We start from the raw sequence: 42,866 nt of genomic DNA on the forward strand, positions 1-42,866 counted from the left end.
GGCGAAGGGGCCCTGGAACGGCCGATGTGAAAGGACCCCAAGGCAGGCGATCACGCGCTACGGCAGCTGCGCGGCCCGCGCCTCCCGGCGGTTGTCGCGGAAGTTGTTCACCCGGCGTGCCGTGGCGAACAGCGGGATCACCGCGCCCATGACCAGCTGGAGCGCGCAGCCCGCCTGGAGGAGGAGCTGTCCGCCCGGGGCGTCGAAGGCCCAGGCGGCCAGCAGCCCCATCGAGAGGACGATCCAGCCGAGCATGGCACCGGCCAGGTGGCCGCGCGGCTTCGGGTACTCGACCCGGCTCACCATCAGCCAGGCGGTGCCCAGGACGGCCAGCAGCGTGGCCGGGAAGGGCAGCTCAAGCAGCACGATCGAGACGACCGTCAGCGCGCCGAACGGCGAGGGCATGCCCTGGAACATGCCGTCCTTCAGCGTCACGCACGAGAACCGCGCGAGCCGCAGCACGACGGCGAGCAGCACCACGATCGCCCCGACCGCGGCCACCCGCTGGTGCGCGTCGTCCGCGACCATGCCGTAGACCAGGACGAAGTACGCCGGGGCCAGGCCGAAGCTGATCAGGTCGGAGAGGTTGTCCAGCTCCGCGCCCATCGGGGAGGAGCGCAGCTTGCGCGCCACCAGCCCGTCGAAGAGGTCGAAGACCGCCGCGCAGAGCATGAGGATGACCGCCGTGGCCGCGCTGTGGCGGGCCATGCCGGATTCCTGGCTGCCGGTGAGGTGCGGGATGAGGATGCCGGTGGTGGTGAAGTACACCGCCATGAAGCCGCAGGTCGCGTTGCCGAGCGTGAGGGTGTCCGCTATCGACAGGCGCATGGAGAGGGGCATCTCCTCCTCGTCGTCCGCCTCGTCTGCCTCGGGCACCCAGCCCGCCTGTGTCTCTGGATCAATCACGGTCAATGCGAGTCACCCCAGCCACGGTCTTCTGACCGACCTCGACCGCGACCTCCACGCCCTGAGGCAGATAGAGGTCGACACGCGAGCCGAAGCGGATCAGACCGATGCGGTCGCCCTGCTCCACCTTCGTGCCCTCAGGGATGTAGGGCACGATGCGACGGGCGACCGCGCCCGCGATCTGGATCATCTCGATGTCGCCGAGTTCGGTGTCGAAATGCCAGACTACGCGCTCGTTGTTCTCGCTCTCCTTGTTGAAAGCAGGAACAAAGCCGCCGGAGATGTGCTCGACCGACGTCACGGTGCCCGAGAGGGGCGCGCGGTTGACGTGGACATTGAGCGGGCTCATGAAGATGGCTACGCGGGTGCGGCCGTCCTTCCAGGGCATGATGCTCTGCACCACACCGTCGGCGGGCGAGATGACGCGGCCCGTGGCGATCTCGCGCTCGGGGTCGCGGAAGAACCACAGCATGCCCGCCGCGAGAGCGGTGACGGGCACGGCGACGGCCTTGGCGGCGCCCGAGCGGCGCGCCCGCGCCAGACTGAGGGCCGCGGTGGCGACGGTCGGGAGGAGCCACGGCGATGCTCCGCGCGCGAGGCGTACCCCGCCGGCTCGGCTGTCGCTGGGTGCAGAGGTTTGGCTGTGGGACATGGATGACCTTCGTAGCGGATGATGCCGCGCAATGACGGGGGACGGCGGCTTTCCGGGGATCGTACCGGGCGCGGGGCGCAACTGGGTAAGCCAGGAAGCCGAGTCGGCGGCCGAAGAGCGTCGACGGGGTGTGATCTTCTTCTCGGCGAAAACACCCCGTCTCGGGACAATCAGCCCTGGAACCGATACTCTTCGAGCAGTCGGCGGCCGATGATCATTTTCTGGATCTCGGCGGTACCCTCGCCGATCAGCAGCATCGGCGCCTCACGGTACAGGCGCTCGATCTCGTACTCCTTGGAGAAGCCGTAGCCGCCGTGGATGCGGAAGGCGTCCTCCACGACCTCCTTGCAGTACTCGGAGGCGAGGTACTTGGCCATTCCCGCCTCCAGGTCGTTTCGCTGCCCGGAGTCCTTTTTGCGTGCCGCGTTGACCATCATCGCATGCGCGGCCTCGACCTTGGTCGCCATCTCGGCCAGCTTGAACTGGATGGCCTGGTGCTGGGCGATCTGCTTGCCGAAGGTGTGGCGCTGCTGGGCGTACCGGACGCCCAGCTCGAACGCGCGCTGGGCGACACCGCAGCCACGGGCCGCGACGTTGACCCGGCCGACCTCGACGCCGTCCATCATCTGGTAGAAACCCCTGCCCGTGACGCCGCCGAGCACCCGGTCGGCGGGCACCCGCAGACCGTCCATGATCAGCTCGGTGGTGTCGACGCCCTTGTAGCCCATCTTGTCGATCTTGCCGGGGACGGTGAGACCGGGGCGTACCTCGCCGAACCCGGGCTCCTTCTCCACCAGGAACGTCGTCATGGACCTGTGGGGCGCGGTGCCCTCGGGGTGTCCTTCGTCACTCCGGACCAGCACGGCGACCAGCGAGGACGTGCCGCCGTTCGTCAGCCACATCTTCTGGCCGTCCAGGACGTACTCCTCGCCGTCCTTCACCGCCTTGGACGTGATGGCCGACACGTCCGAGCCGAGCGCCGGCTCCGACATCGAGAACGCGCCCCGGATGTCGCCCGCCGCCATTCGGGGCAGGAAGTGGTCCTTCTGCTCCCGCGTGCCGTGCTGCTTGAGCATGTACGCCACGATGAAGTGCGTGTTGATGATCCCGGAGACCGACATCCAGCCGCGCGCGATCTCCTCCACGCACAGCGCGTAGGTGAGCAGCGACTCGCCCAGACCCCCGTACTCCTCGGGGATCATCAGACCGAAGAGGCCCAGTTCCCTCAGGCCGTCCACGATCGCTTGCGGGTACTCGTCGCGGTGCTCCAGCTCGGTTGCGACCGGGATGATCTCCTTGTCCACGAAGTCGCGGACGGTGGAGAGGATCTCCTGCTGGATGTCCGTCAGACCTGCGGTCTGGGCGAGGCGCGCCATCTACTTCACCTGCTCCTTGAGCTCCGGGCGGCCGGGCTGCTCTCCGCCGCGCTCCTCGATGTACGTCTCGGTGGGCACCATGACCTTGCGGCGGAAGACGCACACCAGGGTGCCGTCCTGCTTGTAGCCCTTGGTCTCGACGTGCACGATCCCGCGGTCGTTCTTCGACTTCGACGGCCACTTGTCGAGCACGGTCGTCTCGCCGTAGACGGTGTCGCCGTGGAAGGTCGGCGCCACGTGCTTCAGCGACTCGATCTCCAGGTTGGCGATCGCCTTGCCGGACACGTCCGGCACCGACATGCCGAGCAGCAGCGAGTAGACGTAGTTGCCGACCACCACGTTCTTGCCGAAGTCGGTCGTGCTTCCGGCGTAGTTGGCGTCCAGGTGGAGCGGGTGGTGGTTCATGGTGAGGAGGCAGAAGAGGTGGTCGTCGTACTCGGTGACCGTCTTTCCGGGCCAGTGCTTGTACACCGCCCCGACCTCGAACTCCTCGTAGGTGCGCCCGAACTGCATGCTCACGCCTCCGGAATCTCGAACTTGGACGTCCGCCGCATCCCGGCCGCGCGGCCCTTGCCCGCGATGACCAGGGCCATCTTGCGGCTGGCCTCGTCGATCATCTCGTCCCCGAGCATCGCCGAACCCTTCCTTCCGCCCGCCTCGGAGGTGCAGTACTCGTAGGCGTCGAGGATCAGCTCGGCGTGGTCGTAGTCCTCCTGCGAGGGCGAGAAGACCTCGTTGGCCGCCTCCACCTGACCGGGGTGCAGCACCCACTTGCCGTCGAAGCCGAGGGCGGCGGCGCGGCCGGCCACCTCGCGGAAGCCGTCGACGTTCTTGATCTGGAGGTAGGGGCCGTCGATCGCCTGGAGGTCGTTGGCGCGGGCGGCCATCAGAATCCTCATCAGGATGTAGTGGTAGGCGTCCGCCGGATAGCCGGGCGGCTGCTCGCCCACGACCAGCGACTTCATGTTGATGGAGGCCATGAAGTCGGCCGGGCCGAAGATGATCGTCTCGACGCGCGGGGACGCCTGCGCGATCTCGTTGACGTTGTTGAGGCCCTGCGCGTTCTCGATCTGCGCCTCGATGCCGATCCGGCCGACCTCGAAGCCCATCGTCTTCTCGATCTGGGTGAGCAGCAGGTCGAGGGCCACGATCTGCTGGGCGTTCTGCACCTTGGGCAGCATGAGGCAGTCCAGGTTCGGGCCGGCGCCCTCGACCACCGTCACGACATCGCGGTACGTCCATTCGGTCGTCCAGTCGTTCACCCGCACGACCCGCGTCTTGCCCGTCCAGTCGCCCTCGTTCAGGAACTTGACGACGGTGTGCCGCGCCTCCGGCTTGGCGAGCGGCGCGCACGCGTCCTCCAGGTCCAGGAAGACCTGGTCGGCGGGCAGCCCCTGCGCCTTCTCCAGGAAGCGCGGGTTGCTCCCCGGCACCGCCAGACAGGAGCGGCGCGGACGCAGACGGTTGACAGTCATGCGGGGACCTCCAGGGGGTCGAGCTTGTTCGCTGTGCGGATCTCGTCGACGATACGGCCGATGATTCCGGTGATGTCGAAGTCCTTCGGGGTGAACACGGCCGCGACACCGGCCGACTTCAGCAGTTCGGCGTCGGCGCCCGGGATGATCCCGCCCGCGATCACCGGGATGTCGTGCGCCCCGGCCTCGCGCAGCCGGTCCAGCACGTCCGGCACCAGTCGGGCGTGCGAGCCGGACAGGATGGACAGGCCGACCGCGTGCACGTCCTCCGCGAGGGCCGCGTCCACGATCTGCTCCGGGGTCAGCCGGATGCCCTGGTAGACCACCTCGAACCCGGCGTCACGGGCGCGTACGGCGATCTGCTCGGCGCCGTTGGAGTGCCCGTCCAGGCCCGGCTTGCCGATCAGGAACCGCAGCTTGCCCACGCCCAGGTCGCGTGCGGTGGCGTCCACCCGGGCCCGCACCCCGGCCATCGCGGACCCCGCCTCGGCGGGCACCGCCACCGGGGCGGAGGAGACGCCGGTCGGCGCCCGGTACTCGCCGAACACCTCGCGCAGCGCCCCCGTCCACTCGCCGGTCGTGACTCCGGCGCGGGCGCACTCCAAGGTGGCCTCCATGAGGTTGGCGGTGCCCTTGGCTGCCTCCTTCAGCCTCTCCAGCGCCTTGCAGGGGCGCGGGTGGTTGAAGGGCGGCTGGTAGCGGGTGTCCCGCCAGGTGCCGAGCGCCGTGATCACCCGGTTCTCGACGGCCGGGTCGACCGTCTGGATCGGGGTGTCCAGGTCGGCGGTGAGCGGGTTGGGCTCGGTGGTCTCGAAGATGTTGACGCCGATGATCCTCTCGTCGCCGGACTCGATCCGCGCCCGCCGCTCGGCGTGCGAGGCCACCAGCCGGGCCTTCAGATAACCCGTTTCGACGGCGGCCATCGCGCCGCCCATCTCCTCGATCCGGGCCATCTCCGCGAAGGACTCGTCCACCAGGGCGGACACCTTCTCCTCGATGACGTGGCTGCCGGCGAAGATGTCCTCGTACTCCAGCAGGTCGCTCTCGTGGGCCAGCACCTGCTGGATGCGCAGCGACCACTGCTGGTCCCAGGGGCGGGGCAGGCCCAGCGCCTCGTTCCAGGCGGGCAGCTGCACGGCACGCGCGCGTGCGTCCTTCGACAGCGTCACGGCCAGCATCTCCAGCACGATCCGCTGGACGTTGTTCTCCGGCTGCGCCTCGGTCAGGCCGAGCGAGTTGACCTGGACGCCGTAGCGGAACCGGCGCTGCTCGGGGTCCTCGATGCCGTACCGCTCGCGGGTGACCCGGTCCCAGATGCGGCCGAACGCCCGCATCTTGCACATCTCCTCGACGAAGCGGACGCCCGCGTTGACGAAGAAGGAGATCCGGGCCACCACGTCGCCCATCCGCTCCTCGGGCACCTGGCCGGAGTCACGCACCGCGTCGAGCACCGCGATGGCGGTGGACATGGCGTACGCGATCTCCTGGACCGGCGTGGCGCCGGCCTCCTGGAGGTGGTAGCTGCAGATGTTGATCGGGTTCCACCTGGGGATGTGGGACACCGTGTACGCGATCATGTCGGTCGTCAGCCGGAGCGAGGGCCCCGGCGGGAAGACGTGCGTCCCGCGCGAGAGGTACTCCTTGACGATGTCGTTCTGGGTCGTGCCCTGGAGCCGGGTGATGTCCGCACCCTGCTCCTCGGCGACGACCTGGTAGAGCGCCAGCAGCCACATGGCGGTCGCGTTGATCGTCATCGAGGTGTTCATCTGGTCCAGGGGGATGTCCTGGAACAGCCTGCGCATGTCACCCAGGTGCGAGACGGGCACGCCGACCCGGCCGACCTCGCCGCGGGCGAGGATGTGGTCGGCGTCGTAGCCGGTCTGGGTGGGCAGGTCGAACGCCACCGACAGACCGGTCTGGCCCTTGGCGAGGTTGCGCCGGTACAGCTCGTTGGACGCCTCCGCCGTCGAGTGCCCGGCATAGGTCCGCATGAGCCACGGACGGTCCTTCTGACGCGCCTTGGGCGCCTGACGCTCTGTCACGGGTCGCTCCTCAGACGTTCCGGAAGCGGTTGATCGCGTCGATGTGCTCGGCGCGCAGCTCGGCGTCGCGGACGCCGAGTCCCTCCTCGGGGGCCAGGCACAGCACGCCGACCTTGCCCTGGTGGAGGTTGCGGTGCACGTCGTACGCGGCCTGGCCGGTGTCCTCCAGGGAGTACACCTTGGACAGCGTCGGGTGGATCCTGCCCTTGGCGATCAGGCGGTTGGCCTCCCACGCCTCGCGGTAGTTGGCGAAGTGGGAGCCGATGATGCGCTTGAGCGACATCCACAGATAGCGGTTGTCGTACTCGTGCATGTAGCCCGAGGTCGAGGCGCAGGTGGTGATGGTGCCGCCCTTGCGGGTGACGAAGACGCTCGCGCCGAAGGTCTCGCGGCCGGGGTGCTCGAAGACGATGTCGATGTCCTCGCCGCCGGTCAGCTCGCGGATGCGCTTGCCGAAGCGCTTCCACTCCTTGGGGTCCTGGGTCTGCTCGTCCTTCCAGAACTTGTAGCCCTCGGCGTTGCGGTCGATGATCGCCTCGGCGCCCATCGAGCGGCAGATGTCGGCCTTCTGGTCGCTGGAGACGACACAGACCGGGTTGGCGCCGCCCGCCAGCGCGAACTGGGTGGCGTACGAGCCGAGCCCGCCGCTCGCGCCCCAGATCAGCACGTTGTCGCCCTGCTTCATCCCGGCGCCGTTGCGGGAGACGAGCTGGCGGTAGGCGGTGGAGTTGACCAGGCCGGGGGCGGCGGCCTCCTCCCAGCTCAGGTGGTCCGGCTTCGGCATCAGCTGGTTGGACTTGACGAGGGCTATCTCCGCCAGCCCCCCGAAGTTGGTCTCGAAGCCCCAGATGCGCTGCTCGGGGTCGAGCATCGTGTCGTTGTGGCCGTCGGAGGACTCCATCTCGACGGACAGACAGTGCGCGACGACCTCGTCACCGGGCTTCCAGGCGTTCACGCCGGGGCCGGTGCGCAGGACGACGCCCGCGAGGTCCGAGCCGATGATGTGGTACGGCAGGTCGTGCCGCTTGGCCAGCTCGTTCGTGCGGCCGTAGCGCTCCAGGAACCCGAAGGTGGACAGCGGCTCGAAGATCGAGGTCCACACCGAGTTGTAGTTCACCGAGGAGGCCATGACGGCCACCAGGGCCTCGCCCGGACCCAGCTCGGGCAGCGGCACCTCGTCGAGGTGGGTGGACTTGCGCGGGTCCTTGTCGTGGGTCTCCAGGCCCGCGAACATCTCCGTGTCGTCCTTGTGCACGGTGATCGCGCGGTACGACTCGGGCAGCGGGATGGCGGCGAAGTCGGCGGACGTGGCGTCCTGCGACTGGATCGCGGTGAGGATGTCCTTGACGGTCACGGTATTGCCTCCGGCGGTGAGCGCCCTGAGGGAGGGGCGCTGGGGTTTCGTCGGTGCGGGAAGTGCGCTCGGGGGTGCGAGGGGTGTGCCGTCGGTCGACGGCTGATGCTTCGGCGGCGCTTTGTGGCGCGGGAGGTTGCCTGTGACGCAGGCGTCCGGACGCGCGAGCCGGGTGGCTCGCGGGGACAGCCGACGCGCGGGATCTCGCTACGCGCCGGCCCTCCGGACACTCCCAACGTATGACACCGCGTGTCAGGCGGCAAGGCACTGAGTGCCAGAACCTGCCCTCATATGAAATCTTTACGTAACAAATGAGCGATGATCGATCGAACGGGCCCCGGCAGACGCCGGAAAACGGGCCCGGACATGGCAGAACGGCCACCCCGGGGGGTGGCCGTCGTCACAGCGGGAGACGCGTGCTCAGCGCTCCTTGAGTGCCTGTTCGATGGTCCGCATGACCTCGTCCAGCGGGGCGTCGGTACGGGCGACCGTCACCAGCACCTCCCCGTGCGCGGAGACCGCCGCCGGAGCGGCCGTGGCGGCCGGGCTCCGGCCGGCGCCGATGCCGCTGCCGAAGGTACGGCGCACGATGGCGAAGGCATGGTCCAGCTGCGCCTCCACATCGCCCTGGCCGTCCGCCCGCAGCCAGCGCCGCAGCACGTGGTTGTGGGCGGTGACCACGGCGGAGGCGGCCACCTCGGCCAGCAGCGGGTCGTCGTTGGCGTCGTCGGCGTGCGCCCGCTCGTCGAAGTGGCCCAGCAGATAGCGGGTGAACAGGCGCTCGTAGCGGGCCACCGAGGCGATCTCCGCCTCCCGCAGTGTCGGCACCTCGCGGGTCAGCCGGTAGCGGGCCACCGAGATCTCCGGCTGGGCCGCGTACATCCGCATGACTTCCTTGATCCCGCGGCACACGGTGTCGAGCGGGTGCTCGTGCGCCGGGGCCGCGTTGAGCACCGCCTCGGCCCGGATCAGGGTGTCGTCGTGGTCGGGGAAGATCGCCTCTTCCTTGGAACGGAAGTGGCGGAAGAAGGTGCGCCGCGCGACCCCGGCCGCCGCCGCGATCTCGTCCACCGTGGTCGCCTCGTACCCCTTGGACGCGAAGAGCTCCATCGCGGCGGCCGCCAGTTCCCGGCGCATCTTCAGCCGCTGGGCGGCGGCGCGACCGCCCACCGCCCTCTCCGGGGCGTCGGAGGCGGCGGATGTACGTGAGGACCTGACGGGCTGGGACATGACCCGAACGTACTGCATGGACGCCCCGCCACGCGCGGGTGCCGGGAAGCCCTCGTCCCCGGAGCGGGCGGGGGCCCGGCCGGGCGGGGCGAGGCCGCCCGGTTCGAGCAGCCCGCCCCACTCCGGGCCGTCCCGGAGACCGTCGCCGTCAGCGGCGGGCATACTCGCGGAAGCCCCGGCCGGTCTTGCGGCCGAGGCAGCCCGCCGCCACCAGGTGCTCCAGCAGCGGCGCGGGAGCGAGCCCCGGGTCGCGGAACTCGCGGTGCAGCACCTTCTCGATGGCCAGCGAGACATCGAGACCGACCACGTCCAGCAGTTCGAACGGGCCCATCGGGTAGCCGCCGCCCAGCCGCATCGCCGCGTCGATGTCGTCCAGCGTCGCGTAGTGCTCCTCGACCATCTTGACCGCGTTGTTCAGGTACGGGAACAGCAGCGCGTTCACGATGAAGCCGGCCCGGTCGCCGCAGTCCACCGGGTGCTTGCCGAGGCGGGCGCAGACCTCGCGGACGGTGGCGTGGGTGTCGTCGGCGGTGAGGACCGTGCGCACCACCTCCACCAGCTTCATCGCCGGGGCCGGGTTGAAGAAGTGCATGCCGATCACGTCCTGCGGGCGCGAGGTGGCGCGGGCGCAGGCCACGACGGGCAGCGAGGAGGTGGTGGTGGCCAGGACCACGCCCGGCCTGCACACCTTGTCCAGCGCCTGGAAGAGCTGGAGCTTGACGTCAAGATCCTCCGCGACCGCCTCCACGGCCAGGTCCACGTCCGCGAACGACTCGTAGCCGCCCGCCGGGGTGATCCGCTCCAGGACCCCGGCTGCCGTCTCGGCGGTCAGCCGGCCCTTGGTGACCGAGCGGTCCAGCGACCTGCCGACGCGCGCCCTGGCCGCCTGCGCCTTCTCCTCGGTGCGGGCCGCGAGGACCACCTCGAACCCGGCCTTGGCGAACACCTCGGCGATGCCCGACGCCATCGTGCCGGACCCGGCCACGCCCACCGAGCGCACCGTACGGCCCGCCGTCGCGGCGCCGCCGGGCGCCGGGGTGAGGGCGTCCGGGACGGTCTCGGCGCTACCGGGAGCCGCGTAGGTGTAGAAGCCGCGCCCCGCCTTGCGGCCGGTCAGGCCCGCCTGGCTGAGCTGCTTCAGGATCGGCGTGGGGGCGTGCAGCCGGTCGCCGGACTCGGTGTACATCGCCTCCAGGACCCGGCGGGCGGTGTCCACCCCGATCAGGTCCAGCAGGGCCAGCGGGCCCATCGGCAGACCGCAGCCCAGCCGCATCGCCGCGTCGATGTCCTCGCGGGAGGCGTACCGCGCCTCGTACATCGCGGCGGCCTGGTTCAGATAGCCGAACAGCAGGCCGTCGGCGACGAATCCGGGACGGTCGCCGACCGCGACCGGCTCCTTGCCCAGCTCGACCGCGAGGTCGGTGACGGCGGTGACGGCCTGCGGCGCGGTCAGCACCGAGGACACGATCTCGACCAGCTTCATCGCCTGCACCGGGTTGAAGAAGTGCAGGCCGAGGACGCGCTCGGGGCGGTGCGAGCCGGCGGCGAGCCGGGTGACCGACAGCGCGTTGGTGCCGGTGGCGAGGATCGTCTCCGGCCGCACCACCCGGTCCAGTTCGGAGAGGATCTGCTGCTTGATCTCGTACGACTCCGGGGCCACCTCGATCACGAGGTCGGCGTCGGCCGCCGCCGCGAGGTCGGTCGAGGTGGTGACCCGGTCCAGGACGGCGGCGCGCTCGGGCCCGGTGAGCCGGCCGCGTTCGACGGCTCGGGCGGTGGAGTCCTCCAGCGCCTGGACGCACTTGACGGCCTGCGCGGCGTCGATGTCGATGCCGACGACCTCGCGGCCGGCCCTCGCGAGGACCTCGGTGATACCGGTGCCCATGGTGCCGAGGCCGATCACGGCGACCGTCCGGAGCGGGGAGGGAGGGGTGTGGGACAGGGGAGTGGCCATCGCGGAACTCCAGGAAGAGGGGGTGACGACGAGGGAACGCGCCGGACGCGTGAGCACACGCGCGGGGCGCGGGGATGCGGGTGTCGCCGGGCCGCGAAGCGCATACGCCCGGCGCCGTCTCTGCGGGCGCGCACACGCCCGGGACGGTCCAACTTGCCGACCGGCCCTGTCCCGGAGCCGGGTCGTGCTCTCGACGGTTGCGTCACCAGACCGTCGCCAGCCGAAGCGCGAGTGGGTAACTCGCTCGTCTGAGCTTAACCAGCGAGTAACGAGCGCGCCAGTGGCCGAAGCCAACTCGCTTTGTGATGTACCTCCCTCAGTCGTCACCACACGCCTACGCTGGGTACGTGGACGAAGAGTTGCGAGTGCTCACCGAGCGCGTACGGCAGGAGTCGCGGGGCGGGGCCGCGTACGAGAGGCTGGTGGGCACCGGGGACCACGACGAGCTGGCCGGCGTACTCGTCGCGCCCGGACAGCCGCTGTGGGCAAGGGAGTTGGCCGCGTACCGGCTCGGAGTCGCCGGGGACCGGCGGGCGTTCGAGTCCCTGGTGCTGCTCCTCAACCACCGCGACCCGCCCCGCTGCGCCGCTGCCGCCGAGGCGCTGGCCGCCCTCGGTGACCCGCGCACCGCCCGCGCGGCCGCCGCCCTCGCCACCAACGAACTCCGCGTCGCCTACGCCCTCCAGCCCGTACGCCTCCTCGTCCGGCTGCGCGCACCCGAGTCGGTCCCGGCCCTCATCACCACCCTCGAACGCCGCCTCCGCCCCCACGACCCCTACCGCCGTGTCGCCCTCGCCTGCGTCGACGGCCTCGGCCTGCTGGCCGACGTGAGAGCCAAACGCGTCCTCACCGAGGCCCTGGCCCACCCGGCCCTGGCGGATGCGGCGATGACGGCACTGGGCCGCATCCCGCGTCAGCAGCGGCGGAGTTGAGACCTCACATACCGCACCTCCGGCACCGACGCGCCGTCCTCGGCGCCGTCCGGCCGGAATCCCGCCCGCTCGTAGAAGCGGCGGGCGCGGGTGTTGTCCCGCAGGACCCGGACCAGCACGCGGGGCCGGCCCGCGGTGCACGCGAGGGCCTCGGCGAGGAGGACCCGGCCGACGCCGGTCCCGATGTGCGCGGGATCGGCGTAGAGCGCGTACAACTCGGCGTCCCCGGTGCGGATCTCATGCCGCCAGCCCGTCACGCGGATCTCGGCCACACGGTCGCAGTCGGAGAGGGCCATCGGCCGGACGGTGAGGGTGCTCATGGCGGGAAGCCTAAGGAGGGGCGGCGGCCGGCGTCCCTGGATTTTCCGCTGCCCGCCGGAAGTGGCGGGCACCGGAGGGGACGTCAGCGGCGGAAGCCCAGCAGCCCGTGGAGGGCCGAGCCCTTCGAGGCGGCCGGGGCCGTCTTCGTGTCCAGGGGTTTCGGGGCGGGGGACTTCTCGCAGACCGCGTCCACCTCGCCCCGGCCTCTGGGGACCGTGCCGTCGGTGAGGTAGGCGGTCAGATGGCCGTCCAGGCACGAGTTGCCGGTGAGGGTGAGGCCGTGGTTGCCGCCGCCCTGTTCGACCACGAGGCTGGAGCGGGCCAGGAGGCGGTGGGTCATGAGGCCGCCGGAGTAGGGGGTGGCCGCGTCGTCCGTCGCCTGGAAGAGCAGGGCCGGGGGGAGTTGGCCGTTCGCGATGTCGACCGGCTGCCGAGGGGGCGTGGGCCAGAACGCGCAGGGCGCGTTGTACCAGGCGTTGTTCCAGGTCATGAAGGGCGACTTGCGGTGCGCCGCCCAGGTCTCCCGCGACCAGCGGCGCCAGTCGCGCGGCCAGGGCGCGTCCCGGCACTGGACGGCGGTGTAGACGCTGTAGTTGTTGTCGCCGCCCGCGTCTACGGCGGCGAATTTCTCGTACGCCCGCTCCAGCGGCCCGGTGTCCTTGTCGTGGACCCAGGAGGCGAGGGCCTGGGCGAGGTAGGGCCAGTAGCCGTCGTAGTAGCCGCCCGGCAGGTAGGTGTCCTCCAGCTCGGCGGCGCCGACCTTGCCGCCCGCCGGGTCCTTCGCCAGCGCGGCCCGCAGCGCGTACCAGTCGGCCTCGACCGCCGCGGGGTCGGTGCCCAGGCCGTACGCCTCGTCGTGCGCGGCGATCCACGCCATCAGGGCCTTGTGGCGGGCGTCGAAGGCGTGGTCCTGGGTGAGGTTGTCCTCGTACCAGACGCCGGCCGGGTTCACGATCGAGTCCAGCACCAGCCGGTGCACCCGCGCCGGGAAGAGCCTCGCGTAGACCGTGCCCAGGTAGGTGCCGTAGGAGTAGCCGAGGTAGCTGAGCCGCTCGGCGCCCAGGGCCTCGCGGACGGACTCCAGGTCGCGGGCGGCGGAGACGGTGTCGATGTACGGCAGCAGGTCCGCGTGCGCCTTGCCGCAGGCGGCGGCGAAGGACCGCACCCGGTCCAGGTTCCGCCGCGCCAGCTCGGGGGTGGCCGGGACGGTGTCCGGGCGTACCGGCGCGAAGTGGTCCGGGACGCAGTTCAGCGCCGGGGTGCTCTTGCCGACGCCGCGCGGGTCGAACCCGATGACGTCGTACCGTGCGGCCACCTTCGCGGGCAGCGCGGAGGCGACGAACCCGGCCAGCGCGAGCCCGCTGCCCCCGGGGCCGCCGGGGTTGACCAGCAGGGGGCCCTGGGAGGTCTTGGCGGTGTGCGGTACGCGGGACAGGGCGAGGGTGATCTGCCGCCCGGCGGGCCGCGCGTGGTCCAGCGGGACCTTCAGGGACGCGCACTGGAGGGTCGGGTGGTCGCCGGTGCCGCAGTCCTTCCAGCTCAGGGCCGGCGCGGCGGGTGCGGGGGCGGGGGCGGCCTGGACGGGTACGGCGCCGGCCGAGGCCGCCAGCAGGACGGCCGTCGCGCCCAGTACGGCTGCGCGTGTTCTCATGCGTGGGCACTCCACGGGACGGAGGATGGCGCGGACCGCGCGGGCCGCGGTCCTCGCGGCATCGTCCCTGCGCGCCCCGCCGTGGGAGCCCGTCCGTCCCGTACTTGACCCGAACGGGTCGCCGGATGCCCTCGTACGCGCTCACCTCAGGGTGAGCTGTGTCGGCTTCCGCTCCGCCCGGCCGCTCGACGGGCCGGGCCGGGCGGATGCGCCGGGTCTCGCCCGGCCCGATGCCGTACTCCCGGGCCGGCTCGTGCACCCGGCGGGTGACCCGGCGCTGGTACCAGGTCGGGGCGTAGGAGCCGCCCGCGTACAACCGCTCGTACCGGGTCACCAGGTGCGGGTGGTGCCGGGCCGGCCAGCTCATGAACCACTCCCGCGCGCCGGGCCGCGGATGCCGCACCAGCCGGGTCACCGAGGTGGCCCCGGACTCCGCGACGGCGCGCACGGTGTCGCGGAGCTGGCCGGGCCGGTCGCTGGGGAACGGGATCACCAGCCTCAGTTGCACCGCTCGCTTCACAGATGGTCCGCACGGAAGACGTAGATCCTGTTCTCACCGAGGCCGAAGCCCGCGGGTGGGCCACCACTGACACGAATGCCGCAGCGGCTGGCGGGCCCGTCCCGGTGCAGGCACGGACATCCCTGATCCGGGCAGACAGTTCGCTGACTGCATCCTGACAACAACTTCACCATTGTGCGCGAGTGTGCCTCTCACCATCACCGGTCCGCCAGGAGGCATTTGATGAAGCTTGACGCTCGAAGTCTGATATTCGCGGGGGTGTTGACCGTCGGGGCAACGGGGGTGGGGAGCCCTGCTCACGCAGCCGGTGCGCCGGTTGCCGATCTCCGCAGCAACGACGGCACGCAGGCGGGAGTGCCTGCATTGTTCCTGGCCAACATCGACGACGACGCAGGTGTCTGCAAGGCGCGTGCCAAAAAAATCGTTGCTGACTCCGCCGCGGACGAGGCCGCCGACACCGAGAGCTACGACGCCGAAGAGAAAGTCCTGCGCAAGGAGTTCGAGGGCAAGGACGCCGCCGGCCAGGCCGAGGTGCAAAAGAAGTGGGACGAGCTCCAACGGACCCATCGCCTGAACCAGTACCGCACCGACAAGCAACTCGCCGCGTGCAACGACGCCGCCGACACCGTGGTCAACGGTGTCCGGGATCAGGCGGATCTCGCACGTCTGCATGTCGGGCGCTGGGTCGCCGCACCCGACTCCGCGACCGGAACCGTCACCGTGCCGGACAGCGTGGCCGCCCATGTGAACCTGTTCGTCAAGCGGTCGAAGACCACCGCGCCGCTGGGTTGGGAGCTGATCACTCCGGACACCAGGCTGACCGCCCACGAGCTCCGTAACGGCGTCGAAATCGGTATCGAGGGCCGGGACATCGTGCGCGACTCCGCTGTCTGGGACGGCAAGGTCACCGTGCGACTCACGGTCACCGCAGACGGGCGCAGCACCTCTGGGACCGTCGCGCTCAAGCAGGCACCGGTACTCACTCAGCTCAACACCCAGCGGCTGCAGGAGGTGTCGGTCGCCGCCCCGCTGTCACAGAAGGCCTCCGGCACCGGTACCGCCTCGCACACGGCCGGCAGAGACCTTACCGAGGTCCGCCTCGCGGCCAAGCTGGGATCGGGCCGCAAGGGCGCCGGCCGCACGCTCGGCGAGGGCCTCGCGAAAGCCCTCAAGTCCGCGAAAGGCAAGGCTCTCCTCAAGGCACTCGGCGGCGAGCCGTTGGACGACAGCCAGGACGCGTACGACAGCGCCATCGACGCAGCCGTGAAGGCCAATGGGCTCAAGCCCCTGCGGCACGTCGATACGGCCGGCGACCAGTGGATCCAGGACGTCTTCGAACCCGCCTACCAGTCGATCCCCGGACCCGACGGAAAGCCCCGCGGGATGCGTGTGCTGATCCCGTCGGTCAACATCGACAAGCACGCCGGGTCTCGTTCCGTCTTCACTGAGTTCGTGGGCCCCGACGTGGCCGGTGCTCTCATCGAGCACGCCCCGGACGACGCCGAGAACACGAGCTACGACTCGATGGGCAATCTGGAGGCGATCCCCCCGCGCCCCGGCTTCCCCGCCGGACAGGTCATTGTCGGGGGCGAACCCGGACAGAAGCGCAAGGGGCCGGCTGCGGAGATGCTCACCTTTCTGCGCTCCCAGGGCGTGCAGAAGCCGATCTCCCTCGACACCTCCTGGCTGACAGTCGGGCATGTCGATGAGTTCATCCAGTTTTTGCCGGCGCCGGGAACTCCGCGCGGCTGGCGCGCCGTCGTGGCCGATCCGCGCGCCGGAATGGAACTTCTCCAGGACGCGAAGAAAGCCGGTCAGTCGGGGCAGCCCCTGCTCAGCGGCATGTCCGGACTCGAGGAGCCGTACGACCAGATCGTGGACCGGCGCAACATCGACGAGTTCCTCGCCGATCCGCAGTTCGTCCGCGTCAACGAGCGCAGTGCGCAGAAGATCGACGCCAACCTCACCACCCTGAAGCAGCAGGCGGGCCTCACCGACGCAGATATCGTGCGGGTCCCCACCTTGTTCACCGCACGCTCAATCGACTACCTCTTGCTGCAGAGCGCCATTACTCAGATGGAACCTGGCGAGGAGAAGACGAAGGCCGAAGCCGAGCTGGCCGCCATGAACCAGGTCGTTGCGCTTGTCCCGGACACGGTCAACGGCCTGGTACTGAACCACCACGACTACCTGGCACCCACCCCTCACGGGCCAGTGATCAACGGCAAGGACGTCTTCACCGACGCCATCGACAAGGCGTTCGGTGGCATCGGCTATAAGGTCCGCTACGTGGAGGAATTCCTCTTCGTACACACCTGGGAGGGTGAGATCCACTGCACGACCAACTCACTGCGCGACGTCTTCGCAGCCGACCAGCGCTGGTGGAGGCAGCTTCCGGACCAGAACGGCTCCGTCAAGCCGTAGAACTCCTGAGCTTGTCCTGAAATATGACCGCTGCTGCTGCGTCGGTCACAGGCGCTTCGTTGTGCGGTCGCGCAGCAGCAGCCACTGACTCGCGGCGGTGTCGCCCGGCCGCGCAGCCGGTCCACGCAGCAGCACGGCGTAAGCCGTCCTCTCCGTCTTGCCCGGGTCGGCATGCCGGCCTGGCCGCTCCGGAGCAGGGAATGACTTCGTCATGCCTTTCCAGGCCTTGTCCGCGTTCGGAGTGCTGAGCATCGCCCCTCCTGGGCTCAACAGGGTCATGCGGTGAAGTACGCGCACGCGTGCGAGCGGCCCCGGTACGGGTTCACCGTCCATTCGAACGGCATCCGGGACGCGCCCGGCACCCGGTTCGGGTTCGAGCGGGCCCGGACCTCGTGGAGGGTGAGGCCCTGAACTCGGGCGTGTCGAAGGTGCGGGTGACGACGGCGTGCGCGCCGAACAGCGCGCCGTCGGGGGTCCGGCCGTGACCACCGGACTCGTCGGTCAGGTTCCCCAGCACATGACGCCTCCTCGGTAGCTCGTCCCCCAGAATAGAACATCTGTTCCCATGATCGGGCGGAGCCCGATTTGGAGCCGGGGTGCGGGGGTGGTTGGCTGATCCGAAACGCTGGAAAACAGGTCGTGGAGGAGAGCGATGGCGCAGGTCGAGGCCACTACGGAACGAGTCTTCGCGGCGAACGCCGACAGGGTGTTCGACGCGCTCAGCGACTACCGGACCACCCGTCCGAAGCTGCTCCCCGAGCAGTTCAGCGAGTACGAGGTGCGTGAGGGCGGCGACGGCGCCGGCACCCTCGTCCACTGGAAGCTCCAGGCCACCAGCAAGCGCGTCCGCGACTGCCTGCTGGATGTCGGCGAGCCCACCGACGGCGAGCTGGTCGAGAAGGACCGCAACTCCACCATGGTCACCACCTGGCGCGTCACCCCGGCCGGCGAGGGCCGCTCCCGTGCCGTGGTCACCACCACGTGGCAGGGCGCCGGCGGCATCGGCGGCTTCTTCGAGCGCACCTTCGCCCCCAAGGGCCTCGGCCGCATCTACGACTCGGTGCTCGACAGGCTGGCCGCCGAGGTCGAGAAGTAGCTCTGAGCGCGGTCCGGTGCGGGGGCGTCGCTCCCCGCACCGTTTCCCGCACCGTTTCCCGCACCGTTTCCCGCACTGTTCCCCTCGCCGTTCCCTCACCGGTTCGAGTGATCTCCGCCCAGACCGGATTCATGCCGTAACTCGCCGTATGGGTTCGCAGTTGTCGCGTAACGCGGGATGTGCGGCAGGTGTGAGCGAGGGGAGCGGTACGTGGGCGGAACGACGCTGGTGTGCGAGGAGCCGGCCGCCGAGGCGGCGCCGGTTCCGGTCGAACACCTGGACCCACCACCCACCCCCGGACCCGAACTCGGCGTGCGCCAGGTGCGGTTGGTGTTCGTCGGGCTGATGCTCGCACTGCTGCTGGCCGCGCTCGACCAGATGATCGTCGCCACCGCGCTGCCGAAGATCGTCGGCGAGCTGCACGGCCTGGACAAGATGTCCTGGGCGATCACCGCCTACCTGCTGACCTCCACCATCGGCCTGCCGCTCTACGGCAAGCTCGGCGACCTCTTCGGCCGCAAGGGCGTCTTCCAGTTCGCCATCCTGGTCTTCGTCGTCGGCTCCGCCCTCGCCGGGCGCGCCCAGAGCATGGACCAGATGATCGCCTTCCGCGCGGTCCAGGGCATCGGCGCGGGCGGTCTGATGATCGGCGTGCAGGCGATCATCGCCGACATCGTGCCGCCCCGGGAGCGCGGCCGCTACATGGGCCTGATCGGCGCCGCCTACGGGCTCGCCTCCGTCGCCGGGCCCCTGCTCGGCGGCTACTTCACCGACCACCTCTCCTGGCGCTGGTGCTTCTACATCAACGTCCCCTTCGGCCTGGTCACCCTCGCCGTGGTCGCCGCCGTGCTGAAGCTGCCCCGGCCGAAGAAACGCGCCCGCCTCGACGTGCCCGGCGCGCTGCTGCTCGCCGCTGCCTCAACCTGCCTGGTCCTGCTGACCAGTTGGGGCGGGACCGAGTACGCCTGGGACTCCCGCGAGATCATCGGGCTCGGCGCGGGCGCGTTCGCCTCGGTCGTCCTCTTCGTGGTGGCGGAGCGGTTCGCCGCCGAACCCCTCATCCCGCTGCGGCTGTTCCGGGACTCCGTCTTCAACATCACCGGTCTGGTCGGACTGGTCATCGGCGTCGCCCTGTTCGGCGCGGCCAGCTATCTGCCGACCTTCCTCCAGATGGTCGACGGGGCCAGCGCCACCGAGTCCGGGCTGCTGATGCTGCCCATGATGGCGGGCATCGTCGGCGCCTCCGTCATCGGCGGCCAGCTCATCAGCCGCACCGGCCGCTACAAGGTCTACCCGGTGGCCGGCGCCGCGCTCGCCGCGCTCGGCATGTGGCTGCTGTCCCGGCTGGAGGTGGACACCTCCCGGCTGGCGTACAGCGTCTGGATGGCCGTCCTCGGCACCGGCATCGGCCTGGTCATGCCCGTGCTGATCCTCGCCGTGCAGAACTCCGCGCGCCCCGCCGACCTCGGCACCGCCACCAGCGCCAACAACTACTTCCGGCAGATCGGCGGCAGCGTCGGCGCCGCCGTCTTCGGCACCCTCTTCGCCGACCGGCTCACCGACGCCCTGCGCGAGGACCTCCCGCCGGACGCGTCGGCCGCGCTGCCCGACCCCGAGGCGATCACCCCGCAGCTGGTGCACGCGCTGCCCCCGGCGCTGCGCGACGCCTACATCCACGCCTACGCCGACGCGATGCCCCGGATCTTCCTGTACCTGGTGCCGGTGCTCGTCCTCGGCCTGATCATCGCCTTCTTCCTCAAGGAGAAACCCCTGGTGTCCCAGCACGCCTCCATCGCCACCGACCCGGACACCGTGCCGGTCAGCGTCCCCGTACCGTCCCAGGCCCGCTCGCCGTACACCGCCGGGATCGCGGTCTGCGGCACCGTCCAGCACCCGGACGGCACCGTGGTGCCGCGCGCCGCGCTCACCCTCATCGACGTCGGCGGCGTGCAGATCGGCCGGGGCGCCAGCGGCGACGACGGCCGCTACGCGCTGGCCACCCCCGGCGCCGGCTCCTATGTGCTCATCGCGGCGGCCGGCGGCCACCAGCCGCAGGCCGTCTCCGTCACCGTCGGCGAACGCCCCGTAGAACTCGACGTGGTCCTCGGCGGCGCCGGGCGCCTCGCGGGCGCCGTGCTGACCGCCGACGGCAGCCCGGTACGCGACGCCACCGTCACGCTCACCAACGTGCACGGCGAGGTCGTCGCCGCCACCCGCAGCGGCCGTGAGGGCGGATACGTCATCGGCGAGCTGGTCGCGGGGGAGTACACCCTCGCCGCCAGCGCCCCCGCCTTCCGCCCGGCCGCCCTCCCGGTCACCGTCCAGGCGTCCCGCGAGACCCGGCAGGACGTCGAACTCGCGGGCGGGGCCGTGCTGAAGGGCACCGTCCGGGCCGGGGGCGGACGCGCCGTGGAGGACGCGCGGGTGACCCTGCTCGACGCGGCCGGGAACGTCGTCGACACCCTCACCACGGGCGCCGACGGCACCTTCCGCTTCGTCGACCTGTCCTCCGGCGAGTACACCGTCATCGCGGCCGGCTACCCGCCGGTCGCCACGGTCCTCCAGGTCGCGGGCGGCGGCCGCACCGAGCGTGACCTGCAACTGGGACACGAGGACTGAGGGGACCGAAGGTCACGAGCCCTCTCGGACCGGCCGGGAATCCCGGGGGAAGGAATTCACGGTTTGCCACACATGGCGACGTGACTCCCCCGTACCGTGGTGGCGGGCGGCATTGATCGTTCGCGTACAGCCGTGGGGAGAGAGGGCCTTGGCCATGGACCGTGGCAGCGAGCGGGACGCGGCCCCCGGCCGCGGGGCGGAAACTCCCGCGGCGGGCCGGATTCCGCTGGCCGTGGTGATCGTCGACCGCGCGGGCCTGGTGTCCCACTGGAGCAGCGGGGCCGGCCGGATGTTCGGCCCCGGCCGGGAGGCGGCCGTCGGGCAGCCCGTCGCGGAGCTGCTGCCCGTCTCGGGGGCCCTGCCGTACGACCTGCTGGACGACTCGCCCGAGGACGGGGACGGCCCCGGTCCGCAGACCTCCCCCGGCGGCACCACCGGCTACCCGACCGCCGGCCGCGCCCGGCTGACCCCGCCCGGACGCGGGGCCGGCGAGCGGATCGACGTGGTGTGGTGGGCCTACCCGCTGGTCGGGCCGGGGCCCTCCCGGCTGCTGGTGCTGGCCGCCGACGCCACCCGGCTGCGCGAGGCGCGCGGCCACCCCGACGAGGGCACCGAACGCATCGCGCCCGGCTTCGCCCGCCACACCGAACTCCCCACCTCCGCCGACCTGGAGCGCCGGCTCCCCGAGATCCTGCCCAACATGGGCCCCGGACTCAGCGCCCGCATCGTCTCCCAGATCCTCGAACTCGGTTACCCAGTGCTGGAGTTCAGCCAGTACGAGCGGGTCCCCGTCACCCCGTACTGGGGAGTGCCCCGGCGCCCCGGCCGCTCCGACAGCCTGGTCCCGCACCCCCGCTCCGAGCCCCTGACACCGGCCGGTGCCCTGGCCGACCTGGAGTACGCGGCCGTGCGGGAGCGGCTGGAGTTCCTCAACGAGGTCAGCTCCGCCATCGGCACCTCCCTCGACCTCGGGGAGACGATCCGCGAGGTCACCAGCGCGGCCGTGCCCCGGTTCGCGGACTTCGCCGGCACCCATCTGCGCTCCGCCGTCCTCGCGGGCGAGGGCTTCCCCGACGGGCCGCCCGACGCCAGCACCCTGATGCACCGGGTCTGGGTCGAGCACAACGACGAACCCGGCCGCTGGGACGACACCGTGCCGGTCGGCGAGGCGTTCGCCTTCCCCGAGCACACCCCGTTCTACCAGTGCATGGTCACCGGCGAGCCGGTCCTCATCCCGAGGATCAGCGAGGAACTGGGCAACCGGATCTCCGGCGAGTTCGAGAAGCGGGACCTCAGGCCGCTCATCAACGGCCGCTCCCTGCTGATCGTCCCGCTCAAGGCGCGCAACGTGGTCCTCGGCTTCATGGTGCTGCTGCGCCGCGCCGACCGGCTGCCCTTCGACGGCATGGACCGCACCACCGGCGCCGAACTCGCCGCCCGCGCCGGGCTGGTGCTCGACAACGCCCGCATGTACACGTACCAGGAGAACGTCGCCGAGACCCTCCAGGACAGCATGCTGCCGCAGGTCGCCCCGCGTATGGCCGGGTGCGACGTGGCGACCCGCTATCTGCCCGGCACCCGGCTCGGCCGGATCGGCGGCGACTGGTTCGACACCGTCAAACTGCCCGGCTCGCGTACCGCGCTCGTCGTCGGTGACGTGATGGGGCACGGGCTCAACTCGGCAGCGATGATGGGCCAGTTGCGCACCGCCGTCCAGACCATGGCCGCACTGGAAATGCCGCCCGCCCAACTGCTGCGCAACCTGGACGACCTGGCCCGCAGACTCGGCGAGAACTACCTCGCCACCTGTCTCTACGCCGTCTACGACCCGATCCGCGGCGAGGTGCAGCTCGCCAACGCGGGCCATATCCCGCCCGTACTGGTGCGGGCGGCCGACGGCGGCAGCGAACTGCTCGCCCTGCCCACGGGCGCGCCCATCGGCGTCGGCGGGGTGCCCTTCGAGGCCACCACGGTACGGGTCGCGCCGGGCGACCGGCTGGTCCTGTGCACGGACGGCCTGGTCGAGGTGCGCGGCTCCGACATCGGGGACGGGCTGGCCGCGCTCTGCGAGTCCGCCGCGCACCCGGCCGCCTCGATGGACGCCGCCTGCGACACCATCATCCGCGCCCTCAACACCGGGGGTGGCCGCAAGGACGACGTCGCCCTGCTGATGGCCCGGCTCAACGGCATCCCCGACGACCACGTGGCCCAGTGGCGGCTGGCCGCCGACCCGCGCGAGGTCTCCCGCGCCCGGCACCTGGTCCGCGGGCGCCTGCTGGAGTGGGGGCTCCCGCAGGCGGTGGACACCGCGCTGCTGCTGGTCAGCGAGGTCGTGACCAACGCGGTACGGCACGGCGGGGGCGGCCCGGTCGGGCTGCGCGTGGTTCGCGCCGAGGACCTGCTGTTCGAGGTCACCGACGAGGAGCCGGAGCTGCCGGACCTGCGCACCGCCGGCCCGGAGGACGAGGCGGGCCGGGGCCTGCGCGTGGTCAGCCGGCTGGCGAAGGAGTGGGGCGCCACGGCGAGCGGGCACCACAAGACGGTGTGGTTCGAGCAGGCGCTGACCCCGTGAGCGGGCGCCGCCCCTGTGAACAGGCGCTGAATCCCTGAACGTGCCCTTGGACCCCTTGCCGGGGGGCAGTAGGCGCGATATCCCGATCATGGCACCGACCCTGGGGAGATCGCAGTGAACGTTTCCGACGACTATCGCTTCAACTGGGAGAGCTACTGGAGGGAGACCTCCGACGAGCGGGGGGACGCGATCTGGGACTCCGACCCCTCGCTGACCGCCGAGCCGCACAGCGAACTCCTGCTGCCGCACGCCGAGGCCGGCCGCGTGATCGTGGACCTCGGCTGCGGCAACGGCACCCAGACCCGGTACCTCGCCACCCGGTTCGCCCGCGCGGTCGGCGTCGACCTCTCGGACGCCGCGATCGACCACGCCCGCCGAGCCACCGCCGGCCCGTCCGCCGAGTTCGAGCAGCTCGACCTCACCGACACCGACGCCGTACGCGACCTGCACGACCGCCTCGGCGACGCCCATGTCTACATGCGCGCCGTCATCCACCAGAGCGAGCCCGCTGCCCGCCCCCTGGTGGCCGCCGCCGTGGCCGAACTCCTCGGGGAGGCGGGCCGCGCCTTCGTCGTCGAACTGACCTCGGCCTCCCGTGACGTCCTGCGGCGCGCGGCCGCGGGCCCCGCCGGGCCGCCCCCGAAACTCGCCCGCGTCTTCCACCACGACCTCAAGCCCGCCGACGCCACGGACGAGGAGATCCCCCGCCTCCTGACCGAAGCCGGCCTCAAGATCCTCGCCACCGGCGAGACCGTCCTCCCCCAGACCGAGTACTTCCCGGACGGCACCCGCATCGATCTCCCGGCCAGGTGGTTCGTGCTGGCGCGCGAGTGAGACGCGGGTGGCGCGGGTGAGACGCGAGTGAGACGGGAGTGAGAAGGGCCACGGCGGGGCGGCGGCGGGGGCCGGTCGTAGCCCCCGCCGGGCAGGGCGCGTAACCTGCGCGGCATGAAGATCCTCATCAGTGCCGACATGGAAGGCGCCACCGGGGTCACCTGGCCCGCCGACGTGCTGCCGGGGACGCCGCAGTGGGAGCGCTGCCGGGAGATGTTCACCTCCGACGTGAACGCCGCCGCGCTGGGCTTCTTCGACGGCGGAGCCGAGCAGGTGCTCGTCAACGAGGCGCACTGGACCATGCGCAACCTGCTGCTGGAGCGGCTGGACGAGCGGGTGGAGATGCTCACCGGACGGCACAAGTCGCTGTCCATGGTGGAGGGCGTCCAGCACGGCGACGTCGACGGCATCGCCTTCCTCGGCTATCACACGGGCGCCGGCATGGAGGGCGTCCTCGCCCACACCTACCTCGCCAACCAGATCACCGGGGTCTGGCTGAACGACGTACGCGCCAGCGAGGGCCTGCTCAACGCGTCTGTCGTCGCGGAGTACGGCGTGCCCGTGGTGCTGGTCACCGGGGACGACCTGACCTGCGACGACGCGCTGGGCTACGCACCAGGGGCGCTGAAGGTCGCGGTCAAGGACCATGTCTCGCGGTACGCGGCCGTGTGCCGCACCCCGGCCCGCACCGCCGCCGACATCCGGGCCGCGGCCAAGGAGGCGGCCCGGCTCGCGGTGCGCCGGCCGCCGCTGGAGCAGGGGCCCTTCACCGTCGCCGTGGAGTTCGACGCCGAGCACCTGGCCATGGCGGTCACGGTCGTGCCGGGGGTCGACCGGACCGGGGAGCGGAAGGTGGCGTACACCACCGACACGATGTTTGAGGCAATTCGCACATTCAAGGCGGTCACCACGATCGCCTCCGCCGCCGTGGAGGAGCAGTATGGCTGACCAGCGCGCACTGGACGAGGTGGTCGAGTTCACCTCCGAGCTGATCCGGATCGACACCACCAACCGGGGCGGCGGTGACTGCCGGGAGCGGCCCGCCGCCGAGTACGCCGCCGAGCGCCTGGCCGGCGCGGGCCTCGAACCGCTGCTGCTGGAGCGGACCCCGGGGCGCGCCAACGTCGTCGCCCGGATCGCGGGCACCGACCCCTCCGCCGACGCGCTGCTGGTCCACGGGCATCTGGACGTGGTGCCCGCCGAGGCCGCCGACTGGAGTGTGCACCCGTTCTCGGGCGAGGTCCGTGACGGCGTGGTCTGGGGGCGCGGCGCCGTCGACATGAAGAACATGGACGCGATGATCCTGGCCGTGCTGCGCGGCTGGGCCCGGGAGGGCGTGCGGCCGCGCCGGGACCTCGTCATCGCGTTCACCGCCGACGAGGAGGCCAGCGCCGAGGACGGCTCCGGCTTCCTCGCCGACCGGCACCCCGAGCTGTTCGAGGGCTGTACGGAGGCCATCGGGGAGTCCGGCGCCTTCACGTTCCACGACGGCGCCGGGCGCGAGATCTACCCCGTCGCGGCGGGGGAGCGCGGCACCGGCTGGCTGAAGCTCACCGCGGGCGGGCGCGCGGGGCACGGCTCCAAGGTGAACCGGGAGAACGCGGTGACCCGGCTCGCCGCCGCCGTCACCCGCATCGGCGAGCACCGGTGGCCGCTGCGCATCACCCCGACCGTACGGGCCGCGCTCACCGAACTCGCCGCGCTCTACGGGCTGGAGCCCGACTTCGACGACATGGAACTGCTGCTGGACAAGCTCGGCCCGGCCGCGGGGCTGGTCGAGGCCACCGTCCGCAACAGCGCCAACCCGACCATGCTGGACGCCGGTTACAAGGTCAACGTCATCCCCGGTGAGGCCCACGCGCACATCGACGGACGTTTCCTGCCGGGCGGCGAGGCGGAGTTCGAGTCCACCCTGGACCGGCTCACCGGGCCGGACGTCGACTGGGAGTACGTGCACCGCGAGGTGGCCCTCCAAGCCCCGGTGAACGCACCGCTGTTCGGGCAGATGCGCGCGGCCGTCGAGGAGTTCGCGCCCGGCGCGCACGTCGTCCCGTACTGCATGTCGGGCGGTACCGACGCCAAGCAGTTCTCCCGGCTCGGCATCACCGGCTACGGCTTCGCCCCGCTGCGGCTGCCCGAAGGCTTCGACTACCAGGCGCTGTTCCACGGCGTCGACGAGCGGGTGCCGGTGGAGGCGCTCCAGTTCGGCGTCCGCGTGCTCGACCGCTTCCTGCGGACGGCCTGACGAGATGGGGGAAGAAATGCGCGTCCAGTCGTACGGCTCCTGGCCGTCACCCGTCGACGCGGCGCTCGCCGCCGCGCACGACGGACACCCCGAGTGGGTGGGGTTCGCCGGGGACGAGGTCTGGTGGACCGAACCCCGGCCCGCCGAGGGCGGCCGCCGCGCCCTGGTGCGCCGTACGGCCGAGAGCGCCGAGGAGCCGGTGCTGCCGCCGCCGTGGAACGTGCGCAACCGTGTCATGGAGTACGGCGGCCGCCCCTGGGCCCCCGCCCCCGGCACGGACCGGCCGCTGATCGTCTTCACCCACTTCGACGACCAGCGGCTCTACCGCTACGAGCCCGGCGGCGAGCCGGTCCCGCTGACCCCGCTCTCCCCAGTGGGTGGCGGACTGCGCTGGGCCGACCCGGAGTTCGACCTTGAGCGCGGCGAAGTCCGCTGTGTGCTGGAGGAGTTCACCGGCGAGGGCAGCGGTGACGTGCGGCGCGTGCTCGCCGCCGTACCGCTGGACGGCTCGGCCGCCGACGACCGGTCGGCCGTACGCGAACTCGCCGACGAGCGGCACCGGTTCGTCACCGGCGCGCGGGTGTCCCCGGACGGGCGCCGGGCCGCGTGGCTGGCCTGGGACCATCCGCGCATGCCCTGGGACGGCACCGAGCTGCTCGTCGCGGAGGTCGGCGACGACGGCCGCTTCCGGGACGTGCGCACGGTCGCCGGGGGCGACGACGAGTCCGTCGCCCAGGTGGAGTGGGCGCCGGACGGGCGGCTGCTGTACGCGAGCGACCGGGACGGCTGGTGGAACCTGTACCGGGACGGCGTACCGCTGTGCCCGCGCCGGGAGGAGTTCGGCGGACCGCTGTGGAAGGTCGGCCAGCGCTGGTTCGTCCCGCTGGCGGAAGGGCCGCTCGCGGTCCTGCACGGGCGGGGCGCGGCCGTGCTCGGGATACTCGACCCCGAGACCGGTGAGATCGCCGACGCGGCCGGTCCCTGGAGCGAGTTCGGGTCCTCCCTCGCCGCCCACGGCAGCCGGGTCGCGGCCATCGGCGCGAGTCCGCGCACCGGGTACGAGGTGATCGAGCTGGACACCGGCACCGGCCGCGCCCGCACGATCGGCGCCCGGCACCGGGACGCCGTCGACCCCGCGTACTACCCCGAGCCGGAGGTCCGCACCTTCACCGGGCCCGGCGGCCGCGAGGTGCACGCACACGTCTATCCGCCCCGGCATCCCGAAGTCGAGGGTCCGAAGGGGGAGTCGCCCCCGTACGTGATCTGGGCGCACGGCGGCCCCACCAGCCGGGTGCCGCTCGTGCTGGACCTCACCATCGCCGCCTTCACCTCACGCGGCATCGGTGTCGCCGAGGTCAACTACGGCGGCTCCACCGGGTACGGCCGCGAGTACCGCGAGCGGCTGCGGCACCAGTGGGGCGTTGTCGACGTGGAGGACTGCGCGGCGGTGGCCCTGGCGCTGGCCGAGGAGGGCACGGCCGACCGGGACCGGCTCGCGATCCGGGGCGGCAGCGCGGGCGGCTGGACCACCGCGGCCTCCCTGACCGGCACCGACGTCTACGCCTGCGGCACGATCAGCTACCCCGTCCTCGACCTCGCCACCTGGGGCCCCGGCCGCACCCACGACTTCGAGTCCCGCTATCTGGAGTCCCTGGTCGGCCCCTTCGCCGAGGTCCCCGAACGCTACGCCGAGCGCTCGCCCACCACCCGCGCCGACCGGCTCACCGCCCCCTTCCTGCTCCTCCAGGGGCTGGACGACGTGATCTGCCCGCCCGAGCAGTGCGAGCGCTTCCTCGACCGCGTCGCCGGCCGGGGCATCCCGCACGCCTACCTCACCTTCGCCGGAGAGAGCCACGGCTTCCGCCGCGCCGACACCATGGTCCGCGCACTCGAAGCCGAACTGTCCCTGTACGCCCAGGTGTTCGGCCTCGACGTGCCCGGCGTCCCGAAACTGGAGCTCGGCACGTGAAGCAACTTCAGCGCCCCGCCCGACTCGCCCCCGGCGCCCGCGTCGCCGTGGTCGCCACCAGCGGACCGGTGCCCGTCGAACGGCTGCGGGCGGGGCTCGACGTGCTGCGTGGCTGGGGCCTCGACCCGGTCGCCGCACCCCATGTGCTGGACCGGCACGACGACTTCGGCTACCTCGCCGGCGCCGACGCCGCACGCGCCGACGACCTCCAGCGAGCCTGGTGCGACCCGTCGGTGGACGCGGTGCTCTGCGCGCGCGGCGGCTACGGGGTCCAGCGGATGGCCGGCCTGCTCGACTGGGAGGCGATGCGCCGGGCCGGCCCGAAGGTGTTCGTCGGCTTCAGCGACGTCACCGCCCTGCACGAGGCGTTCGCCACCCGCCTGGGCCTCGTCACGCTGCACGGCCCGATGGCCGCCGGCCTCGACTTCATCGACAGCGAACGCGCCCGCGACCACCTCCACGCGACCCTCTTCACCCCGGAGAAGGTCCAGCGGATCGCCACCGACGGCAGGCCCCTGATCCCCGGCCGCGCCCGGGGCACCACCCTCGGCGGCTGCCTCTCCCTCCTGGCGTCGGAACTGGGCACCCCGCACGCCCGCCCCTCCGCCCGGGGCGGCCTCCTCTGCCTGGAGGACGTCGGCGAGGAGACCTACCGCCTGGACCGCTACCTCACCCAGCTCCTCCGCGCGGACTGGCTGTCCGGCGTCCACGGCGTCCTCCTGGGCTCCTGGCACGACTGCGACCCCTACGACACGGTCCGCGCCATGCTCACCGACCGCCTGTCCCCCCTGAACGTCCCCGTCCTGGAGAACGCCGGCTTCGGCCACTGTCCCGACGCCCTGACGATCCCCTTCGGCACGGCGGCGGAACTGGACGCCGACAGAGGGACCCTGACCCTGGACGAGCCCGCCCTGCGGTGACTTCCGGCCGGTCACCGGGCGTACGCTGACCCGATGCCCCACACCGCACCCCACTACCTCGCCCAGGGCCCCCGGGTGGCCCTCCGCCGCTTCCGGCCGGAGGACGCGGGCGAGTTCACCGCTCGGGTTCGGGAGAGCGGGGAACTGCACCGGCCGTGGCTGGTGCTGCCCGACAGCGACGAGGCGTACGCCGGCTACGCGGGCCGGCTGATCGGGGACGCGGCGCGGGCCGGGTTCCTGGTGTGCGAGCGGGACAGCGGGGACATCGCCGGGTTCGTCAACATCAACAACATCGTCCGGGGCGGCTTCCAGTGCGGGGCGCTCGGCTACGGGGCGTTCGCGCACGCGGCCGGGCGGGGGCTGATGCGGGAGGGTCTCGAACTGGTCATCGGGTACGCCTTCGGGCCGCTCGGGCTGCACCGGCTGGAGATCAACGTACAGCCCGGCAACACCGCGTCCATCGCGCTGGCGCGCGGCGCCGGCTTCCGGCTGGAGGGGTTCTCGCCCGCGATGATCCAGGTCGGCGGCGAGTGGCGCGACCACGAACGCTGGGCGCTGACGGTGGAGATGCGGGGCTGATCAAGCGCCCCGCGCCCGGCTCAGGCCCCCGACTGGTCGGCGTACTCGAAGATCGTGCCGTCCGGGTGCATCACCAGCAGGTTCCGGCCCACCGGGGTCGGCACCGGGCCCGCGATGATCCGCGCGCCCATGTCCGCGAGCAGCCGGTGCGCCTCCTCGACGTCCTTCACGGCGATCGTCGCCGTCACCTTGCGCAGCACCTCCAGCTCCGCTTCCGGCCCGCTCATCAGCAGGAACGAGCCGATCGCGGCGACCCGCACGCCACCGCGCTCGAAGCGCGCCGCCGTGCCGCCCGCCAGCCGCTCGTAGAACGGGACCGCGGTGTCGAGGTCGTCGACGCAGATGCGCAGTGTGGCGCCCAGAATCTCCATGCGGACGAGCCTAGTTGGGGCGGCGGGGCGCGCACAGGCCGTCGCCGCGCATCGGGAGGCGTGCGCGGCGGCCGGGTGACGTGGAACGGGTTTGGGTGCCGTGACCCCTCCGCAGCGGCACCCCTCACAGCCGCCTGGTAGTCGGGGCGAGCGCCGCACCCGCCACACCCGCGGAGGTGCCGGCGACATGCCGGTCCCCGGCCACGCCGGGGTCCGGCGCGTCGCGACGGTGTCCGCCACGGTGTTTCAGGCCGGCATGCGGCACAGGATCTCGCCGTGCAGTACGGCGAACCAGCCGTCCGCCCGCCGTCCCCACTCCCGCCACGCCCCGGACACCGCCGCCAGCTCCCTGGGCGTGGCATGGCCGCCCGTCAGCGCGCGGTCGGCGTATGCGGAGGCGAGCGTACGGTCCGCCCACAGCCCGCTCCACCAGGCGCGCTCCTCGGGGGCGGCGTACGTCCAGGTGCTGGAGGTGGCGGTGATGTCGCTCAGTCCGGCAGCCAGCGCCCAGCTCCGCAGCCGGCGCCCGGCGTCCGGTTCACCGCCGTTGGCCCGCGCCACCCGCCGGTACAGGTCCAGCCAGTCGTCCAGGCCGGGCACGGCCGGGTACCAGGTCATCGCCGCGTAGTCCGCGTCCCGTACCGCGATCAGGCCGCCGGGCCGGGTCACCCGGACCATCTCGCGCAGCGCCCCCACCGGGTCGCCCACGTGCTGGAGCACCTGATGGGCGTGGACCACGTCGAAGGCGCCGTCGGCGTGGTCGAGGGCGTGCACGTCGGCCACCTCGAAGTCGACGTTGGCCAGACCCCGCCTCTCGGCGGTGGCGCGGGCCTGCTCCAGGATGCCGGGGGCGCGGTCGGCGCCGGTCACCCGGCCGTCCGGGACCAGCGCGGCGAGGTCGGCGGTGATGGTGCCGGGGCCGCAGCCGATGTCGAGGACGCGCATGCCGGGTTCGAGCGAAGCGAGCAGATAGGCGGCCGAGTTGGCGGCCGTGCGCCAGGTGTGCGAACGCAGCACCGACTCGTGGTGCCCATGCGTGTAGACGGCGGTCTCGCGCGGTTCCGGCATGACGTCAGCCCCTTCTGCGGTCGGCAGCGGCGCCCGGAGGACACCGCAGCCGTAGTACGCCGAACGCTACGCCCGCCTACCGGATGCTGAGATCCGCGTTCCGCGATGCGGACTGACGGAACGTCAGGCGCCGCTCGGGTGCGGGCTGTACGCCGTGAGGATCTCCGCCAGTTTCTCCACCGTCACCGTCCCGGACACCGAGGTGACCTCACCGTCGTACGCCAGCGGGGTGCCCGGGGCGAGGCCGGACAGCTTCAGCCGGCCCAGCTGCACCGCCGCGTGGCCCCGGGAGCGGGTGAGCGGGCCCGCCACGGCCGCCGCCAGCAGGCGCAGCGCGGGCCAGCCGTCGCCATGCACCACGCGCACGTCCAGCGGCCCGTCCGACAGCTCCGTACGGCGCCCGGCGCCCAGGCCGCTGCGGCGGTAGACACCGTTGCCGACGAACAGCATCCACAGCGGATGCCGCCTGCCCGCCGCCTCGACGACCAGCGGATGCCGGTCGGCGCGCAGCACCTTCACCGCGCCGAGCACCCCGGCCGCCCAGCCGCCGATCCGGGGCGACCAGTGCTCGCGCTCGCGCACCAGTTCCGGGTAGACGCCCAGGCTCAGGGTGTTCAGGAAGACGCTGGAGCGGTCGTCGGCGGTGAACTTGCCGACGTCCACCCGGACCGCCTCGCCCGCGCGGACGGCGGCGGCCAGATCGGCGGCGTTCTCCACCCCCAGGTCGTACGCGAAGTGGTTCAGGGTGCCGCCCGGCAGCACCGCCAGCGGCAGCCGGTGCAGCAGGGCGACCTCCGCCCCCGCGTTCACCGTGCCGTCACCGCCGCACACCCCGAGCACCCGCGCCCGTGCCGCCGCCTTGTCCAGCTCGGCCCGGACCTCCTCCGGCTCGCACTCCACGATCTCCGCCCTGGGCAGCGCGTCATGCAGCGCGCGCACCCGGTCCGCGGTGCCCGAGGAGCGGTTGGCGACCATCACCAGGCCCTCGCCGTCCGGCAGCGCCGGGGCGTCCCTGCGCGGCCGGGCCGCCGGGCGGGCCGCCGCCCGCGTCGGCACCAGCTTCCGCACCACGAAGGCCGCGCCGACCCCGAGCGTCGCTCCGGCCAGCACGTCGCTCGGGAAGTGCGCACCGGTGTACACCCGCGACGTCGCCACCGAGAACGCCAGCGGCGCCACCGCCGCGCCCCACGCCGGGGACTCCAGCGCGACCCCGGCCGCGAAGGCGGCGGCCGAGGCCGAGTGGCCGGACGGGAAGGAGGTGGTGATGGGCTGCCGCTTGAGCCGCCGGGACAGCGGCACCGGGTCCAGCATCGGCCGGGTACGGCGCACCGACCGCTTGCCGAGGGTGTTGACGGTCAGCGAGGCCAGGCTCAGCGAGGCCAGTCCCCGCACGGCAGCCCGCCGCGCCCTCGGGGTGCGGGTCGCCGCGATGGCGCCGGCCGCCGCGAACCACAGCACGCCGTGGTTGGCGCTCCGGCTCAGCCGGGGCAGCAGCTTCTGGGCACCGGGCCACTCCCGTTCGGCGGCCACCTCGAAGAGCCGGGCGTCGGCCGCGAGCAGCCGGCGCAGAACGTTGCGGCCGGAGGCCGGGACAGCGGTGAGGTCGACATCTGCGCTCATGCTCGACCCATTACCCCGAAGCGCGCCTTTCTTGTGCCGCCGCCCGGGTACGTACGCCGCCCGGCCCCGGCCCGGACGCGCGGAGGCCGGGGGAGCGGGATCTTCGTACAGTGGACCTCAGGACCGCGGACACGACGAGCGGGGGTACCACCATGACCGGAGTCGACCCCGGCCGACTGGACGACCAGCAGCTCATGAGAGAGCTGGAGACGATCCACCGCACACGCCACGACACCCTGCTGTACGGCTCGAACGACGCCCTGCGCGCCCATAACGAACGCATGGCTCAGCTGGAGGGCGAGTACCTGCGCCGCAACCCGCGCCGCCTGGTCAGCGCGGGCCGCACCCGCGAGGGCGCCCGCGAACGGGGCTGCGGGGAGGCGGGGACGACGTGAGGTCGGGGGACGGGCCGTCGGGGTGGTCCGGCGGGGGCGGTGTCACCCGCCTGGTGCCGTCCGTGTCCCGCGAATGGGGTCCGGCCGCGCGCGGGGCGGCGCGCCGGGGGCTCTGATGGCAGCGAGGGCACCGAACGCGTGCCCCGACCGCCGTACCGCCGAGGAGCCCGCCCCATGCGCCGCACCGTACGCGCCCTCTCCACCGCCGCCGCCCTGGCCGGCGCCACGCTCGCGATGACCGGGCCCGCCGTGTCCGCCGAGTCCGGCGCCCCCTGCGCGGACCCCGCCGCCTCGGCGTCCCGGGCGCCCGGAACCTCCTACGACGGCACCGGGACCGGCCCGGCGGCCGGGGCGCCGTACCTGAGCGCGCCGCCCGGCCCCGGCGGCAACGTCCCCGCCGCACCGGGACGGGACGGCTGCGCGGCCGGCTCCGCCCAGAAGACCGGGCAGGACGGCGAGGAGCCGGGCCGCGAGGACGGGGACGCGGGCGGCGGCCAAAACGCCCAAAGCGGCCAGGGCGGCCAGGGCGGCCAGGGCGGTCATGACGGCGAGGACGGCCAGGACGGCCAGGACCGGGAGTCGGGGCCCGTGAAGGACGCTCCGCCCAGCCTGGGGCACGGTGTGCAGGCCGGGGCCGGCGGCACGTTCACCGACTCCGTGCCCGCCCTCGCCGCGGGCGGCGCGCTGATCGCCGCCGCGGCCGCCGGCGCCGGCTACCGGCTGTACGGCCGCAGACGCCCGGCCGGGCGCTGACGGCGGGCACCGGAGGCCGCTGTGAACGGGACGCCGCCGGACGCGAACCATGCCGGACCGTTTGCCGGGCACACACCTTCCCGAGGGCACCACCAGCAGGCACCCCGCCCGCCCGCCGCACGGCACCGGGCGCGGCACCCAGGGCACACGGACCGCGCGGAGGCGGACATGCGGCGGAGGGAACCCGAGGGCCACGGCCCCGTCCGCTTCGGGCCGTCGTTCCCCGCCGACGGCCTGCCCGTCCTCCCGGAACTCGCCGCCCGCCTGGGCGCCGCCGAGCACCACGGCGAGGCCCAGCCGGCCGGCGGCACCCCGGCCCTGCTGGAAGCGGCCTGCGGCTACTGGACCCGGCGCGGACTTCCCTGCACCCCCCACCGCGTGGCCGTCGCCCCCGGCGCGCCCCCGCTGCTGCTGGCGCTGACCGCCGCGCTCGCCGGGGAACACGGCGACATCCTGGCACCCCGCCCCCGCGCCGCCTGGTGGGGGCCCTGCGCCCGGCTGCTCGGCAGCCACCTCTTCCCGGTACCCGCACCGGCCGGCAGTGGCGGCATACCCGACCCCTACGCGCTGCTGGAGACCGTCCGCCGGGTCCGCGCCGAGGGCGGGAACCCGCGCCTGCTGGTGCTGTCCGTGGCGGACGACCCGACCGCCGCCGTCGCCCCGCCCGAGCTGCTGCACGAGACCGTGGAGGCGGCTGCCGCCGAGGGCCTGCACCTGATCAGCGACGAGACCTGGCGCGACACCGCGCACGACCCGCACGACACGCTCCTGGTCAGTCCGGCGGAGATGCTGCCCGGCCAGGTCACCGTCGTCGCCGACCTCGCCGGATCGCTGCTCCCGGCCGGCTGGCCCGCGGCCGTCGCCCGCTTCCCGGACAGCGCGGCGGGGGAGCGCACCCACGCCCGCGTGCTGGACGTGCTCACCGCGCTCGGCGCCCGCCTCGCCGCCCCCGTCGCGGCCGCCGCCCAGTACGCGCTGGACGAACCCGAGCCGGTCACCGCCCGCCGGGAGGCCGCCGTACGGCTGCACGCCCGGCTGGCCGCCGCCGCGCATCGCACCGTCCTGGCGGGCGGCGCGCTCGCCCCGCCCCCGCGGGCCGGCCGCCACCTGTACGCCGATCTCGGCCCGCTGCGCGAGTCCCTCGCCGCACGGGGTGTCGGGGACGCGCAGGAACTGGAGGACTTCCTCACCGCCCGGCTCGGCCTGCCCGCACCCGGCGGCCACCGCTTCGGCGACGACCTCGGCGCCCTGCGCGTACGGCTGTCCACCGCCTCGCTGCTGGGAGGTACGGACGAGGAGCGCGAGGCCGCGCTCACCTCGCCCGACCCGGTCGAACTGCCGGACACGCGGGAGGCGTTGCTCACCCTGAGAACGGTCCTCGACGAACTCCGTGACGACTCCGCGCGACGGGAGCCCTCTCGATGACGCAGCAGACGCATGAGCCCGGGTCGGCCGCCACACCCCAACCCGTCGACGGCAGAGTCGAGTTGGTCGTCCGCGCCCCGCTCGCGCCCGCGTCGCCGCCGCTGGCCGGGCCCCGCCCGCTGGGCGAACACCGGGTATGGCCGAGGACCTTCCAGTACCTGCTCACCGCGCCGCTGCCCGGCTGGCGTGCCATGGCCCGCTTCGCCCGCGAGGGCGCCCTACGCCCCGGCCCCGGGGGCCTCGCCGACATCCCCCGACTCCCCTGCGAACCAAACCCGTTGCCCCACATCGGCGTCGATGGCCTCGCCGTCACCTGGGTGGGGCACGCCAGTCGGGTGGTGCGGATCGGCGGGCTGACCGTGCTCACCGACCCGGTGTGGTCGCGCCGCATCCTCGGCACCCCGGCCCGCGTGACCCCGGTCGGCGTCGCCTGGGACAGCCTGCCTCCCGTCGACGCGGTCGTGGCCAGCCACAACCACTACGACCACCTGGACGCTCCCACCCTGAGCCGACTCCCGCGCGACATTCCGGTGTTCGCGCCCGCCGGACTCGGACGCTGGTTCCGGCGCAGGCGGTTCACCCGCGTCACCGAGCTGGACTGGGGGGAGGGCGCCCGGCTCTCCGGTCTCACCCGGTTCCGCGCGGCCTGGCGACAGGCCGGCCTCGCCCGGACCGACCTGTGGGACCTCCCGCTCGGCGCCTCCCGGGTGGTGGAGCCGGACCCCCGTACTACCGCTCCCCGCCCCGCACCCGGCGCACCAGCCCCGGAGCCGTGCCGACCAGCACGGTCAGCACCACCACCGCCGCCACACCCTCCCACGGCCGGGCGAACAGCGAACCCCCCAGGATGCCGATCAGCTGATACGTCAGCGCCCATGCCAGACACGCCGGAAGATTGCCCCGCGCGAAGCGTCGCAGCGGCCACTCGGCCAGCAGGCACGCGAGCATCACCGGAATCCGGCCCGCCGGTATCAGCCGGGACAGCACCAGCACCGTCACCCCGTGCTCGGCCAGCTTCCCCCGCGCCTGCTCCAGCCGCTCCTCCGGCGCCCGCGACCGCAGCGCCTCCAGCCAGCGCGAGCCGCTCCGCGAACGCAGACCACGCCGCCCCAGCCAGTACAGCGCCGCGTCCCCCAGGAAGGCCGCCAGCGACGCCGTGACGAACACCAGCGCCAGCGAGAACGGCGCCGTCCGATGGACCGCCACCACCGCCGCCGTGCTCACCAGCGCCCCCGTCGGCACCACGGGTATCAGCGCCCCGACCAGCACCAGCAGGAACAGCGACGGATACCCGAACGCCTGCTGCGAAGGCCCCAGCGGCACACCGGCCGTCGCCGCGGCGGCCAGTACCGCCGCACTCCCCACGTGTCTCACCTGGCGACCTCCAGCCGTACGCCCTCCCCGTGCCCCAGCCGGTGCACCGTCACCTTCGGCGCCGCCTCGGCCGCCAGCCGCACGAACTCCTCGCCCGGCCCGTAGAATTCGTGCGGGCGGACCCCGTCCAGCCCGATCGGCCAGTACGTGCCGTAGTGCACCGGCACCGCCCAGCCCGGCGCCAGCCGGGCCAGCGCCCGCGCCGCCCGGCCCGCGTCCAGATGCCCCTCACCGAGGTTCGGCCCCCAGCCGCCCACCGGCAGCAGCGCCACGTCCACCGGGCCGACCTCCTCGGCCATCGCGTCGAACAGCCCGGTGTCACCAGCGAAGTAGGTGCGCGCCTCGCCCTCCACCACGTAGCCGAGCGCGGGGGAGCGGTGCGGGCCGAACGGCAGCCGCCGCCCGTCGTGCAGCGCCGGCACCACCCGCACCCGCAGCTCCCCGAGCCGCACCTCGTCGCCGGGCGCCACCTCGGTGAGGGTCAGCCCGCGCAGCCGCCGCAGCCCCGGCACCGTCCGCGGCGCGCCCCGGGGCACGAGCAGACGCGTGCCCGGCGCCACCTGCGCCAGCGAGGGCAGATGCAGATGGTCGGCGTGCAGATGGGAGACGAGCACCACGTCGGCCCGGCGGGCGTCGGCGGGCGGCGGACCGCCCCGGCGCCGGCGCAGATGCGCCAGCCGGGACGCGAACAGGGGATCGGTCAGCACCCGGATGTCCGAGTCCTCGATCGTGCAGGTGGCATGACCCCACCAGGTGACCTCCACCGGCACTACCCTCACCTCCGCCGTGCGACTCCCCCGAAGCCTACGGGCAGCGGTAGGGTCGGCGGCGAAACCCGGAGGTGAGGGGATGCCATGGGACCGTTGCAGGGTGCCTCGGCCGCTGCGGCGACGGTACGGATCACCGCCATCGCCAGCCTGACCCCGCTGGAGGAGCTGGAGGCCGACCCCTTCCTGGTCGACTCCCGCGGCCAGCACGCCATGTGCGCCCGCTGGGCCGCCGAGCAGGGGTATGTCATCGCGCGCGAACTCCTCGTCGGCGGGCTGCGCTTCGACCACGACGCGCTGTGGGACGGGATGCGGCCCGGCACGGACCTGTTCGTCGCGCCCAGCCTGCGGGTCCTGGAACGCGCGCTGTCCTCGGTGGAGGAGTTCACCGCCGAATGCGCCCGCCGCGGGGTCCGCGTGGAGACCGTGGGCAGCGCCGAACCCGCGTACGACGCCCGGATGAAGGCGCGCGTGCACCGGCGGCTCTCGATGCCCACGGCCGGGTACGACGGCAACTGAGCCTCCCCGGTACGACCGGCCGGTATGACAAGGTGGGGGGCAGGCCCCACGGTGCGGGCCGGAACGTGAGGAGCGGGGCGTGCGGTGGCGGCGGGTTGCCGGTCAGCTGGGTCGGAGTGTCACGGTATGGGCGGTCTCCACGCTCACCATGCTCGTACTCGCCGGGATTCTCCCCGACTTCCGGCTCCAGGCGCCCGACGGTGACAGCGCCACCCGGATAGCCGTCACCGCCGCCTGCGGAGCCGGGGCGTTCGGCCTGCTGTCGGCCCTGGCCTGGCCCGTGCTGGTACGGATGCTGCTGCTCGTCCCCGCGCTCTTCCTCGGCCTGCTGGTCTTCTTCCTCAACGGCTCCCTGCTGCTGCTCGCCCTGCGCGTCAACCCCTCGGGGCGGGCCGAGGCGGCCCCCGATACCGCCGTGATCGTCGCCGCCGTGATGTCCGCCGTCGCCTCCGCCACCGGCGGAGCGCTCGCCGTCCGCGACGACGACGCCTACCGGCGCCGTCTGCTCCGCCTGGCCGACCGCCGCCGCAGAGCCACCGTGCCCCGCGCGGGCACGCCCGGCCTGGTCTGCGTCCAGCTCGACGGCGTCGGCCACGACGTGCTCACCGCCGCCGTCCGCGACGGCCTGATGCCCACCGTGGCCCGCTGGCTGGCCAGCGACGGCGTCATCCCGCCCACCCACCGGCTCACCCCCTGGCGCACCGACTGGTCCAGCCAGACCGGCGCCAGCCAGCTCGGCATCCTCCACGGCAGCACCTTCGACATACCCGCCTTCCGCTGGTACGAGAAGGAGCGCGGCGAGATCATGGTGTGCAACCGGCCCACCTCGGCGGCCGAGTTGCAGCGCCGCGCCATGGCCCGCACCGGCGAGGCCGGACTGCTCGCCGTCGACGGCGCCAGCCGGGGCAACCTGTTCAGCGGCGGCGCCGGGGAACAGGCCCTCGTCCTCTCCATCGCCACCCGCCGCCGGGGCCGGGAGAACCGGTCCCGCGCCGGCTACTTCGCCTACTTCTCCGACCCCGCCAACGCCGTGCGCACCGCGTTGTCCTTCTGCGCCGAGATCGGCCGCGAGCTCGGCCAGTCCACCCGCGCCCGGTTCGCCGGAGCGCACCCGCGCGTCGGCCGGGGCGGCCTCTATCCGTTCGTCCGCGCCTTCGCCACCGTCGTCGAACGGGACGTGGTCGTGGCCGCCGTGATGGGCGACCTGCTGGCCGGCCGCACCGCCGTCTACGCCGACCTCGTCGCCTACGACGAGGTCGCCCACCACTCCGGCCCCGACAGCCGTGACGCCCGCAAGGTCCTCAAGCGCCTCGACCGCTCCCTGGCCCTGATCGAGAAGGCCGCCGAGCACGCCCCGCGCCCCTACCGCCTGGTCGTCCTCTCCGACCACGGCCAGAGCCCCGGCGAGACCTTCCGCTCCCGCTACGGCCTCACCCTCACCGACCTCGTCCGCGCCGGCAGCGGACTGGCCGTGCCGCGCGGCGCCGGACACACCCGGAGCGGCGCCGAGGCCCGCGCCGCCGTACGCGCAGCCCTGGGCCGGGCCGACGGCGCGCCCGCCATCACCGAGCGCGACTCCGAACCCGTCGTCCTCGCTTCCGGCAACCTCGGCCTGGTCTCCTTCCCGGACGTGCCGCACCGGATGACCAAGGAGGAGATCGACACCCGCCACCCGGCGCTGCTCCCCACCCTCGCCAACCACCCCGGCATCGGCTTCCTGCTGGTCCGCAGCGCCGAGCACGACGGCGTGGTCCTCGGCCCGTGCGGCACCGAGATCCCGCTCGCCGAACTGGACGAGCGCCCCGGACCGCTGGACCGCTTCGGCCCCGGCGCCGCCGACGCCGTACGCCGCGCGCACGCCTTCCCGCACACCGCCGACATCATGGTCAACTCCTGGCACGACCCGGCGAGCGGCCAAGTGCACGCCTTCGAGGAGCAGATCGGCTCCCACGGCGGCCTCGGCGGCGCCCAGTCCCGCCCGTTCCTGCTCTCCCCGCTCACCCTCTCCGTGCCCGAGGAGGACGGCGAGACGCTGTCCGGTGCCGAACGCGTGCACGGCGTACTGCGCCGCTGGCTCGGCGAGTTGAGCGGCCCCGAGGTACCGCTCGACGCCGACCCCGAACGCCGGGCGGCCTGAGCACGCGGGCCGGTCCTCACGGTGCTGCGACCCCGGATGTGATCGGATGGGGGTAAGGGGGCACCAGGACCCGGAACACGGGAACACCGGAACACACTCGAAGGGAACCACCGTGGCTACCACGCGCACCGCACACACGGTCTGGGAAGGCGAACTGCTGTCGGGCAGCGGCACCGTCACGTTCGACTCCTCCGGCATCGGCTCGCAGCCGGTGTCATGGCCGTCGCGCGCCGAGCAGGCGAACGGCCGCACCAGCCCCGAGGAGCTGATCGCCGCCGCCCACTCCAGCTGCTTCTCCATGGCCCTGTCGCACGGCCTGACCGGCGCCGGCACGCCTCCCACCCGGCTGGAGACCAAGGCCGACGTGACCTTCCAGCCCGGCGAGGGCATCACCGGCATCCACCTCACCGTGCGCGGCGAGGTCCCGGGCCTGGACGCGGAGGGCTTCCGCACGGCCGCCGAGGACGCCAAGAAGAACTGCCCGGTCAGCCAGGCCCTGACCGGCACCGACATCAGCCTCACGGCCGAGCTGGCCTGAGGCCCGTCGGCCTCCGGTGCCGCGTCCGCCGCGTCCGCCGCGTCGCGGGCGCGGCACCGGTCACAGGCTCTCGCGGAACTCCCGCAGCAGCTTCCGGGTGCGCTGCGCCGAGGCCGCCCGCGCCGTCATGTGGTCCAGCACCTCAAGATGCGCGGCCACCTCCGCGCGCGAGTCGAGGTACAGCGCGCCGGTCAGATACTCGGTGAACACCATGTCCGGCAACTCCCGCTCGCCGAACCGGAACAGGGTGAAGGGGGCGTACGTCCCCGGATGCGGGCCCGCCGCGAGCTCCGCGAGCTGGACGGTGATCCCGTCCCGGTCGGCGTACTCCAGCAGCCGGTCCAACTGGTCCCGCATCACCTCCGAGCGGGTGCTCACCGGCCGCCGCAGCACCGTCTCGTCCATCACGAACCACAGATGCGGGGCGTCCTCCCGCTCCAGCAGCCGCTGCCGCTCCAGGCGCAGCGCCACATGCCGCTCCACCGTCTCCGGGTTGTGCTGCCCTATCGTCCCGGCCTCCAGCACCGCCCGCGCGTACGCCTCGGTCTGGAGCAGGCCGGGGACGAAGTGGGGCTCGTAGGAGCGGATGAGGCGGGCGGCACCCTCCAGGCTGACGTACAGGCTGAACCAGTCCGGCAGCACGTCGTGGAACCGCTGCCACCAGTCGGGCTGGTTGGCCTCCTCGGCCAGCCGCACGAACGCGGCGGCCTCCTCCGCCCCCACCCCGTACGCGCCGAGCAGCGCCTGCACGTACGGGATCTTCAGCGCGACCTCGGCCGTCTCCATCCGCCGTACGGTCGCCGAGGCCACCCTCAGCACCCGCGCGGCCTCGTCCCGGCTCAGCCCGGCCGACTCCCGCAGCTGCTGCAACCGTCTGCCGAGCACCACCTGACCCACGGTGGGAGCGGCCCGCCGCTCACTCACACCCCGCCCTCCCCTGCCCGCCGACGCATGCGGGCAGTGTGCCACGTGGAGGTTCACCGCACACGGGGGATCAACCAGCAACGGCAGGCTTGGAGTCGGCCGGGTCGGGGAGGGCCGGGGCGGAGTCGGCGTGCAGGGTCAGCCACACCGGGACAAAGCCGGTCGCGTCCCCCCCCCGCTGGCCGAAGCCCTCTCCGCCTCCCCCGCCGCCCCGCCGGCCCCGAAGCCACCTTCACCCGCTTCCTCGACGGCCTGGACATCGGCTGAACCAGGGGCCGGCCCTTCCCGGGAACGGTGAACTCGTGGGCGAACAAGGGGACATGGGCCTCGTCGGGATGGGCACACGGAAAGCTGTGCTCGACTACGACAAGGAAGCCGAGTCCTACGACAGCCTCCGTGGCGGCGAGCCCCGCGCCCGCGCCGCCGCCGACACCGTCCTCGGGCTGATCCCGGACCACGAAGGCCGCCTGCTGGACACCGGCTGCGGCACCGGCATCGTCACCCGGCTCCTGGCCGGGGCGCGGCCCGCGCTGCGGGTCACCGGCGTGGATCTCACGCCCGCCATGACCGACCGCGCCGCCGCCCGGCTGCCCGGAGCCGTGGTGCGCGCCGACAGCCGCCGACTGCCCTTTGCCGGGGGCACGTTCGACGCCGTCACCAGTGTCTGGCTGCTGCATCTGCTGGACGACCCGGCCGATCTGCGCGCCGTGCTCGCCGAGTGCGCGCGGGTGCTCCGGCCGGGCGGCACCTATGTCACCACCGTCGGCAAGGCGAAGGCGCACGACGTCGGCAGCGACATCGACGCCGTCCTCGGCCCGCGCCCCCGGCGCCCCGCCGCCGACGACCCGGCCGAGGTGGACGCCTACGCCGCCGAGGCCGGGCTGGTCAGGACGGGTCAGGCGCGGTTCACCGGGGTCGGGCAGGGGCGTAGTCCGCGCCGGACCATCAAGGACCTCCGGCGCGGCTGGTTCACCCTGCTGCCGCCCGGCGAGCCCCGCACCGAGGAGTTCGCCGCCCGGCTGGCCCGCCTGCCCGACCAGGACCGACCCCGCGCCGATCCGGTCTTCACCGTGCACGCCTACCGACGGTCGGAGTGAGGCGCCGTTTGCCATCCCGGCAACAGAGCTTGCCGCAGATCAGCGCGTCGTCGCGCAGGGGCCGGCCGTCCGACTGGGGGTAGGCGGTGTCGTCCTGGTACCAGGGGTCGCGGTCCTCGGTGCGGTGAGTCGTGCGCTGCCCGTCGCAGTCCACGTCCAGGTCCGCACGCCAGGACACCGCGCCCTGAGCGGCGCACAGGGCCGCCC

35 protein-coding genes and 4 pseudogenes are annotated in these 42,866 nt (G+C 72.8%); 19 read left to right on the forward strand and 20 right to left on the reverse strand.

The genetic code is table 11. The annotated features are described in order from the left end of the window. Nucleotides 1–57: 57 nt before the first annotated feature. The 9 genes from pssA to ACFWN1_RS09655 form a co-directional block, all read right to left on the reverse strand. Nucleotides 58–876, reverse strand: a complete 819-nt coding sequence (pssA, locus tag ACFWN1_RS09615) for a CDP-diacylglycerol--serine O-phosphatidyltransferase (protein WP_384359560.1) — start codon at nt 874–876, stop codon at nt 58–60. 22 nt (nt 877–898) lie between these two features. Continuing rightward, the gene (locus tag ACFWN1_RS09620; RefSeq protein WP_384359561.1) at nt 899–1,558 is read right to left on the reverse strand and encodes a phosphatidylserine decarboxylase; all 660 of its coding nucleotides are present in this window, start codon (nt 1,556–1,558) and stop codon (nt 899–901) included. A 170-nt stretch (nt 1,559–1,728) separates the two neighbouring features. Then, nucleotides 1,729–2,934 carry an acyl-CoA dehydrogenase family protein gene (locus ACFWN1_RS09625; RefSeq protein WP_384359562.1) on the reverse strand — a complete coding sequence of 402 codons (1,206 nt, stop codon included), beginning with the start codon at nt 2,932–2,934 and terminating at the stop codon, nt 1,729–1,731. Next, the gene (locus tag ACFWN1_RS09630; protein WP_384359591.1) at nt 2,935–3,447 is read right to left on the reverse strand and encodes a MaoC family dehydratase; all 513 of its coding nucleotides are present in this window, start codon (nt 3,445–3,447) and stop codon (nt 2,935–2,937) included. It abuts the gene before it with no gap. A gap of 2 nt (nt 3,448–3,449) precedes the next feature. Beyond that, nucleotides 3,450–4,409: an HpcH/HpaI aldolase/citrate lyase family protein gene (locus ACFWN1_RS09635; RefSeq protein WP_384359563.1), complete on the reverse strand. Its 960-nt coding sequence runs from the start codon at nt 4,407–4,409 to the stop codon at nt 3,450–3,452. After that, a complete protein-coding gene (locus ACFWN1_RS09640) occupies nt 4,406–6,451 on the reverse strand; it encodes a protein meaA (RefSeq protein WP_384359564.1) in 2,046 nt (681 codons plus the stop codon). The genes ACFWN1_RS09635 and ACFWN1_RS09640 overlap by 4 nt, the downstream gene beginning before the upstream one ends. A gap of 10 nt (nt 6,452–6,461) precedes the next feature. Beyond that, nucleotides 6,462–7,805 (reverse strand): crotonyl-CoA carboxylase/reductase, encoded by a 1,344-nt coding sequence (ccrA, locus tag ACFWN1_RS09645; RefSeq protein ID WP_384359565.1) that lies wholly within the window; start codon nt 7,803–7,805, stop codon nt 6,462–6,464. Nucleotides 7,806–8,225: 420 nt separating this feature from the next. Continuing rightward, complete coding sequence (locus tag ACFWN1_RS09650; RefSeq protein ID WP_384359592.1) at nt 8,226–9,035, reverse strand: TetR family transcriptional regulator; 810 nt, start codon at nt 9,033–9,035, stop codon at nt 8,226–8,228. A 148-nt stretch (nt 9,036–9,183) separates the two neighbouring features. Further along, nucleotides 9,184–10,989: a 3-hydroxyacyl-CoA dehydrogenase family protein gene (locus tag ACFWN1_RS09655; RefSeq protein WP_384359566.1), complete on the reverse strand. Its 1,806-nt coding sequence runs from the start codon at nt 10,987–10,989 to the stop codon at nt 9,184–9,186. 347 nt (nt 10,990–11,336) lie between these two features. Here ACFWN1_RS09655 and ACFWN1_RS09660 point away from each other — a divergent pair, with 347 nt between their 5' ends. Beyond that, the gene (locus tag ACFWN1_RS09660) at nt 11,337–11,921 is read left to right on the forward strand and encodes an adenylosuccinate lyase (RefSeq protein WP_384359567.1); all 585 of its coding nucleotides are present in this window, start codon (nt 11,337–11,339) and stop codon (nt 11,919–11,921) included. Here ACFWN1_RS09660 and ACFWN1_RS09665 read toward each other — a convergent pair. Beyond that, on the reverse strand, nt 11,903–12,241 hold the full coding sequence (locus ACFWN1_RS09665) for a GNAT family N-acetyltransferase (protein WP_384359568.1): 339 nt from the start codon (nt 12,239–12,241) through the stop codon (nt 11,903–11,905). The two genes, ACFWN1_RS09660 and ACFWN1_RS09665, sit on opposite strands and share 19 nt — an antisense overlap. Nucleotides 12,242–12,324: 83 nt before the next feature. Next, nucleotides 12,325–13,893 carry an alpha/beta hydrolase gene (locus tag ACFWN1_RS09670; RefSeq protein WP_384359569.1) on the reverse strand — a complete coding sequence of 523 codons (1,569 nt, stop codon included), beginning with the start codon at nt 13,891–13,893 and terminating at the stop codon, nt 12,325–12,327. Nucleotides 13,894–14,635: 742 nt separating this feature from the next. Between ACFWN1_RS09670 and ACFWN1_RS09675 the strand changes: the two genes are divergently transcribed. Next, nucleotides 14,636–16,837: a protein-arginine deiminase family protein gene (locus ACFWN1_RS09675; RefSeq protein ID WP_384359570.1), complete on the forward strand. Its 2,202-nt coding sequence runs from the start codon at nt 14,636–14,638 to the stop codon at nt 16,835–16,837. 45 nt (nt 16,838–16,882) lie between these two features. On the opposite strand, the gene ACFWN1_RS09680 is transcribed toward ACFWN1_RS09675, so the two are convergent. Next, entirely contained in the window at nt 16,883–17,089 is a 207-nt protein-coding gene (locus ACFWN1_RS09680) for a hypothetical protein (protein ID WP_384359571.1), read from the reverse strand. A gap of 35 nt (nt 17,090–17,124) precedes the next feature. Then, nucleotides 17,125–17,351, reverse strand: a pseudogene (locus ACFWN1_RS09685) (radical SAM protein); the annotation flags it as partial. Nucleotides 17,352–17,489: 138 nt separating this feature from the next. On the opposite strand from ACFWN1_RS09685, the gene ACFWN1_RS09690 reads away from it, so the two are divergent. The 9 genes from ACFWN1_RS09690 (at nt 17,490) to ACFWN1_RS09730 (ending at nt 29,671) form a co-directional block, all read left to right on the forward strand. Further along, complete coding sequence (locus ACFWN1_RS09690) at nt 17,490–17,933, forward strand: SRPBCC family protein (RefSeq protein WP_384359572.1); 444 nt, start codon at nt 17,490–17,492, stop codon at nt 17,931–17,933. A 210-nt stretch (nt 17,934–18,143) separates the two neighbouring features. Then, nucleotides 18,144–20,552: an MFS transporter gene (locus ACFWN1_RS09695; RefSeq protein ID WP_384359573.1), complete on the forward strand. Its 2,409-nt coding sequence runs from the start codon at nt 18,144–18,146 to the stop codon at nt 20,550–20,552. A 154-nt stretch (nt 20,553–20,706) separates the two neighbouring features. Next, nucleotides 20,707–23,124, forward strand: coding sequence for a SpoIIE family protein phosphatase (locus tag ACFWN1_RS09700; protein ID WP_384359593.1), 2,418 nt, complete (start codon nt 20,707–20,709; stop codon nt 23,122–23,124). A gap of 114 nt (nt 23,125–23,238) precedes the next feature. Then, nucleotides 23,239–23,958 (forward strand): class I SAM-dependent methyltransferase, encoded by a 720-nt coding sequence (locus tag ACFWN1_RS09705; RefSeq protein ID WP_384359574.1) that lies wholly within the window; start codon nt 23,239–23,241, stop codon nt 23,956–23,958. A gap of 114 nt (nt 23,959–24,072) precedes the next feature. Further along, nucleotides 24,073–24,906, forward strand: a complete 834-nt coding sequence (locus ACFWN1_RS09710) for a M55 family metallopeptidase (RefSeq protein ID WP_384359575.1) — start codon at nt 24,073–24,075, stop codon at nt 24,904–24,906. Beyond that, entirely contained in the window at nt 24,899–26,203 is a 1,305-nt protein-coding gene (locus tag ACFWN1_RS09715; RefSeq protein WP_384359576.1) for a M20/M25/M40 family metallo-hydrolase, read from the forward strand. Before ACFWN1_RS09710 ends, ACFWN1_RS09715 begins: the two co-directional genes overlap by 8 nt. A gap of 4 nt (nt 26,204–26,207) precedes the next feature. Further along, nucleotides 26,208–28,172, forward strand: a complete 1,965-nt coding sequence (locus tag ACFWN1_RS09720) for a prolyl oligopeptidase family serine peptidase (protein WP_384359577.1) — start codon at nt 26,208–26,210, stop codon at nt 28,170–28,172. Continuing rightward, entirely contained in the window at nt 28,169–29,092 is a 924-nt protein-coding gene (locus tag ACFWN1_RS09725) for an LD-carboxypeptidase (protein ID WP_384359578.1), read from the forward strand. The genes ACFWN1_RS09720 and ACFWN1_RS09725 overlap by 4 nt, the downstream gene beginning before the upstream one ends. A gap of 33 nt (nt 29,093–29,125) precedes the next feature. Beyond that, nucleotides 29,126–29,671, forward strand: coding sequence for a GNAT family N-acetyltransferase (locus tag ACFWN1_RS09730; RefSeq protein WP_384359579.1), 546 nt, complete (start codon nt 29,126–29,128; stop codon nt 29,669–29,671). A gap of 20 nt (nt 29,672–29,691) precedes the next feature. Here the strand turns inward: ACFWN1_RS09730 and ACFWN1_RS09735 are convergent, their stop codons facing one another. From ACFWN1_RS09735 to ACFWN1_RS09745, 3 genes are all read right to left on the reverse strand, one after another. After that, nucleotides 29,692–30,042 carry a VOC family protein gene (locus ACFWN1_RS09735; RefSeq protein WP_384359580.1) on the reverse strand — a complete coding sequence of 117 codons (351 nt, stop codon included), beginning with the start codon at nt 30,040–30,042 and terminating at the stop codon, nt 29,692–29,694. 246 nt (nt 30,043–30,288) lie between these two features. Further along, nucleotides 30,289–31,110: a class I SAM-dependent methyltransferase gene (locus ACFWN1_RS09740; RefSeq protein WP_384359581.1), complete on the reverse strand. Its 822-nt coding sequence runs from the start codon at nt 31,108–31,110 to the stop codon at nt 30,289–30,291. Nucleotides 31,111–31,233: 123 nt separating this feature from the next. Then, nucleotides 31,234–32,730, reverse strand: coding sequence for a bifunctional phosphatase PAP2/diacylglycerol kinase family protein (locus ACFWN1_RS09745; RefSeq protein WP_384359582.1), 1,497 nt, complete (start codon nt 32,728–32,730; stop codon nt 31,234–31,236). 130 nt (nt 32,731–32,860) lie between these two features. Here ACFWN1_RS09745 and ACFWN1_RS09750 point away from each other — a divergent pair. The 4 genes and pseudogenes from ACFWN1_RS09750 to ACFWN1_RS09765 all read left to right on the forward strand — a co-directional run. After that, nucleotides 32,861–33,125, forward strand: a pseudogene (locus ACFWN1_RS09750) (DUF6158 family protein); the annotation flags it as partial. Nucleotides 33,126–33,299: 174 nt separating this feature from the next. Next, nucleotides 33,300–33,878, forward strand: a complete 579-nt coding sequence (locus tag ACFWN1_RS09755) for a hypothetical protein (protein ID WP_384359583.1) — start codon at nt 33,300–33,302, stop codon at nt 33,876–33,878. A gap of 168 nt (nt 33,879–34,046) precedes the next feature. Next, nucleotides 34,047–35,303 (forward strand): aminotransferase class I/II-fold pyridoxal phosphate-dependent enzyme, encoded by a 1,257-nt coding sequence (locus ACFWN1_RS09760; protein ID WP_384359584.1) that lies wholly within the window; start codon nt 34,047–34,049, stop codon nt 35,301–35,303. Continuing rightward, nucleotides 35,300–35,932, forward strand: a pseudogene (locus ACFWN1_RS09765) (MBL fold metallo-hydrolase); the annotation flags it as partial. The gene ACFWN1_RS09760 and the pseudogene ACFWN1_RS09765, both read left to right, overlap by 4 nt. A 100-nt stretch (nt 35,933–36,032) precedes the next feature. Here the strand turns inward: ACFWN1_RS09765 and ACFWN1_RS09770 are convergent. Then, complete coding sequence (locus tag ACFWN1_RS09770) at nt 36,033–36,668, reverse strand: DedA family protein (RefSeq protein ID WP_384359585.1); 636 nt, start codon at nt 36,666–36,668, stop codon at nt 36,033–36,035. A gap of 5 nt (nt 36,669–36,673) precedes the next feature. After that, entirely contained in the window at nt 36,674–37,447 is a 774-nt protein-coding gene (locus tag ACFWN1_RS09775; protein ID WP_384359586.1) for an MBL fold metallo-hydrolase, read from the reverse strand. An 84-nt stretch (nt 37,448–37,531) separates the two neighbouring features. On the opposite strand from ACFWN1_RS09775, the gene ACFWN1_RS09780 reads away from it, so the two are divergent. From ACFWN1_RS09780 to ACFWN1_RS09790, 3 genes are all read left to right on the forward strand, one after another. Then, nucleotides 37,532–37,963, forward strand: a complete 432-nt coding sequence (locus ACFWN1_RS09780; RefSeq protein WP_384359587.1) for a hypothetical protein — start codon at nt 37,532–37,534, stop codon at nt 37,961–37,963. A gap of 79 nt (nt 37,964–38,042) precedes the next feature. After that, entirely contained in the window at nt 38,043–40,100 is a 2,058-nt protein-coding gene (locus tag ACFWN1_RS09785) for a phage holin family protein (RefSeq protein ID WP_384359588.1), read from the forward strand. 112 nt (nt 40,101–40,212) lie between these two features. Further along, a complete protein-coding gene (locus tag ACFWN1_RS09790; protein WP_384359589.1) occupies nt 40,213–40,638 on the forward strand; it encodes an OsmC family protein in 426 nt (141 codons plus the stop codon). A 60-nt stretch (nt 40,639–40,698) separates the two neighbouring features. Here the strand turns inward: ACFWN1_RS09790 and ACFWN1_RS09795 are convergent, their stop codons facing one another. Further along, nucleotides 40,699–41,562, reverse strand: coding sequence for a helix-turn-helix domain-containing protein (locus tag ACFWN1_RS09795; RefSeq protein WP_384359590.1), 864 nt, complete (start codon nt 41,560–41,562; stop codon nt 40,699–40,701). A gap of 353 nt (nt 41,563–41,915) precedes the next feature. Here ACFWN1_RS09795 and ACFWN1_RS09800 point away from each other — a divergent pair, with 353 nt between their 5' ends. After that, entirely contained in the window at nt 41,916–42,659 is a 744-nt protein-coding gene (locus ACFWN1_RS09800) for a class I SAM-dependent methyltransferase (RefSeq protein ID WP_384359594.1), read from the forward strand. Here ACFWN1_RS09800 and ACFWN1_RS09805 read toward each other — a convergent pair. Continuing rightward, nucleotides 42,628–42,866: pseudogene (locus ACFWN1_RS09805) on the reverse strand (hypothetical protein); the annotation flags it as partial. The gene ACFWN1_RS09800 and the pseudogene ACFWN1_RS09805 sit on opposite strands and share 32 nt — an antisense overlap.

Origin of the sequence: Streptomyces sp. NPDC058459 (assembly GCF_042721685.1) — a bacterium.
Taxonomy (GTDB): Bacteria; Actinomycetota; Actinomycetes; order Streptomycetales; family Streptomycetaceae; genus Streptomyces.

What these genes read in the sequence shown, in the direction of transcription:
- ACFWN1_RS09620 (WP_384359561.1), bottom strand. Translation starts at nt 1,558, where the DNA reads ATGTCCCACAGCCAAACCTCTGCACCCAGCGACAGCCGAGCCGGCGGG.
- ACFWN1_RS09625 (WP_384359562.1), bottom strand. Translation starts at nt 2,934, where the DNA reads ATGGCGCGCCTCGCCCAGACCGCAGGTCTGACGGACATCCAGCAGGAG.
- ACFWN1_RS09630 (WP_384359591.1), bottom strand. Translation starts at nt 3,447, where the DNA reads ATGCAGTTCGGGCGCACCTACGAGGAGTTCGAGGTCGGGGCGGTGTAC.
- ACFWN1_RS09635 (WP_384359563.1), bottom strand. Translation starts at nt 4,409, where the DNA reads ATGACTGTCAACCGTCTGCGTCCGCGCCGCTCCTGTCTGGCGGTGCCG.
- ACFWN1_RS09650 (WP_384359592.1), bottom strand. Translation starts at nt 9,035, where the DNA reads ATGTCCCAGCCCGTCAGGTCCTCACGTACATCCGCCGCCTCCGACGCC.
- ACFWN1_RS09655 (WP_384359566.1), bottom strand. Translation starts at nt 10,989, where the DNA reads ATGGCCACTCCCCTGTCCCACACCCCTCCCTCCCCGCTCCGGACGGTC.
- ACFWN1_RS09665 (WP_384359568.1), bottom strand. Translation starts at nt 12,241, where the DNA reads ATGAGCACCCTCACCGTCCGGCCGATGGCCCTCTCCGACTGCGACCGT.
- ACFWN1_RS09670 (WP_384359569.1), bottom strand. Translation starts at nt 13,893, where the DNA reads ATGAGAACACGCGCAGCCGTACTGGGCGCGACGGCCGTCCTGCTGGCG.
- ACFWN1_RS09675 (WP_384359570.1), top strand. Translation starts at nt 14,636, where the DNA reads ATGAAGCTTGACGCTCGAAGTCTGATATTCGCGGGGGTGTTGACCGTC.
- ACFWN1_RS09680 (WP_384359571.1), bottom strand. Translation starts at nt 17,089, where the DNA reads ATGCTCAGCACTCCGAACGCGGACAAGGCCTGGAAAGGCATGACGAAG.
- ACFWN1_RS09690 (WP_384359572.1), top strand. Translation starts at nt 17,490, where the DNA reads ATGGCGCAGGTCGAGGCCACTACGGAACGAGTCTTCGCGGCGAACGCC.
- ACFWN1_RS09700 (WP_384359593.1), top strand. Translation starts at nt 20,707, where the DNA reads ATGGACCGTGGCAGCGAGCGGGACGCGGCCCCCGGCCGCGGGGCGGAA.
- ACFWN1_RS09710 (WP_384359575.1), top strand. Translation starts at nt 24,073, where the DNA reads ATGAAGATCCTCATCAGTGCCGACATGGAAGGCGCCACCGGGGTCACC.
- ACFWN1_RS09715 (WP_384359576.1), top strand. Translation starts at nt 24,899, where the DNA reads ATGGCTGACCAGCGCGCACTGGACGAGGTGGTCGAGTTCACCTCCGAG.
- ACFWN1_RS09720 (WP_384359577.1), top strand. Translation starts at nt 26,208, where the DNA reads ATGGGGGAAGAAATGCGCGTCCAGTCGTACGGCTCCTGGCCGTCACCC.
- ACFWN1_RS09730 (WP_384359579.1), top strand. Translation starts at nt 29,126, where the DNA reads ATGCCCCACACCGCACCCCACTACCTCGCCCAGGGCCCCCGGGTGGCC.
- ACFWN1_RS09735 (WP_384359580.1), bottom strand. Translation starts at nt 30,042, where the DNA reads ATGGAGATTCTGGGCGCCACACTGCGCATCTGCGTCGACGACCTCGAC.
- ACFWN1_RS09740 (WP_384359581.1), bottom strand. Translation starts at nt 31,110, where the DNA reads ATGCCGGAACCGCGCGAGACCGCCGTCTACACGCATGGGCACCACGAG.
- ACFWN1_RS09745 (WP_384359582.1), bottom strand. Translation starts at nt 32,730, where the DNA reads ATGAGCGCAGATGTCGACCTCACCGCTGTCCCGGCCTCCGGCCGCAAC.
- ACFWN1_RS09755 (WP_384359583.1), top strand. Translation starts at nt 33,300, where the DNA reads ATGCGCCGCACCGTACGCGCCCTCTCCACCGCCGCCGCCCTGGCCGGC.
- ACFWN1_RS09760 (WP_384359584.1), top strand. Translation starts at nt 34,047, where the DNA reads ATGCGGCGGAGGGAACCCGAGGGCCACGGCCCCGTCCGCTTCGGGCCG.
- ACFWN1_RS09780 (WP_384359587.1), top strand. Translation starts at nt 37,532, where the DNA reads ATGGGACCGTTGCAGGGTGCCTCGGCCGCTGCGGCGACGGTACGGATC.